At 61.4% G+C, this 55242-nt stretch carries 64 protein-coding genes and 1 pseudogene (2 of these 65 running past the window's edge); 31 read left to right on the top strand and 34 right to left on the bottom strand.

The genetic code is table 11. From position 1 onward, the window contains the following. Positions 1-91 carry the final stretch of a hypothetical protein gene (locus AC3WQS_RS22455; protein ID WP_020971272.1) on the top strand. 146 nt of this gene lie to the left of the window's left edge, so 91 of the gene's 237 nt are visible here — the last part of the coding sequence; its start codon lies off the left edge, out of view; it ends in the stop codon at positions 89-91. 7 nt (positions 92-98) lie between these two features. On the opposite strand, the gene AC3WQS_RS22460 is transcribed toward AC3WQS_RS22455, so the two are convergent. From AC3WQS_RS22460 to AC3WQS_RS22470, 3 genes are read right to left on the bottom strand one after another with little or no spacing between them, the layout of a single operon-like run. Next, positions 99-1754, bottom strand: coding sequence for an AMP-binding protein (locus AC3WQS_RS22460; protein WP_492711863.1), 1656 nt, complete (start codon positions 1752-1754; stop codon positions 99-101). Continuing rightward, on the bottom strand, positions 1751-2215 hold the full coding sequence (locus tag AC3WQS_RS22465) for a MaoC family dehydratase (RefSeq protein ID WP_020909637.1): 465 nt from the start codon (positions 2213-2215) through the stop codon (positions 1751-1753). The genes AC3WQS_RS22460 and AC3WQS_RS22465 overlap by 4 nt, the downstream gene beginning before the upstream one ends. A 14-nt stretch (positions 2216-2229) precedes the next feature. Further along, the gene (locus AC3WQS_RS22470; RefSeq protein ID WP_019745950.1) at positions 2230-3600 is read right to left on the bottom strand and encodes an MFS transporter; all 1371 of its coding nucleotides are present in this window, start codon (positions 3598-3600) and stop codon (positions 2230-2232) included. A 218-nt stretch (positions 3601-3818) separates the two neighbouring features. Between AC3WQS_RS22470 and AC3WQS_RS22475 the strand changes: the two genes are divergently transcribed. The 4 genes and pseudogenes from AC3WQS_RS22475 (at position 3819) to AC3WQS_RS22490 (ending at position 5678) form a co-directional block, all read left to right on the top strand. Then, complete coding sequence (locus AC3WQS_RS22475; RefSeq protein WP_223258012.1) at positions 3819-4517, top strand: TetR/AcrR family transcriptional regulator; 699 nt, start codon at positions 3819-3821, stop codon at positions 4515-4517. A 37-nt stretch (positions 4518-4554) separates the two neighbouring features. Beyond that, positions 4555-5166 (top strand): annotated as a pseudogene (locus tag AC3WQS_RS22480) (PHP domain-containing protein); the annotation flags it as partial. Positions 5167-5266: 100 nt separating this feature from the next. Continuing rightward, positions 5267-5392: a hypothetical protein gene (locus AC3WQS_RS22485; protein ID WP_492711929.1), complete on the top strand. Its 126-nt coding sequence runs from the start codon at positions 5267-5269 to the stop codon at positions 5390-5392. 73 nt (positions 5393-5465) lie between these two features. Then, on the top strand, positions 5466-5678 hold the full coding sequence (locus AC3WQS_RS22490) for a hypothetical protein (protein ID WP_021346022.1): 213 nt from the start codon (positions 5466-5468) through the stop codon (positions 5676-5678). Positions 5679-5686: 8 nt separating this feature from the next. Here the strand turns inward: AC3WQS_RS22490 and AC3WQS_RS22495 are convergent, their stop codons facing one another. Then, positions 5687-6214, bottom strand: coding sequence for a CinA family protein (locus AC3WQS_RS22495; RefSeq protein ID WP_021346028.1), 528 nt, complete (start codon positions 6212-6214; stop codon positions 5687-5689). A 77-nt stretch (positions 6215-6291) separates the two neighbouring features. Further along, positions 6292-7440, bottom strand: a complete 1149-nt coding sequence (locus AC3WQS_RS22500) for a glutamate--cysteine ligase 2 (protein WP_021346024.1) — start codon at positions 7438-7440, stop codon at positions 6292-6294. Between the two features lie 160 nt (positions 7441-7600). Between AC3WQS_RS22500 and AC3WQS_RS22505 the strand changes: the two genes are divergently transcribed. After that, positions 7601-7906, top strand: coding sequence for a hypothetical protein (locus AC3WQS_RS22505; protein ID WP_024487711.1), 306 nt, complete (start codon positions 7601-7603; stop codon positions 7904-7906). 57 nt (positions 7907-7963) lie between these two features. Here AC3WQS_RS22505 and AC3WQS_RS22510 read toward each other — a convergent pair whose 3' ends face one another. The 3 genes from AC3WQS_RS22510 to mbp1 form a co-directional block, all read right to left on the bottom strand. Beyond that, complete coding sequence (locus AC3WQS_RS22510) at positions 7964-8233, bottom strand: DUF7218 family protein (protein ID WP_492711866.1); 270 nt, start codon at positions 8231-8233, stop codon at positions 7964-7966. A 24-nt stretch (positions 8234-8257) separates the two neighbouring features. Next, positions 8258-10432, bottom strand: a complete 2175-nt coding sequence (locus tag AC3WQS_RS22515) for a catalase (RefSeq protein WP_264613561.1) — start codon at positions 10430-10432, stop codon at positions 8258-8260. A 143-nt stretch (positions 10433-10575) separates the two neighbouring features. Then, on the bottom strand, positions 10576-10812 hold the full coding sequence (gene mbp1 / locus AC3WQS_RS22520) for a microaggregate-binding protein 1 (RefSeq protein WP_003943084.1): 237 nt from the start codon (positions 10810-10812) through the stop codon (positions 10576-10578). A 180-nt stretch (positions 10813-10992) separates the two neighbouring features. Between mbp1 and AC3WQS_RS22525 the strand changes: the two genes are divergently transcribed. The 7 genes from AC3WQS_RS22525 (at position 10993) to AC3WQS_RS22555 (ending at position 18179) form a co-directional block, all read left to right on the top strand. Next, entirely contained in the window at positions 10993-11871 is an 879-nt protein-coding gene (locus AC3WQS_RS22525) for a MurR/RpiR family transcriptional regulator (RefSeq protein ID WP_029256632.1), read from the top strand. Positions 11872-12034: 163 nt separating this feature from the next. Further along, the gene (locus AC3WQS_RS22530) at positions 12035-13165 is read left to right on the top strand and encodes an ABC transporter ATP-binding protein (RefSeq protein WP_097386662.1); all 1131 of its coding nucleotides are present in this window, start codon (positions 12035-12037) and stop codon (positions 13163-13165) included. Between the two features lie 49 nt (positions 13166-13214). Then, a complete protein-coding gene (locus AC3WQS_RS22535; protein ID WP_492711867.1) occupies positions 13215-14573 on the top strand; it encodes an ABC transporter substrate-binding protein in 1359 nt (452 codons plus the stop codon). Positions 14574-14624: 51 nt separating this feature from the next. Further along, positions 14625-15377: a tyrosine-protein phosphatase gene (locus tag AC3WQS_RS22540; RefSeq protein WP_029256635.1), complete on the top strand. Its 753-nt coding sequence runs from the start codon at positions 14625-14627 to the stop codon at positions 15375-15377. Positions 15378-15399: 22 nt separating this feature from the next. Next, positions 15400-16293: a phosphodiesterase gene (locus AC3WQS_RS22545; RefSeq protein WP_400821719.1), complete on the top strand. Its 894-nt coding sequence runs from the start codon at positions 15400-15402 to the stop codon at positions 16291-16293. 9 nt (positions 16294-16302) lie between these two features. Further along, complete coding sequence (locus AC3WQS_RS22550) at positions 16303-17253, top strand: carbohydrate ABC transporter permease (RefSeq protein ID WP_046379584.1); 951 nt, start codon at positions 16303-16305, stop codon at positions 17251-17253. 8 nt (positions 17254-17261) lie between these two features. Continuing rightward, positions 17262-18179 carry a carbohydrate ABC transporter permease gene (locus tag AC3WQS_RS22555; RefSeq protein WP_492711869.1) on the top strand — a complete coding sequence of 306 codons (918 nt, stop codon included), beginning with the start codon at positions 17262-17264 and terminating at the stop codon, positions 18177-18179. A 13-nt stretch (positions 18180-18192) separates the two neighbouring features. On the opposite strand, the gene AC3WQS_RS22560 is transcribed toward AC3WQS_RS22555, so the two are convergent. Continuing rightward, positions 18193-18657 carry a hypothetical protein gene (locus AC3WQS_RS22560; RefSeq protein ID WP_232816830.1) on the bottom strand — a complete coding sequence of 155 codons (465 nt, stop codon included), beginning with the start codon at positions 18655-18657 and terminating at the stop codon, positions 18193-18195. A gap of 271 nt (positions 18658-18928) precedes the next feature. On the opposite strand from AC3WQS_RS22560, the gene helR reads away from it, so the two are divergent. Next, positions 18929-21151, top strand: a complete 2223-nt coding sequence (gene helR, locus AC3WQS_RS22565; protein ID WP_492711872.1) for an RNA polymerase recycling motor ATPase HelR — start codon at positions 18929-18931, stop codon at positions 21149-21151. On the opposite strand, the gene AC3WQS_RS22570 is transcribed toward helR, so the two are convergent. After that, positions 21113-21874, bottom strand: a complete 762-nt coding sequence (locus AC3WQS_RS22570; protein ID WP_020909647.1) for an IclR family transcriptional regulator — start codon at positions 21872-21874, stop codon at positions 21113-21115. The two genes, helR and AC3WQS_RS22570, sit on opposite strands and share 39 nt — an antisense overlap. 69 nt (positions 21875-21943) lie before the next feature. Between AC3WQS_RS22570 and AC3WQS_RS22575 the strand changes: the two genes are divergently transcribed. The 4 genes from AC3WQS_RS22575 (at position 21944) to AC3WQS_RS22590 (ending at position 25429) form a co-directional block, all read left to right on the top strand. Beyond that, a complete protein-coding gene (locus tag AC3WQS_RS22575) occupies positions 21944-22771 on the top strand; it encodes a 2-keto-4-pentenoate hydratase (protein WP_024487713.1) in 828 nt (275 codons plus the stop codon). Next, a complete protein-coding gene (locus tag AC3WQS_RS22580) occupies positions 22768-23712 on the top strand; it encodes an acetaldehyde dehydrogenase (acetylating) (protein ID WP_264613569.1) in 945 nt (314 codons plus the stop codon). The genes AC3WQS_RS22575 and AC3WQS_RS22580 overlap by 4 nt, the downstream gene beginning before the upstream one ends. Continuing rightward, entirely contained in the window at positions 23709-24737 is a 1029-nt protein-coding gene (gene dmpG, locus AC3WQS_RS22585; RefSeq protein WP_020909650.1) for a 4-hydroxy-2-oxovalerate aldolase, read from the top strand. Before AC3WQS_RS22580 ends, dmpG begins: the two co-directional genes overlap by 4 nt. Before the next feature lie 230 nt (positions 24738-24967). Next, entirely contained in the window at positions 24968-25429 is a 462-nt protein-coding gene (locus AC3WQS_RS22590) for a DUF6389 family protein (RefSeq protein ID WP_021346034.1), read from the top strand. 33 nt (positions 25430-25462) lie between these two features. Here AC3WQS_RS22590 and AC3WQS_RS22595 read toward each other — a convergent pair whose 3' ends face one another. Both AC3WQS_RS22595 and AC3WQS_RS22600 read right to left on the bottom strand, forming a co-directional pair. Beyond that, complete coding sequence (locus AC3WQS_RS22595; RefSeq protein ID WP_153212892.1) at positions 25463-25957, bottom strand: DinB family protein; 495 nt, start codon at positions 25955-25957, stop codon at positions 25463-25465. Positions 25958-26089: 132 nt separating this feature from the next. Further along, complete coding sequence (locus tag AC3WQS_RS22600; protein ID WP_492711874.1) at positions 26090-26575, bottom strand: hypothetical protein; 486 nt, start codon at positions 26573-26575, stop codon at positions 26090-26092. A 179-nt stretch (positions 26576-26754) separates the two neighbouring features. On the opposite strand from AC3WQS_RS22600, the gene AC3WQS_RS22605 reads away from it, so the two are divergent. After that, a complete protein-coding gene (locus tag AC3WQS_RS22605; RefSeq protein ID WP_020971284.1) occupies positions 26755-27201 on the top strand; it encodes a DUF4913 domain-containing protein in 447 nt (148 codons plus the stop codon). 478 nt (positions 27202-27679) lie between these two features. On the opposite strand, the gene AC3WQS_RS22610 is transcribed toward AC3WQS_RS22605, so the two are convergent. The 3 genes from AC3WQS_RS22610 to AC3WQS_RS22620 all read right to left on the bottom strand — a co-directional run bounded on the left by AC3WQS_RS22610 (position 27680) and on the right by AC3WQS_RS22620 (position 29233). Then, entirely contained in the window at positions 27680-28648 is a 969-nt protein-coding gene (locus AC3WQS_RS22610; protein WP_228118174.1) for a magnesium and cobalt transport protein CorA, read from the bottom strand. 85 nt (positions 28649-28733) lie between these two features. Continuing rightward, positions 28734-29024: a hypothetical protein gene (locus AC3WQS_RS22615; protein ID WP_322742322.1), complete on the bottom strand. Its 291-nt coding sequence runs from the start codon at positions 29022-29024 to the stop codon at positions 28734-28736. Positions 29025-29029: 5 nt separating this feature from the next. Continuing rightward, positions 29030-29233 (bottom strand): three-helix bundle dimerization domain-containing protein, encoded by a 204-nt coding sequence (locus AC3WQS_RS22620; RefSeq protein WP_153212891.1) that lies wholly within the window; start codon positions 29231-29233, stop codon positions 29030-29032. Between the two features lie 601 nt (positions 29234-29834). Between AC3WQS_RS22620 and AC3WQS_RS22625 the strand changes: the two genes are divergently transcribed. Further along, the gene (locus tag AC3WQS_RS22625; protein ID WP_228118173.1) at positions 29835-30359 is read left to right on the top strand and encodes a hypothetical protein; all 525 of its coding nucleotides are present in this window, start codon (positions 29835-29837) and stop codon (positions 30357-30359) included. Positions 30360-30362: 3 nt separating this feature from the next. Beyond that, a complete protein-coding gene (locus tag AC3WQS_RS22630) occupies positions 30363-30509 on the top strand; it encodes a hypothetical protein (protein ID WP_194273649.1) in 147 nt (48 codons plus the stop codon). A gap of 51 nt (positions 30510-30560) precedes the next feature. Here the strand turns inward: AC3WQS_RS22630 and AC3WQS_RS22635 are convergent, their stop codons facing one another. The 3 genes from AC3WQS_RS22635 to AC3WQS_RS22645 all read right to left on the bottom strand — a co-directional run bounded on the left by AC3WQS_RS22635 (position 30561) and on the right by AC3WQS_RS22645 (position 33308). After that, positions 30561-30746 (bottom strand): hypothetical protein, encoded by a 186-nt coding sequence (locus AC3WQS_RS22635; protein ID WP_194273648.1) that lies wholly within the window; start codon positions 30744-30746, stop codon positions 30561-30563. Between the two features lie 101 nt (positions 30747-30847). Further along, complete coding sequence (locus AC3WQS_RS22640) at positions 30848-31873, bottom strand: hypothetical protein (RefSeq protein ID WP_153212889.1); 1026 nt, start codon at positions 31871-31873, stop codon at positions 30848-30850. Between the two features lie 106 nt (positions 31874-31979). Continuing rightward, positions 31980-33308: a hypothetical protein gene (locus tag AC3WQS_RS22645; RefSeq protein ID WP_492711877.1), complete on the bottom strand. Its 1329-nt coding sequence runs from the start codon at positions 33306-33308 to the stop codon at positions 31980-31982. A 312-nt stretch (positions 33309-33620) separates the two neighbouring features. On the opposite strand from AC3WQS_RS22645, the gene AC3WQS_RS22650 reads away from it, so the two are divergent. Then, positions 33621-34073 (top strand): hypothetical protein, encoded by a 453-nt coding sequence (locus tag AC3WQS_RS22650; protein WP_020971291.1) that lies wholly within the window; start codon positions 33621-33623, stop codon positions 34071-34073. 539 nt (positions 34074-34612) lie between these two features. Here the strand turns inward: AC3WQS_RS22650 and AC3WQS_RS22655 are convergent. Together AC3WQS_RS22655 and AC3WQS_RS22660 are read right to left on the bottom strand one after the other, a co-directional pair. After that, complete coding sequence (locus AC3WQS_RS22655) at positions 34613-35155, bottom strand: hypothetical protein (protein WP_492741548.1); 543 nt, start codon at positions 35153-35155, stop codon at positions 34613-34615. 293 nt (positions 35156-35448) lie between these two features. Beyond that, entirely contained in the window at positions 35449-36096 is a 648-nt protein-coding gene (locus AC3WQS_RS22660) for a hypothetical protein (protein WP_492711879.1), read from the bottom strand. Between the two features lie 824 nt (positions 36097-36920). Between AC3WQS_RS22660 and AC3WQS_RS22665 the strand changes: the two genes are divergently transcribed. Further along, positions 36921-37505, top strand: coding sequence for a hypothetical protein (locus AC3WQS_RS22665; RefSeq protein ID WP_492711880.1), 585 nt, complete (start codon positions 36921-36923; stop codon positions 37503-37505). A 7-nt stretch (positions 37506-37512) separates the two neighbouring features. On the opposite strand, the gene AC3WQS_RS22670 is transcribed toward AC3WQS_RS22665, so the two are convergent. The 3 genes from AC3WQS_RS22670 to AC3WQS_RS22680 form a co-directional block, all read right to left on the bottom strand. Next, positions 37513-37692: a hypothetical protein gene (locus AC3WQS_RS22670; protein ID WP_153212885.1), complete on the bottom strand. Its 180-nt coding sequence runs from the start codon at positions 37690-37692 to the stop codon at positions 37513-37515. A 335-nt stretch (positions 37693-38027) separates the two neighbouring features. Beyond that, the gene (locus AC3WQS_RS22675) at positions 38028-38432 is read right to left on the bottom strand and encodes a TetR family transcriptional regulator (protein ID WP_228118172.1); all 405 of its coding nucleotides are present in this window, start codon (positions 38430-38432) and stop codon (positions 38028-38030) included. A gap of 79 nt (positions 38433-38511) precedes the next feature. Further along, a complete protein-coding gene (locus tag AC3WQS_RS22680) occupies positions 38512-38883 on the bottom strand; it encodes a hypothetical protein (RefSeq protein WP_228118171.1) in 372 nt (123 codons plus the stop codon). Between the two features lie 377 nt (positions 38884-39260). Here AC3WQS_RS22680 and AC3WQS_RS22685 point away from each other — a divergent pair, with 377 nt between their 5' ends. Continuing rightward, positions 39261-39632 (top strand): SdpI family protein, encoded by a 372-nt coding sequence (locus AC3WQS_RS22685; RefSeq protein ID WP_084324725.1) that lies wholly within the window; start codon positions 39261-39263, stop codon positions 39630-39632. A 44-nt stretch (positions 39633-39676) separates the two neighbouring features. Here AC3WQS_RS22685 and AC3WQS_RS22690 read toward each other — a convergent pair whose 3' ends face one another. The 4 genes from AC3WQS_RS22690 to AC3WQS_RS22705 all read right to left on the bottom strand — a co-directional run bounded on the left by AC3WQS_RS22690 (position 39677) and on the right by AC3WQS_RS22705 (position 42652). Next, positions 39677-40711 (bottom strand): HEAT repeat domain-containing protein, encoded by a 1035-nt coding sequence (locus tag AC3WQS_RS22690; RefSeq protein WP_492711881.1) that lies wholly within the window; start codon positions 40709-40711, stop codon positions 39677-39679. A gap of 13 nt (positions 40712-40724) precedes the next feature. Further along, a complete protein-coding gene (locus tag AC3WQS_RS22695) occupies positions 40725-41390 on the bottom strand; it encodes a HEAT repeat domain-containing protein (RefSeq protein WP_492711927.1) in 666 nt (221 codons plus the stop codon). A gap of 82 nt (positions 41391-41472) precedes the next feature. After that, entirely contained in the window at positions 41473-41943 is a 471-nt protein-coding gene (locus tag AC3WQS_RS22700; RefSeq protein ID WP_020971298.1) for a DUF2269 family protein, read from the bottom strand. A 34-nt stretch (positions 41944-41977) separates the two neighbouring features. Next, positions 41978-42652 carry a DJ-1/PfpI family protein gene (locus AC3WQS_RS22705; protein WP_492711883.1) on the bottom strand — a complete coding sequence of 225 codons (675 nt, stop codon included), beginning with the start codon at positions 42650-42652 and terminating at the stop codon, positions 41978-41980. 205 nt (positions 42653-42857) lie between these two features. Here AC3WQS_RS22705 and AC3WQS_RS22710 point away from each other — a divergent pair, with 205 nt between their 5' ends. Beyond that, complete coding sequence (locus AC3WQS_RS22710) at positions 42858-43802, top strand: GlxA family transcriptional regulator (protein WP_414210128.1); 945 nt, start codon at positions 42858-42860, stop codon at positions 43800-43802. Positions 43803-43807: 5 nt separating this feature from the next. Here AC3WQS_RS22710 and AC3WQS_RS22715 read toward each other — a convergent pair whose 3' ends face one another. Continuing rightward, on the bottom strand, positions 43808-44479 hold the full coding sequence (locus tag AC3WQS_RS22715) for a DNA alkylation repair protein (RefSeq protein ID WP_492711884.1): 672 nt from the start codon (positions 44477-44479) through the stop codon (positions 43808-43810). 123 nt (positions 44480-44602) lie between these two features. On the opposite strand from AC3WQS_RS22715, the gene AC3WQS_RS22720 reads away from it, so the two are divergent. Together AC3WQS_RS22720 and AC3WQS_RS22725 are read left to right on the top strand one after the other, a co-directional pair. Continuing rightward, on the top strand, positions 44603-46003 hold the full coding sequence (locus AC3WQS_RS22720; protein WP_492711886.1) for an APC family permease: 1401 nt from the start codon (positions 44603-44605) through the stop codon (positions 46001-46003). 25 nt (positions 46004-46028) lie between these two features. Continuing rightward, positions 46029-46406, top strand: a complete 378-nt coding sequence (locus AC3WQS_RS22725; RefSeq protein ID WP_020971303.1) for a hypothetical protein — start codon at positions 46029-46031, stop codon at positions 46404-46406. Positions 46407-46455: 49 nt separating this feature from the next. On the opposite strand, the gene AC3WQS_RS22730 is transcribed toward AC3WQS_RS22725, so the two are convergent. The 3 genes from AC3WQS_RS22730 to AC3WQS_RS22740 form a co-directional block, all read right to left on the bottom strand. Then, on the bottom strand, positions 46456-47160 hold the full coding sequence (locus AC3WQS_RS22730; RefSeq protein ID WP_279163382.1) for an SDR family NAD(P)-dependent oxidoreductase: 705 nt from the start codon (positions 47158-47160) through the stop codon (positions 46456-46458). A 52-nt stretch (positions 47161-47212) separates the two neighbouring features. Then, positions 47213-48094 carry an MBL fold metallo-hydrolase gene (locus AC3WQS_RS22735; RefSeq protein ID WP_283385312.1) on the bottom strand — a complete coding sequence of 294 codons (882 nt, stop codon included), beginning with the start codon at positions 48092-48094 and terminating at the stop codon, positions 47213-47215. A 128-nt stretch (positions 48095-48222) separates the two neighbouring features. After that, complete coding sequence (locus AC3WQS_RS22740) at positions 48223-48804, bottom strand: TetR/AcrR family transcriptional regulator (protein ID WP_020971305.1); 582 nt, start codon at positions 48802-48804, stop codon at positions 48223-48225. A gap of 77 nt (positions 48805-48881) precedes the next feature. Between AC3WQS_RS22740 and AC3WQS_RS22745 the strand changes: the two genes are divergently transcribed. Beyond that, positions 48882-49565 carry an SDR family oxidoreductase gene (locus tag AC3WQS_RS22745; protein WP_046379593.1) on the top strand — a complete coding sequence of 228 codons (684 nt, stop codon included), beginning with the start codon at positions 48882-48884 and terminating at the stop codon, positions 49563-49565. A 25-nt stretch (positions 49566-49590) separates the two neighbouring features. Here the strand turns inward: AC3WQS_RS22745 and AC3WQS_RS22750 are convergent, their stop codons facing one another. Together AC3WQS_RS22750 and AC3WQS_RS22755 are read right to left on the bottom strand one after the other, a co-directional pair. Next, on the bottom strand, positions 49591-49995 hold the full coding sequence (locus tag AC3WQS_RS22750; RefSeq protein ID WP_046379594.1) for a DUF4259 domain-containing protein: 405 nt from the start codon (positions 49993-49995) through the stop codon (positions 49591-49593). A gap of 109 nt (positions 49996-50104) precedes the next feature. After that, positions 50105-51190, bottom strand: a complete 1086-nt coding sequence (locus AC3WQS_RS22755; protein WP_492711891.1) for a PQQ-dependent sugar dehydrogenase — start codon at positions 51188-51190, stop codon at positions 50105-50107. A gap of 178 nt (positions 51191-51368) precedes the next feature. On the opposite strand from AC3WQS_RS22755, the gene AC3WQS_RS22760 reads away from it, so the two are divergent. After that, entirely contained in the window at positions 51369-52577 is a 1209-nt protein-coding gene (locus AC3WQS_RS22760) for an MFS transporter (protein ID WP_492711893.1), read from the top strand. Positions 52578-52604: 27 nt separating this feature from the next. Here the strand turns inward: AC3WQS_RS22760 and AC3WQS_RS22765 are convergent, their stop codons facing one another. Further along, positions 52605-53501, bottom strand: coding sequence for a helix-turn-helix transcriptional regulator (locus AC3WQS_RS22765; protein WP_007735613.1), 897 nt, complete (start codon positions 53499-53501; stop codon positions 52605-52607). Between the two features lie 134 nt (positions 53502-53635). On the opposite strand from AC3WQS_RS22765, the gene AC3WQS_RS22770 reads away from it, so the two are divergent. Both AC3WQS_RS22770 and AC3WQS_RS22775 read left to right on the top strand, forming a co-directional pair. After that, positions 53636-54658 (top strand): zinc-dependent alcohol dehydrogenase family protein, encoded by a 1023-nt coding sequence (locus tag AC3WQS_RS22770; protein WP_060939804.1) that lies wholly within the window; start codon positions 53636-53638, stop codon positions 54656-54658. Between the two features lie 397 nt (positions 54659-55055). Beyond that, positions 55056-55242 carry the 5' end (the start) of an acyl-CoA dehydrogenase gene (locus tag AC3WQS_RS22775; RefSeq protein WP_021333262.1) on the top strand. The gene runs 1649 nt beyond the window's last position, so only the first 187 of its 1836 coding nucleotides appear in the window; it begins with the start codon at positions 55056-55058; the stop codon falls past the right edge of the window.

Raw genomic sequence — 55242 nt, forward strand, 5'->3', positions numbered from 1 at the left:
GCCGTGGGATGCAATAGTCGGCCTCTTCACCGGCGTCATCGGTCTTGCCCTGAGCGGTTGGTTCTTCGTCGTGGTCCTACCCAACATGTAGGCGTCTGCTAGCCAAGGCCGTTCGCGTCAGTGGCCAATGTTCGGAGTTCCCGTCGTAGGATCTTGCCCGTGGTGGTGAGCGGCAAGCTGTCGATGAAGGTGATCTGCCTGGGGTACTGGTAGAAAGCAAGGCGGCATTTCACGTGGGTCTGCAACTCCTGGCGAAGCTCTTCCGAAGAGTTCGTTCCTTCGGACAGAACGACAAAAGCGTGAACGGCTTCCCCGCGCAACGGATCCGGAACACCGATGACGCCGGCCATAGCTACCTCGTCGTGCGAGAGCAGGCACTCTTCGATCTCGCCGGGGCCGATCCGGTACCCCGCGGACGAAATGACGTCATCGGCACGCCCCTGGTACCAGAAGTTCCCCGCTTCATCGGTCCGACCCAGATCACCGGTATGAATCCACCCGTCGTAGACCTTTTCATCAGTCTTCGACGGTTGGTTCCAATAGCCGAGGAACTGTCCGGGGTTGCCTGCCTTCACACAGATCTCGCCTACCTGCCCCACCGCTACCGGCTCGCCGAGCGGATCGAGGAGGGTGACGTCGAAGCCCGGAAAAGCGCGACCCATCGAGCCGCTCACGGGCGTCCACTTCGAACGCGAAGTGCCGATGGTCAGATTCATTTCCGTCTGCCCGTAGAACTCGTTGACAGCTACGCCGAGTGTGTTTGCAACCCACGCCTGCAATGCGTCACCGAGGGCTTCACCACCAGTTCCCAATGCTCGCAGCCGAATACCACGCGCAGCGGTGCCGTCGACGCCGATACTCCGCATCTGCTTGAGCGCAGTCGGAGGAATGAAGGCACCCGTTACTTTGTGACGGCTCAGAATCTCGACCGCACGCGCCGGTGTGAATTTGTCGGGCGTCGCAACAACGGGGCACCCCAACGCAAGGGCTGGAAACAGAACGTCGAACAGACCGCCGATCCAGGCCCAGTCTGCCGGCGTCCAGAAGACATCTCCCCGCTGCGGCGCATTGTCGAATGCCGTCCGCATACCGGGCATGTGCGCCAAGAGAATTCGATGCCCGTGGAGGGCGCCTTTCGGATTCCCCGTCGTTCCCGAGGTATAGATGATGATGGCGTGTGAATCGGGGCCCGTCGCCGCCAATTCCGCGCTTTCTGCGGCACTGTCGACGAGGCTGTGGAAATCGAGAAGTCGAACGGGGGTCGAATCGGAGGGCTGATCCGTCTTTCCGACAACGATGACGGCTTCGATGCCGGGTATCTCACCGATTCCGTCGGCAACTCGTTCGTAACAGTCCTTGTCGACCACAAGCACTTTCGCTCCCGAGTCACGCATTCGATGAACGACCGCATCCGACCCGAACTTGACCGATAGCGGAACGGTGACCATTCCGGATCGGAAGGCGCCCAGATGTGTCGCGAGAACCTCGATCCCCTGTGGGACCATCACACCGACGCGATCCCCTGAGACAAGGCCGAGATCCGCAAGCACGGTTGCGAACTTACGGCTTGTCGTGGCGACTTCACCGAAGGTGTACCGACTCCAGTGTCCACCGGTGTCTACGACGAGGGCTAGATCATCGGGATTCTGCACATCGACACAGGCGTGCGCGATGTTGAATTGCTCTGGCACAGTCCATTCGAAGTTTTCCGCTTCGAGATCCTGCCACCATGACATATGCGGCCGAGAACTCACCGAGCACCCACTTCGAGGTCGAGAGAATGGGTCTCGCCTACCAGGAAAGAGAATTCGCCGGAGAAAACAAGGTCTCCGTCTTGGTTGACGAGTGAGCCTTTCGACGTCACGATCGCGGTCTCACCGTCCGAGCGAGGGCGCACCGACAGCACTTCCGACACCGCATGCACCGAGTCGCCGAGGTAGGTCGGCCGGTGGAACCTGACGTGATCAAGTCCGTAAAAGCACTGGAGGTAACGGGGATCCAACTCCACCAGGCCGAGCAAGGTGGACAGCATGAGTGCGCCGTGGGCGATCTGGCGACCGAAGCGCGTCTGCTGCGCGTAGTCGGGGTCGAGGTGAAGAGGATGGCGATCCCAGGTGAGGTCGGCGAAACTTCGCACATAGTCTTCGGTGACGACCCGCGGGTCCGTTACCGCAATGTCTCCGACAGAGATCTCTTCGAAACTCTTTGTGATCATTGAAGTTTCCTCTACTAGTTGACAACCGTTGAGCGTTGATCGACCGGCGGTAGATAGGCCCCGTTGTCATCGATGTACATGTCGCGGCTTCCTTCGTCGAGGTCGGTGTCACGGACGAAGTAGACGCTGATCAGCGAAATAACCGACAGGGCAGCGATATACACAGCCACCGCGAACGATCCACCTGTCGCGCGAACCAACATGGCCGCGACCATCGGCGCGATTGCTCCACCCAAGAGCACACCGATCTGGAAAGCGATCGAGGCCGCGCTGTAGCGCACCCTGGCGTCGAACAATTCGGCGATGAACGTCGCCTGCGGCCCGTACGAGATGCTGAGCATGAAGGCGCCGACCGCCAATGCGCCGGTGGTGATCCAGAAGTTGCCGGTATCTATCGCGGCGAATGCAACGAAGACCCACAGACCCATGCCGGTGATCCCGACCATCAGGATCCGGCGTCGGCCGAACTTTTCGGACAGTTGACCAAAGATCGGAATGAAGATGACGGCAACGAGCGCGGACACCATGACCGCGCCGAGCATGAGGTTTCCGGACAGCAGATCGAATTGATCGGCGTACGTCAGGCTGTAGGTGTTGAGGATGTAGAAGTAGGCGCCGGTGCTGATCATCGAACCTGCGGCAAGAATGATCTGGCGAGGATAGTTCTTGAACGCGTCGACCATCGGGATCTTGACCGCGGTGTTCTGCTGCTTCACGCGAGCGAATGCCGGAGTCTCTTCCAACGCCGTGCGAATGTACAGCCCCACTGCAACCAAAGCGATACTCAGCAGGAACGGAATTCGCCATCCCCACACCAGGAATTGGTCTCCGGTGAGCGCCTTGGTGCCGAACATGACGGCCGTCGCCAGCAGAAGGCCGGCGGGCACACCCACCTGCGGCATGCTGCCGTAGAAGCCGCGGCGATTCTTGGGTGCGTACTCCACAGCAGTCAAAACTGCACCGCCCCACTCGCCGCCGACGCCGAATCCTTGAATCAGCCTCAACACAACGAGAAGAATCGGGGCCCACACACCGATCTGGGAAGACGTCGGAAGGACGCCGACCAGGAATGTTGCAGCTCCCATCAAGAGAAGTGCAAGCACCAAGACCTTCTTGCGTCCGATGCGGTCACCGAAGTGGCCCATCACAACACCGCCGAGTGGCCGCGCCAGAAAGCCGACCGCAAAGGTAGCGAAGGAGAGAATCGTCGCCAGCGCGGGATCTGCGCCCGAAAAGAACAGCGGCGCAAAGACCAAAGCGGCGGAGGCGCCGTAGATCTGAAAGTCGTACCACTCGATCGTGGTGCCGACCAGAACTGATCCGGCTACACGCCGCAGGGCAGGCCTGTCGACAGTTGCGGGAGATGGAGGATTCGCGTCGTTCATGTCATTGCTCCTTGTATGGAGTGCCCTGTTAGCTCGCGCACCGAGGGGAGGCTCGACAAGAACACTATGCAGTGACCCAACGCACAGTCAAGCATTTTTCAATCGATCGATTGATGAATAGATATGTAATTTGCCAGTACACAGGCAGCTATCAATCAATTGATTGACGGTCAGTCGATTTCGGCGGCGATGCTAGCATGATTGGGCAACCAACCGAAATGAGGATCATGGACCTGGGGCGCGTTCAACGGGCGGCAGTCACGCTGTTCGCGACGAAAGGGTTCGCCGCTACCGGCATTCGTGAACTCGGAGCAGAAGCCGGCATCAACTCGGCAACGCTCTATCACTACGTCGGCAGCAAAGAGTCACTGTTGGCCTCGATCATTCGGTCGTGCCTCGACGAGCTGACACAGTCGGGAGAGCGGGCGATGCGCCGCAGCGCCGATCCCGTGGTCCAGCTCGCCGGCCTGGTGTCGTCGCACGTCGGCATTACCGCTGTCAACCAACTGACTGCCCGCGTCGCCGAGTACGAGATGCGCGGATTGACCGGAGACAACCGCATCGAGTTGCAGACGCTGCGCGACGAGTACGAGCTTCTTTTCGGACAGATCCTCGAACGCGGACAACGCGTGGGCGCCTTCGACATCGAAGATCTGGCATTGAGCCGACTCGCGATACTGGAGATGTGCACCGGGGTTGCGCACTGGTACCGGCCCGGTGGGCGTCTCGAGTTGGAAGATGTCCAGCGATTCTTCGTCAGCACCACATGCAAGCTTCTGTCGGTTCCGTCCGACGAACTGAACGGAGTGGAATTCATTCACGAAGTTCGAAAGCTGGACAGCGAACCCGAGACTCAGTCCTCCGAAATTTGGGGCACCCACGCACAGAGCGACTTCGTACGCCAGTCCGAACTGTAATCACACCAGAACTTCCGCGCTCTGATACGAACTGAACATGCAACTACCCGCGGACAGTCATGTTCACAGCGAGTGGTCGTGGGATACCGGCGGGCCACAGTCCGACGCTTCCGGGCGAATGCAACAGACTTGCGCACGTGCCGAAGCAATCGGATTGCCCGCGTTGGTGTTCACCGAGCATCTCGACTTCGATGCTCGGTGGCGCACAACCGCCGCAGATCTGATGCCCCATCAACATCACCTGCTGAGCACCGACGGCTACGTCCGCGCACCCATCCTCGACCTCGACGGCTATCTCGACAGCATCGAACGATGTCGACACCGTTTTCCTGAATTGCGGATTCTCACCGGAGTCGAGTTCGGACAACCGCACCTGCACGAAGCGCAGGCGTCGCACCTCCTTGATCTCGGTGTGATCGACCGGGTATTGGGGTCCTTGCACACGCTCGAAGTCGGCGACGATCGGAGTGAACCGAACACCCTGTTTCGAAAGTGGGGCGCCGACGAAGTGATGTGGGCTTACCTCGAAGAGATCCCGCGTATGGTGGCTGGCTCTCAGACCTTCGAGGTGTTCACCCATATCGACTATGCCGTGCGTGCATGGCCGACCGAAATCGCCGGACCTTTCGATCCCCGCCGATTCGAGGACGGATTCCGAAATGCGATGCGCGCTATCGCCGAAAGCGGTCGGGCGCTCGAGATGAACACCCGTCGACTGTGGTTGGTGGAGCGAAGAGGGAGGCAAAGCGGTGACATTCGGAAGCGATGCCCATGTGCCCGAGGCTCTGGCGGCGAACTTCCCGGAAGCGACAGCGATGCTCGAACACTACGGATTCCGTTCAGGTCGAAGGCCCGAAGATTACTGGACCCGCTGACCTTCTGTTCTCCTGGCCGACATTTCCGTGAGCAAAGGTTGTCGGAGGCGGATCTACCCGCAATAGTCGATGTATGGATCGGTACAAGATCACGATGCCCGACGGCTCCTCGACCGAGGAACCTTTCGACTCCGACAAGCAAGCAATCGCGTGCGCCGTGGATGCCAATCGAGGCGTCAGCAAGCACCTTGTAGTCGAGAAATACACGGCCGACGGCCGTCTGATTCCTACTGCTCAGGCTCCTGCGAAACACAAGGGACATCACAAGAATCGTTCGAACAGTTGAATTCTCGACTACACCACGCCTATCGAACTTGGTGTGCGACGACCGGACGCGTGACGCAAAAGTAGACCGATCGCATGCTCGACGGTCGCCCCCAGGACAGCTTCGGGGTCACCTGAGAAAACCTGCTTCTCTGTTTCAGCGGTCCCATGATCGACGACTCCGAACCACACAGTTCCCGGTGGGACGTTCTCCTGGGTATCCGGACCGGCTTCGCCGGTGACCGCCAGTGCCAACGTCGCGCCGAACAGTGTGGCAGTGCTGTGTGCCATGACCCGAGCAGCGTCCTCGCAGACGACTGGGCCGTCAGGAACATGAAGAACGGAATGCTTGACCGCTCGGGTATATGCGACGATCCCGCCACAAAACCAGGAACCGGCGTTCGGCGCCTTTCCTAGATGTGCGGCGATGTTCCCGGCGGTCAACGATTCCGCCGTCGCCACCGACAGACCGTGTTCCTCTACTGCTGCAGCCAACTGCCTGCACATATCGTCGAGATCCTTGTCCGACGGAAGCTCGGGTCGTGGATCGCCATTCATATGTTGCTCCTCCTGCTGTCCGATCGGTGACCTCGATAAGAAATTGGAAGTCTTGGAATGCCAATTCCAACCGTGCCCTACAGCTCACTGCCACCTTGTGAACTGCACCCTTCGAAAGTGCGTCGGGCGCACTCGTCGATCACATCGGCCACCCGTGACCGGCGTGCGAGTTGCCGGCGCTGCACGATCGCCCCGTTTCCGTTGCTGAAGACCTTGTCCAAGGAAGCCGTGACCTGCTCGAACTCTCCGAATGCGGTCAGAGCAGGTTCGACATGATCCACCAATCGCCGAACCGCCTGGTGTGCAGTCAGCAAGCGCACGGATTCCACGTCCAGCGACCTGCCGTCGAGTCCGTCGCGTGCTGCACGCCAGCAAGCCGCGCGGAGTAGCTCCTGATCGACGGCAGGCGCAACCTCACCTTTGGTGATCGCAGCGGATGCGGTGCCGACGAGTGCCTGCACCAGTGTGGCCAGAGTCATCGTCTCCTCCACGGTGGCGGGCACGTCGCTGATCCGAATCTCCACGGTGGGAAGGTGATCCGACATGCGCACGTCCCAATAGACCATGTGCGGATCGAGAATGACCCCCGTCTCCAGCATCGCTGCAACGGCATCTTCGTAGTGCCCCACGGACTCGAAGAAGGGTGGCGGACCCGAACTGGGCCATCTGCCGAACAGAACGTAACGCCAACTCGCATAACCGGTATCGCGCCCCTCGCTGATCGGGGAGTTCGCCGTCAATGCCAACAAAGTTGGTAACCATGGACGCAGATGATTGATGATCTGGACCGATCGTTCTCGATCTTCGACACCCACGTGAATGTGGCAACCGCACATCACACCTTCGGTGATTGCACCGAATTGACCGGCCATCCGTTGGTACCGCGACTTCTGCGTGATCTCGTCGACCGGTGGATCGTAGAAAGGCGTTCCGACAGCGATGAGTTGACATCCCACGCGGGCAGCGGCATCGGCGGTGAGGGCACGAGACTCACAGAGTTGGTCACGAAGGTCACGAATGTGGCTGCCGATCGAAGTGGAAGTCTCCACCTGACAACGTGTGAGTTCGAGTTGCAACGAGATACCGAGTTCTCGCCCGGCAGCAGCAACCTCGGAGTTGCGCAGACTGGGACGCCCAGTCTGCGGATCGCAGAGCAAAAACTCCTCCTCGACACCGAGAGTCGGTGTACCTACCGAGAATAGGTCAGGAGTCGGCTTCCCATTCATAGGCCTTCCTCGCACCGGTTTTCCTCCACACCCGATACTTCGAGCGTACGGCTTTCTCCGCACTTCGGCACTACTCCATCTGTTTCATTCACCCATCGATCGGGTAGTTGCCCTGTGAACCGACGACGAGCGAAGAATCGCAAGTCTTCATGAGCGAAGGATGGAGTGCGCCGTGACCAACATGAGCGGGAGTTCACCGGTAGATGACGAACACACCAATCGATCGCACGTCGGGGAGGCAATCAGCGACGGGCGCAACTATCCCGGATACCTGCTGATCGGGCTGGGTCTGGCAACACTCGGATTGACTTTGGTGGCAGCAGGTTACGGATTTCGCGGATGGGCAGTCATCGCCGGCGCGGTGTGCGTCGTGTCCTTCGTCGTCGGAACAGGGGCCATCTTGATGGAACACCGTCGGGTCAAGCGACTGGAAGGTCAGGAACTCTTCGATCAAGAAGGGCACTGAACCGAACGCTCGAGTTGTATTCTGCACAAGCAGAATACAACTCGAGCAGAATCCGGCTCAGTGATCGCGGAGTTTCTCGATCAGCTCACCCTTGTTCAGTTTCGAGTACCCGTGCAGATCGAGTTCCTTGGCGCGTTTCTTCAGATCGTCGACCGTCCACTCCTCGTACGGCGAAGATTGTCCGCCGGACTTGGTGACAGTCGACCGCCCTCGATTGGCGGCCGCATTGGAGATTCGAGCCGCCTTCTCCTTGGAATCACCCTTCTCACGTAGCTCTTCGTAGAGTTCTTGATCCTTGAGTTGAGGTTGTGAGTCCTTGCGAGCCACTGTTTCGTCCCTTCACTCGTGTCTTCACTCCGACGGTGTAGGCGGCACCTCGAAACGCCCCCACACGCGGTGTGTCTTCAGAAGCTGAGCTAGTGAGGCGAGGGCTCCTTCCGCGTCAGCATCGACGACGACTCCCAATGCAGACTCGTCGATACCGGCGGCAGCCAGCGCACTCATGCTCTCACCCCAACCACCAATTGCCTTGCTGTGACGATACATTTCGTTCAGCAGTGTCTCCACCCGTGGATCCAACTTGCCCTCGCCGATCCGAGAAACGTCGCCGCTCAGCAGGATTGCATCGAATTCGATCGAACGAGCCGTGAGGTACGTTCGCTGCACCGTCACCGCGTCGTCACCGTCCCCGATGGTTCCGCCGTGCGGGCCGAGGATCAGCGGCACCATGCCGGCGTCGAAGATCTTGTCTCGAATGGCGACCACGGTGTCGAGATCGGAGTTCTCGTCGACCAGTAGCGCGATGATCCTTCCGTCGACGGGCCATTCCGCGCCAACCTGGGACAGTGCAGGGCTGAGCTCCGGATCACTCAACGGCTCCGTCGGTTCGGGAACCGGAAGGCCGAGCCCCCCTGCGACAATCGACACGAGACCCGCGTCGATGTTCGCCAAGATTCCCAGATTCCGGGTCTTGATGTTCTCCTCGTAGCACTTGCCCAATTCGAAGGTATACGCCTGCGCAACGTGCTCCTGTTCGACAGGGGAGAGACTGCGATAGAAGAGTCGAGCTTGCGAGAAGTGATCGTCGAACGATGCCGGCGCCTGCCTCCCCTTTCGCCCTGAAACTTCCTCAGGCACCTCGATATAGGCCGCGCTGTCCGCCGAGGCCATGAACGGGCACCCACCGTCCAACGAATTGGGATGGTACGGAGCGACTCCGGTATGCACGCCGTCCTGATGGAAGCCGTCGCGAAGCATGTCGTTGACAGGCGCGTGAGGACGGTTGATCGGAATCTGGTCGAAGTTGGGGCCACCGAGTCGCGTGATCTGGGTGTCGAGGTACGAGAACAAACGCGCCTGCAGGAGACGATCGTTGGTGATGTCGACGCCCGGAACCAAGTGGCCCGGATGGAATGCAACCTGCTCGGTCTCGGCGAAAAAGTTCGTCGGATTGGCGTCGAGTGTCATCGTTCCGATGACCTGAACCGGCGCTAGTTCTTCGGGCACGATCTTGGTGGGATCCAATAGATCTATGCCTTCGAACATTTCGTCTTCGGTATCAGGGAACACCTGCACGCCCAGATCCCAGGACGGATATGCGCCCGCCTCGATGGCGTCGGCAAGATCGCGTCGATGGAAATCCGGATCCACACCGCCGGCGATCTGCGCTTCCTCCCACACGAGTGAATGCACTCCGGCGGCCGGCTTCCAGTGGAATTTCACCAGATTCGTCTCGCCGTCGGCATTCACGAGCCTGAACGTGTGAATGCCGAAGCCCTCCATCATGCGATAGGAGCGCGGGATGCCTCGATCGGACATGTTCCACAATGTGTGCGCCGTGGCCTCGGTGTGCAGCGACACGAAATCCCAGAACGTGTCGTGCGCGCTCTGCGCCTGCGGAATCTCCCGGTCCGGGTGGGGTTTCGCGGCATGGATGATGTCTGGGAACTTGATTCCGTCCTGGATGAAGAACACCGGGATGTTGTTGCCCACCAAATCGAATACACCTTCGTCGGTGTAGAACTTGGTGGCGAAGCCGCGTGTGTCTCGGACGGTATCCGCCGAACCGCGTGAACCCAGAACTGTCGAGAAGCGTACGAATACCGGGGTTCTGGCACCTGAAGCGAACAACGAGGCTTTACAGATGTTTTCGGCTGCGCCATTCGCCAGGAACGTGCCGTGCGCGGCCGCCCCGCGGGCGTGGACGACACGCTCCGGAATTCGCTCGTGATCGAAGTGTGTGATCTTCTCACGCAGATGGTGATCCTGCAGAAGAGTCGGGCCCCGCTCGCCGGCGGTCAGTGAGTGGTCAGTCTCGTAAAGCCGTGTACCGGTGGCGGTGGTGAGGTACTCCCCCCGCTGGCCACGTCCATTTCCCTTCACCTTCTCTTCGGCACCCGCGACGGTACGCACCTCCGGCTGCCGCTGGTCGTCCTTGGGCGGCAACGGCTGTCGAGGCTTGACCGGTTCTTTCAGGTCCGGCGCTTTCGGGGCCGGTGCACCTGGGACGGACTGAGATGAAGGCATCGAACAGCTCCTCTTGATCGTCATGCTGGGCGCACGAATCTTGTTACGCCCTAAGTAAGTAGAGATTTCAAACTGAACGCGGAGCCACGACTCACCCTCGGGCTGGGATCAATCCCAGGCCGAGGGTGACGAGTGCGTCAGGGCTATTGCTCGGACTTCTGTCGCGCTTCGTCTGCGGCCGCTTCGGCGCGAGCCTTCTCGGCTTCCGCCTCTTTCTTCGCGACTTCTCGCTGGCTTTCGGCCTTGTCCTGCTGGGCGCGGCCCTCTCGGGTCAAACTGTCGTTTCCGGAAACCGCACCAACGGCTTCCTTGGCCTTACCCTTGACGTCCTCTACTACGCCTTTGATTCCCTCGCTGGGACCGCTCTTGTCATCTGGCACGTTGACCCTCCAATACGTTTCGGATTCTCGCTCAGGGTTCCCACACAGGCAGGACTCCCACACAGAAGGCCCTACCCCGTCGAAATTCGCATAAACATCCGTGCACCGACACGCCACAACGCGTACGGGTAGCGACCGCCGAGGGGGGTGCCGTTCACTCTCGTGTGTTATTCAGTGCACATGAGCCAGTTACAGACCGATCCCCCCGTGGGCGGGACGCTGTCCACGATTCGCGCGCTTGCGCCCAACCTGGCCCCGAGCGAGCGACGCGTCGCCGACATCTGCATAGCCCGGCCCAAAGAGTTCGCCTGGTGGTCGGCGGCAGATGTGGCCGAGCACGCGTCTACGTCGACAGCAACGGTTATTCGAGCGTGTCAGAATCTCGGATTCAAGGGCTTTCAGCATCTGCGCATGCTCCTGCTCAGAGACCTCGGCGCATCCGAATCCCGCGTGCAGGATGCTTCGCACACCAAGGACAGCATCGGGCTGATGCAAGCGGTATTCGGCGAAGTGGCTGCCGATCTCGGCGGAGCACTCACACCACTGGATCGCGAGGCTTTCGACCAGGCGGTAGAGGCCATCGCCGACGCCGACCGCGTGCTCGTCGTGGGAAACGGGGTATCCGGGCCATCTGCATCTGCAGTGGCTGTTCGGTTCATCCTGAACGGACGGACCGCGGAAGCACCCACCGATGCGGTGATGCAGCAACTGACAGCTCGCCACCTCACCTCGCGAGACGTCTGTCTCGCGATCAGTGACAGTGGACTCAACTCGTTGACCCTCCAGCCCGCCCACGCCGCGAAAGAAGCCGGCGCTATCGTCATCGGCGTGACCGGATACGCACGGTCCCCACTGGTGGAACTGGCCGACATGGGCCTGGTTCTCGGTGGCGGAACCGGGCCGTGGGGCGCGCACGGAGCTTCGGCGACCGTCATCCAGCTGACCTTTCTGATCGGCCTGCAGATCGCCGTCAGTGAACGACGCGGCGGGTCGGCGGAAGCTGCCGCCCAGACTCTCGAGCATGTGATCGGAATCCTCAATCACGTTTCCACTAGCTGAAATTCGGATCATCCATACGTTCCGGCCCGAATAGTTGCCCTGAGAATTACGGACATTTACGACGGCGTTCGATCACCGTTCATCTTCGACTGGCTAACTTCCGATGTAACGAAAATCCCCAATTCGATGCGATTGGGTAACGTCATTTCATCGGGAGAAGCCAATGGGCAGGATTCGAATAGAGAATCTGAGTCGGAAGTTCGCAGATGTCACCGCAGTCGACAACATCGACATCGATGTTCGTGACGGCGATTTCCTGGTCCTCCTCGGCCCCAGCGGCTGCGGCAAGACGACACTGCTGAGAATGCTCGCCGGCCTGCTGGAACCGACCAGCGGCCGGATATTGCTCGACGACGAAGACATCACCACCGCTCCCGCGCGTCGACGCGACGTCGCCATGGTGTTCCAGAACTATGCGCTCTACCCACACCTCTCCGTGGCCAAGAACCTCGGATTCCCCCTGAAGGTGAAGAAGATCGACAAAGCCTCCGCAGTAGCGCGTGTCGAGGAGGTAGCACAGCAGCTCGAGATCGCACATCTGCTGGAACGCAAGCCGAAGGAATTGTCGGGTGGCCAGCGCCAGCGAGTGGCAGTGGGACGCGCGATCGTTCGAAATCCCAAGGCGTTCTTGATGGACGAACCTCTGTCGAATCTCGACGCGAAGCTCAGAACGGCTACCCGTCGTGAGCTCACCGACCTCCACCGACGATTGGGCGCCACCTTCGTCTACGTCACCCACGACCAGGTCGAGGCGATGACAATGGCGACGCGTATCGCACTGCTCAACCACGGCAGGCTCGAGCAACTCGGCACCCCTGAGGATGTCTACGATCGTCCGGCATCGGTGTTCGTCGCAGGATTCCTGGGCAGTCCCGCCATGAATCTTGTTGATGCGAGGGCGTTCTCGATTGACGGGCGAGTGAGGGTGTCGGCAGAAGGAATCGAAGCCTCACTCTGGCCAGGGGAGTCCGATTCCCGCGACGTCGTGCTCGGCATTCGTCCCGAACACCTCACACCGATACATCCGGGTGCGGATTCCGAGACCGGTGCGCGTATCACCGTCGACGTCACTTCGGTCGAGAATCTCGGAAGCGAGCAGGTGGCCTACTGCATGGTCGGGTCGACCACGATCTGCGTGCGCGCTCCGCGACCGATCGCACTTCACGAGGGTCAACCCGCGGTGCTGTCCGCCGAACTGCGTCATCTTCATCTCTTCGACCGATCCAGCGGACGAAGACTCGAATGGCTGGACATACCAGCAACATTGGATCTCGACTCATCCGTTCTCAGCTGAACCTTCAACTCGTCCTCTGACACTGCATTTCACCACCAGGAGAATTGTCATGCGCAAAACACGATGGAAGATCGCCACAGCTTTGGCGGCATCCTTCGCCCTTGCCGGATGCGCCACGGGAGGTGCCACCACCGGCGGCTCCGATTCCGCAGTGCAGGTACCGGAACTCGACCCGAATCAGCAGGTCGACATCGTCTTCGAGTCCTACAACCTTGCCCAGGCAGGTTTGTGGACAGACACCATCACCGGTCTCATCTCCGACTTCGAGGCCGCCCACCCGAACATTCACGTCAAAGCTCAGCCGCCGCAGAGCGGTGGTGCGGCCGGTTCCGGCACCGCGAGCAGCGTGCAAACACAGATGCTCGCCGGTTCGCCACCCGATGTCGCTCAATTGACCTTCGACACACTTGATTTCGCCGTCACCGCACTGAAAGCAAGAAATCTCGACGAACTGGTCGGCAAGGACGCAGTCCAGGAAAACTTCGGCGGCGACCATCCCTTCCACCCCAGAGCTGCAACACTCGGCGACTGGAATGGGGAAACCTACGGCGTTCCGTATGTGTTCTCCACCCCGACATTGTTCTACAACTCCACTGCGCTGACCGAGGCCGGGCTCCCGGCAGACACCGATCTCTCCACCTGGGACAAGGTTGCCGCTGCCGCCAAGGCAGTGACCGCCAAGACAGGAAAGCCGTCGCTGGGAGTGAGCTGTTCCGTCAAGGGTGGCAGCTGGTGTATGCAGGCACTCTTCAAATCGGCCGGTGGGGGTGTGCTGTCCGAAGATCGCAAGACCATCGAATTCGGCGAGCCTGCCTCGGTTTCGGCGGTCACCATGCTTCGCGGACTCTACGAGGACGGAGTCTTGGTGAACGCTGATTCGGCAACACAGTACGAATCCTTCGCAAAGGGCGACATCGCGATCGATCTCAACACGTCTGCGCTGCAAGGCATGTTTGTCAGTTCTGCGGCCAAGGCTGGTTGGGATCTGCGCGCTACCGCGCTACCTGCCTTCGACGGGCAGGCAGCGGTTCCCACCAACTCAGGTTCGGTCCTCTCCGTCTTCTCGCAAGACCCGGCAAAGGCTCGCGCTGCTTGGGAACTGATCAAATTCATGACCAGCGATCACGCATACACACAGATCTCCACCAAGATCGGATACCTGCCTCTCCGCTCTTCACTGACACAGGATCCCGCTGCACTCAAGCCATGGGCCGACAGCAATCCGCTACTGGCGCCCAACCTCAAGCAACTCGACTCGCTTCAGCCGTGGCAGTCGTACCCCGGTAACAGCTATGTCCAGGTCGACGACATTCTCGCGCAAGCCATCGAGGAATCCGTGTTCTACGACAAGGACCCGAAGTCGACCATGCAAGCCGCGCAGCAACGGGCTCAGGACTTGATCGGCTGACACGGTCCATTCCAATTCCAGCGAACATCACTTCCGAATCGGGAACAAACTATGACTACAGCTCTTCCGGTTCAGCGGGCCAATCGTCGGCTCGATCTGAACGGTACCTACAACTTTCGCGACGTGGGCGGATACGCTACCCGCGACGGCCTCAGCACCAAGTGGAACAAGCTCTTTCGTGCGGACGCTCTTCATCGACTCGATCAAGCTGACCGCGAGATTCTCCGAGCGCGCGGGCTGGCCTTCGTCATCGACCTGCGCGAACAGGAAGAGTTGGACACAGCACCGAACGCTCTCGGAGGGCTGGACCTCCAGCAATTCCACCTTCCCATCTTCGAGAGCGAAATAAACTCTCGAGAAACAAGTTTGGACCTCGCAGCGATCTACGCGAAGGTCATCGACCAATGCGGAGTCCGGCTGGTTCGCGCGGTGCGCGCCATCGCGGAGTCCGACGACAGCGCAGTACTCGTGCACTGCACGGCAGGCAAAGACCGTACCGGCCTCGTCGTTGCTCTCGCTCTTGCAGCGGTCGGCGTTGACTACCGCGACATCGTCGCAGACTATTCGCTCTCGGAGGTCATGTTGGCCGGCGAGTGGGCATCGGCCATGGCCGTCAAGATGCGCGAATACGGCATCGGCGACGGGGAGAACCTCGCCCAGCTCGTCGGAGCAAGCCCGGCTGCGCTCATGCGGGCAAGCCTGCAATCCATCGACGACTCGTACGGAAGTGCCTCCGAATACCTTCTTGCCCACGGATTGAGCTCCGAAGAACTCGACCGCCTACATCTTGCACTGGTCAACTGACACACACTTGAAGGAGAATTTCATGTCCCAGTACGGCGAACCCGATCACTACATCCTGCACCTCAGCGACACGCACTTTGTCACCGACGGAGATCTTCTCCACGATTCCGTGGACAGCGATGCCAACTTGGCACGCATCTTCGAGCGACTGGAGCGGGCCGGCCAGCGCCCCGAGGCTATTGTCTTCACCGGCGATCTGGCCGACGTGGGAGAGCCCGAGGCGTACGTCCGACTGCGCCGAATCGTCGACCCGGCGGCTGAACGGCTTGGCGCAAAGGTGATTTGGGTCATGGGAAATCACGACGCACGCCCGGCGTTCAGAAGCGGGCTGCTGGATTCCGCTCCGACGCAGGAGTCCGTCGACTCCGTGGTCGACGTGAACGGCCTCCGGATCATCGTGTTGGACAGCACTGTTCCCGGAAGCCATCACGGCCTGATCACCGACGAACAGCTCGCTTGGCTCGAAGAGGTCCTTGCCGTACCGGCTCCACACGGCACTCTTCTGGCACTGCACCATCCGCCAGTCCCGTCGGTTCTGGACGTGCTCACTTTGGTAGAACTCAAGGAACAGAACAAACTGGCCACGGTGCTCGAAGGAACGGATGTCCGCGGCATTCTCGGTGGGCACCTGCACTACTCGACCACCTGCACGTTCGCCGGAATTCCCGTCTCGGTTGCCTCTGCCACCTGCTACACACAGGACCTTCTCACGGACAAGGGCAGCATGCGCGGCCGCGACGGCGCTCAGGCGTTCAACATGGTCCATGTCTTCCGAGATCGCGTTCTGCACACGGTAGTTCCGGTCGAGGAGTCTGCCACTGTGTACGAAATGAGCGCCGAGTACCTCGCAGAGGCTATAGCCAAACTGGCCCCCGCCAGCGATGCTTCCAATTCCGCTACTGCACTGGTGAATTGAGTCTCGAATATGTTTGTCGAAGTTCCAAGTACCGGCGGGCCGGAGCGTGCCGTAGCGGCGCGCCCGGCCCGTTCCGGGTGGATGCCCCGAACCTTGGTGCCGTACCTGTACCTGTTGCCTGCAGTGGTGCTGTTGATCGTCTGGATCTACAAACCGCTCGGCGAGACTGTCAATCTTTCCTTCTACAAGTGGAACATGGTACCAACTACTCCCAAAGTAGCTGTAGGGCTGGACAATTACACTCGGGTGCTCTCATTGCCCGAGCTGCACCAGGCACTACGGAACACCGTGGTCTACACACTCGCTTTCATGCTGTTCTCGCTGTTGCTGCCCATCGTCATCGCAATGGTGTCCAAGCGGATCTCCGGACGTTCCAAGACCATCTATCAAGCTCTCATCTTTGTGCCCTTTCTCGTGACGCCGATCGCCGGCAGTGCCGTGTGGCGCTGGCTCTTCAACCCCGACGGCGGCGCCATCCCACGGGTGGCCGCGACGTGGGGAATAGAGATGGGCAACATCTTTCGTGATCCGAAGTTCGCGCTCCTCGGTGTGGTCGTGATCGTCGGCTGGCAAATGCTCGGGTTCGGAGTCCTGGTCATCTCGGCTGGGCTGGCCGGCATCAATCCGGACTACGCTTCGGCAGCATCGCTCGACGGTGCATCCGAGGCGACGATCACCCGAAAGATAACACTGCCATTGCTGTCCCCGACACTGGTCTTCCTCGCCCTCATGACGATTCTGCTGGGTGCGCAGTGGGCGTACCCTGTGATCGACATTCTCACCCAGGGTGGGCCGAGCGGTGCGTCCACGAACATCTATTACCTGTTGTACCAGTTCGGTTTCCAGAACTTCGATGCCGGACTTTCAGCTGCCGCAGGCACTCTCTTCTTCGTCGGCTTCGGAATCATCGCCGTCATCTTCGTCCGCCTGTCGGACCGACTGAGCTTCTACGACAATTAGGAACTGACATGGCATTTGTTCTGGTCGATGCACCCAGCCATACGCATGGTTCCGGTGCGACTTCGGCGGTGGAACACCTCGACACCCGGAGCAAGAACAATGACGGACCCGTCCGGTCCCGATCTCGAACACGGCGAGTGCTCGGACATGTTGTCCTCGCGGCCGTGACCGTGTTCAGCATTTTCCCGATCTACTGGCTGTTCGCCACGGCCTTTCGTCGCCCTGACGATTCTCTGTCGGCGAACCCCCTCCCCTCGCCCTTCAGCCTCGAGAACTTCCGCTACGTGTGGAACACGATCCCGATGGCGTCGATGATGGTGAACACCTTCACCATGGCGTTGGCCATGTCGGTCAGCCAACTGTTCGTCGCCATCCTCGCCGCCTACGGGTTCGCGCGGTGGAACTTCTTCGGCAAACAAGCGTTGTTTCTGCTCTTCGTCGGGTCGTGGTTGGTTCCGTTTCAGGTCACGATGATCCCCAACTACCTTCTCATTTCCCAGATGGGCTTGCTCAACACCGTTGCAGGCATCGTGATCCCGAACTTGTGCTCGGCTTTCGGAGTCTTGCTGATGCGTCAGCACATGGAGGCATTCCCACGGGAGTTGCTGGACGCCAGCCAGATCGACGGCCAGAACTCGTGGGCAACGCTGTGGAAGGTTGTGCTGCCCAACATGAAGCCCGCTCTCGCAGCGCTCGGCATCATGCTGTTCATCTCGGCCTGGAACGAGTACCTTTGGCCCGCGCTGATCATGCGTCAGTCGAATTCCGTGCTGCAGATCGGAATCCGTAGCTTCCTCGGTGCCGAGGGGAACAACTGGGGTGCCATCATGGCGGCGTCCGGACTCGCGTGCCTGCCGATCTTCCTGATCTATCTATTCCTTCAGCGCTACGTGCGCGACGCGTTTGTTCAGTCCGGGCTCAAGTAGCGATCAACCGTTCTCAGAAACTGTTTACCGGGCAGAGGAATTGGCGGGACTCGTTCCAGAAGGGGAAGAGATCGGTGGTGGTTGCCGCAGGATGGTCGATCTCGGCGAGAGTGTAGAAATCGAGAATCGTCCGACCAGCTGCGGCGCTGACCTCGCATGCTTGCAAGCTCAGCTTTGCCTCCGCCACGAAGCCGATGCTGCGGGCGAAGGGACCGAGAGTTCCCGCATTGACGAAACTGTCGAGGTCTTGTCCCCACTGGTTGTAGTCCGACTGCAAAGCGAAGCTGCACGTTTCGCCGAACAACTCGCTGCAGGTGGTCGGCTTTCCGCCGATCGTGTGCACCGTATCGGCAAGCTCGTGTGAGGTGCTTTCGCGCGGAGATCCGGAAAGGAAAAGCAAGATGGCAACGGCCAAGGCAACCACCAGAAGGATGCTTGCGGCCGTTGCCAGTATCGCCTTCACAATCCCTCGATCCACGTAAGTTCATGAGGGCAACCGATTTTGGAACACCGGCCACTAGATTTGTACCCGTGGCGTTCAGGGTCCAAACATCGACCAGGCTGGGAGCCGTACGTCAGTCTGGGGGATCTGTTACAGGAACTGTGAGGGAGGATCAACACTCCCTTCCACTATCAATATATATCCCACTGGGGGCCTTGCGGCAAGGCCCGGGTAGTGCCGCAGAATGGCTCTTCCGATCCCGCACGACCGACTACGGGATCGGAACAGCCAGCGGAAGTGAGGGCACGTGCCAACCCAGGGATACGAAGAAGAACTGCGTTCCGAGCGGAACTATGTGGAGGGGCTCTACGCACGCCTCGATGCGGAGCGCGCCCGAGTCAAAGGCAGGTACAACACCGCTCTGCGCGGAAATGGCGAAGCACTCATGGAACGCGACGCCGAGGTGCGCGCACTTGCCAAAGAGGTGAAAAGGCTGGACGTAGCCGACAACGGACTGTGCTTCGGCCGGTTGGACTCGCTTTCGGGCGAGACCTCCTACATCGGCCGGATCGGCCTTCTCGATGCGGACAACGACTACGAACCGGCGCTTCTCGATTGGCGGGCGCCGGCGTCTCGCGCGTTCTACGTTGCCACCGCTGCCAACCCGGAGAACATGCGTCGACGCCGTCAGTTCCGCACCCGGAGTCGACGCGTGGTCGATTTCACCGACGAGGTACTCGGGCGCCCCGACGGCGTAGAACACGACACGCACAGCGATTCCGCCCTGCTCGCGGCAGTCAACGCACCCCGCGGTGAGGGAATGCGGGACATCGTGGCAACCATCCAGGCCGAACAGGACGACATCGTCCGACTCGAACACCCCGGGGTGCTGGTGATCGAAGGTGGCCCAGGTACCGGGAAAACCGTCGTCGCCTTGCACCGCGTCGCCTACCTGCTCTACACCCAACGAGAGCGGATGGAACGTCACGGCGTTCTCGTGGTCGGGCCGAACCCGGCGTTCCTGAACCACATCGGCCGCGTACTGCCCTCGCTGGGAGAGTCCGACGTGGTGTTCATGACCACCGGTGATCTCGTTCCCGGTCTACGCGTCACCGCCGAGGACACTCCGGAGGCCGCTGGGCTCAAAGGTTCGTTGAAGATCCTGGACGTTCTCGGCGCAGCGATTGCCGATCATCAGCGATTGCCCGAGAACCCACTGTTGATCGAATTGGCGGACGTCACGGTGCGGATCGACGCCGAAACCGCGGAGTGGGCCCGAGAAGAAGCCCGTTCGAGCGGACTCCCCCACAACGACGCACGCACTGTGTTCACCGAAATCCTCACCTGGGCGCTGACCGAACGGGCGATAGCGCGGATCGGCAAGGGGTGGTTGACACGCAGTGACCGTGAAGCCTGGGAGCAAGTGCGGACGGACCTGACCGCAGAGCTGGTGGAAAACAGCGCATTTACCGCGGCGCTCGACACGCTCTGGCCGATCCTGACTCCGAAAGAGCTACTGACACAGCTGTTTACTTCTCCCGCGCGACTACGCGCGGCAGGCGCGGACGAGAAGCTGCTTCGCCAGGACGGTGATGCCTGGACCGTCTCGGACGTTCCGTTACTCGACGAGTTGGTGGACATGCTCGGCCGGGACAAGCCCGTCGACCAGAGTGCCGAACGTGAACGCCGCGACGAAGCCGCGTATGCAGCGGGCGTGCTGGACATGATGATCAGCCGCGAGGATCTGATGGACGACGAGGATCACCTTCTCGCCCAGGACATGCTGTACGCCGAGGACCTGGCGGATCGTTTCGTCGAACGCGATACCCGGGAACTCGCCGAACGTGCTGCCGCTGACCGAGACTGGACGTACCGGCATATAGTGGTCGACGAGGCCCAAGAGCTGTCCGAGATGGACTGGCGAGTCCTGATGCGCCGTTGCCCAGACCGGTCTTTCACGGTGGTAGGCGATCTCGCGCAACGACGTTCACCCGCAGGTGCCCGCTCGTGGGCGACGATGATGGAGCCGTACGTCCCCGGCCGCTGGATCTACCGATCCCTGTCGGTGAACTACCGCACCCCTGCCGAGATCATGAGCGTCGCCGCCGCCCTGCTCGCCGAGTTCGCGCCGGACGTGCAGCCACCCGAGTCCGTCCGCGCCTGCGGGATCGCGCCGTGGTCCAGACAAATATTCGCCGACGAACTAGCCTCCGCCATCGACGAATTCAATCAGGACGAGGCCGGGCGCGAAGGTACGAGCATCGTCATCGGACCTGCGGACGTGCCGGGCGCTGTGCCTGTTTCAGAAACGAAGGGGCTGGAGTTCGATGCCGTGCTCGTCGTGGAACCGGAGCGAATCATCGCCGACGGCCCACGCGGCGCGTCGGAACTCTATGTCGCCCTCACCCGCGCAACCCAACGTCTCGGCGTCTTACACGAGGGGCCTTTGCCGCACGCATTGACCGGGCTCGTCCAGGCCGGGACGGCCGGATCACCGCAGTCGTTCGCGGCGAGCGATGGTGCTGTGTAGGCCTTCGGCAGCGGCGCGAACGTAAGGCACTTGGCTCTCGGGAACGAAGCGACTGGTGGGACCGGTGACACTGATGGCGGCGACGGGTTTGTCGTTGGTCCCGAATACCGGCGCCGCAACGCACGCGAGACCCGGCGCTGATTCCTCGCGCTCGAACGCAATACCGGTCTCGACCACTCGGTTCAGTTGGGTATTGAGAATGCCGGGCGCAACGATCGTGTGCGGGGTGCGTCTGGTCATCGGTTCCGACAGCACCTCGCGACGAAATTCGTTGTCGGAGAATGCCAGGAGCGCCTTGCCGATTGCGGTGCAATACAGCGGTATCCGGCCACCGGTCCGGGACGGCGAGTTGGCTTGCCGGTGTCCGCCGATTTTCGCGACGTATACGACGTCGTGGCCGTCGCGGACCCCCAGGTGGACTGTCTCGTGGGTCCGCTCGTACAAGTCTTGGAGGAACGGCATCGCCATTTCCAGGAGGCTGCGTTCGAGGGAGGCGAGCATGCCGAGTTCGAAGAGGCCGCCGCTGAGCCGGTAGCCACCGTCGATACGGTCCAGTAGCCGGTTCGCGACCAGTTCGTTGGCCAGGCGGTGCACCGTTGCCTTGTGCAGTCCGGTCCGTTGGACCAGGGTGGCGAGAGGCAACACGTGGTCGTCAGCCCGGAAGGCACGCAGGATCGTCACCGCCTTGCCGAGCACGGTGTCGAGGTTTGCGCCGCCAGTCACCTGCCCAGCGTATCGCTGAGTGAGACAGTTCCCTGGCGCAATCTCGGCGCCACGGCGAAAGTAATGGCCATGAGCCAGCCCACGAATACCAGTACAGCGAGCGAGACGGACATCTCAGCTGCTGCTGACCGCCTCGCAGCCGCCATCGCGAGCGGTACTCCCTGCGCACCGGTGCGCGATCTGATCGGCGCCGACGATCTCGTCGCTGCCTACGCTGTCCAGCGCCGCGTCGATGAAATCCGTCGGCAGGCGGGTGCCGTCGTCGTAGGCCGCAAGATCGGCCTGACCTCGGTGGCAGTCCAGCAACAGCTGGGCGTCGACCAGCCCGACCTCGGCGTTCTGTACGCCGACATGGAGTTCCCTGCCGGCGGCACCATCCCCATGAGTCGTTTGATCCAGCCCAAGGTCGAAGCGGAAGTTGCCTTCGTGCTCGGTGCCGACCTCGTGGACGGACCGCTGGACAGTGCGCAGGTGCGCGAGGCGATCGACTACGCCGTCGCAGCGATCGAGATCTGTGACAGCCGCATCGCGTCGTGGGACATCAAATTCGGTGACACCGTCGCCGACAATGCGTCCTCGGGCGTGTACGTCCTGGGAACCGAACGCCGCACCCTCGACGAGGTGGAACCCGCCGGCGTCGTCATGTCGATGTCCGTCGACGGCACCGAGGTGTCCACCGGCGTCGGAACCGCTTGCCTGGGCGATCCGATCGAAGCAGTCGTCTGGCTCGCCCGCACGGCACGCGAGTTGGGGCAGCCGCTGACGGCAGGCCAGGTGATCCTGTCCGGCGCACTCGGCCCCATGGCACCGGTCACCGCAGGCAACGAAGTCACCGTGACCGTCTCCGGGTTCGGTTCCGTCACCACCAGTTTTTCCAGCGAAGAGGACAACGCATGAGCAAGGTCAAGGTCGCGATCATCGGATCGGGCAACATCGGCACGGATCTGATGATCAAGGTGCTGCGCAACTCCGACTACCTGGAGATGGGCGCGATGGTCGGCATCGACCCAGCGTCGGACGGCCTCGCCCGCGCAGCGCGTCTGAACGTGCCGATCACGGCTGAAGGTGTCGAGGGTTTGATCGGTCTGCCGAACTTCGACCAGATCGAGATCGTCTTCGACGCCACCTCGGCAAAGGCTCACGTCGCCAACAACGCGCGGCTGGCTCCCCTCGGCAAGCGCATGATCGACCTGACGCCTGCCGCCATCGGCCCGTACGTCGTGCCGGCCGTCAACGCGGACGAGCACCTGGACGCACCCAACGTCAACATGGTGACGTGTGGTGGCCAGGCCACGATCCCGATGGTTGCGGCTGTTTCTCGGGTCGTCCCGGTGGCGTATGCGGAGATCGTGGCGTCCATCGCCTCGAAGTCCGCCGGTCCCGGAACGCGCGCCAACATCGACGAGTTCACCGAGACCACATCCGAGGCGATCGTGGCAGTCGGCGGCGCCCGCCGCGGCAAGGCCATCATCATCCTCAACCCCGCCGAGCCGCCGCTCATCATGCGCGACACGGTGTTCTGCCTCGTCGACGCCCCGGACCCGGCTGTTCACGAGGAGATCCGTCAGTCCATCGAGAAGATGGTCGGCGACGTCTCCGCCTATGTTCCGGGCTACCGCCTCAAGCAGGAAGTCCAGATCACCGAGATCCCGGCCGACCAGCCCGTCGAGACGTTGCTCGTCGACGGCAATCGCCCCACCCATCAGGTGTCGGTGTTCCTCGAGGTCGAGGGTGCTGCACACTACCTGCCTGCGTACGCCGGCAATCTCGACATCATGACGTCCGCCGGAATGCAGATCGCGGAGCGCATCGCCCAGCAGAAGGAAGCAACCAAGTGAGCAACCGCAAGATCTTCGTCCAGGACGTCACCCTTCGCGACGGCATGCACGCTGTCCGCCACCGTATTTCGCCCACCGACGTCAAGCGGATCGTCACAGCTCTCGATGCTGCCGGCGTCGACGCGATCGAAGTTGCACACGGTGACGGCCTCGCCGGCGGCTCGCTCAACTACGGCCCCGGCTCGAACACCGACTGGGAATGGATCGAAGCAGCGGCCGAGGTACTCGAGCACGCTCGTCTCACCACGCTGCTGCTTCCGGGTGTCGGCACGATCAGTGAACTCAAGCACGCTTACGACCTCGGTGTTCGCTCGGTTCGCGTTGCCACGCACTGTACCGAGGCCGACGTCTCCGCGCAGCACATCGAAACCGCCCGCGAGATCGGCATGGACGTCTCTGGCTTCCTGATGATGAGCCACATGGCGCCGGCCGAAGAACTGGCGAAGCAGGCCAAACTGATGGAGTCGTACGGCGCGCACTGCGTCTACGTCACCGACTCGGGTGGACGTCTGGTGATGAACGACGTCGCGGATCGTGTTCGCGCATACCGCGACATCCTCGACGAGGGCACCGAAATCGGTATCCACGCGCATGAGAACCTCTCGCTCTCGGTTGCCAACTCCGTTGTCGCAGTGCAGAACGGCGTCACCCGCGTCGATGCTTCGCTTGCAGGTCACGGTGCCGGAGCCGGTAACTGCCCCCTCGAAGCCTTCATCGCCGTCGCGAACATCGAGGAGTGGGAGCACGGCTGCGACCTGTTCGCCTTGCAGGATGCCGCCGACGACATCGTCCGTCCGCTGCAGGATCGGCCAGTTCGCGTCGATCGCGAGACCCTCACGCTCGGCTATGCAGGCGTGTACTCGAGCTTCCTGCGCCACGCCGAGGCCGCTTCGGAGCGCTACGGAATCGACGTTCGCACACTGCTTCTCGAAGCCGGCCGCCGCCGTCTGGTGGGTGGTCAAGAGGACATGATCGTCGACATCGCGCTCACCCTCGCAGCGCAGGCGACAAAAGAAGCTGTCTGACGCGCTGCCGAGTTCGCTGATACCCGAGTCCCGCTCCCGTCTCCGGACGGGGGCGGGACTTGCCATTTCGGCCGAGAGAGCCCACCGACACGGCACTCGAAAAGCTGGCAAAGTTCGTCGCACGACATCTCTGACGCTCAGAGTAGAAACTTCTCCGCTACAGACGAATTCAAGAAACCAGCTTCATCGATGCAAGACCTGCAGGGTGATACCTTCGATAGGCTGAGCTCGTGGAACCTACCGAATACCGTGACGAATTGAGATCTGTCCTCGATACCGCGTCGGGGGTAGTGAGCGATCGACTGGCTGCGATCCACAACGCGGCAACCCCGCGCACCGAAGGGATCGTCATCGACGTCTCGCTCGACCAAGACGGCGAGGGAACATTCGGCGTCTGGGCACGATACGAGGGTCCCGACGCATTCAGTCTGAATCAGCAGATCGGTGACGAGAGAGAGCTATTCGGCGTGATCTGGGGCGAGGAGGGCTGGGAACCGCCGGTTCCGCATCGACCGCGAAAGTGGTCACGTGTGGAACTCGAGAAAGTGGTCGTCGGTGTCGTGGCCAAATGGATCGACGGGCTCATTCCCTCGACCGCCACCGAACTACCCTGGGAAGTAACGACTCCCGACGGAACTGTCGACGCTGTACTCGTGGGCCCAGAGATCAGCCGTGGACATTCGCCTCGATGAAAGCGCGGAAGCATCGGCGAACAAGTTGCAGCGTCAGCGTCCGGTCGAACCGTCGATCAATTCGCGGAGGATGTCAGCGTGCCCGGCATGGCGTCCGGTCTCTTCGATCATGTGCACGAGCGCCCAGCGGACACTGGGAGCGGGTCGTTTCGCCCCCGGTCGCGGGATGGGCGCGGCAATATCTGTGCATCCGTCGAGAACTGTGTTGGCGCTCTCGACCGTCTCGCGATAACGACTGACGACATCGTCCACGCTGTCTTCCGATGACGGCTGAGACGTCGCTTTCCAATCCGTCACGTTTTCTGCAAGGAACATCGATCGTTCGACAAAGGTCAGATGATTGACCAGTCCGAGCAAGGTTGTTCCCGACGGAACAAGTGTGGTGCGCACCTGAGGTTCCGGAGCACCTTCGACCTTGGCGGCAATCGAATCACGGAGGTAGTCGAGAAACGCTCGTAGTGTGGCTGCCTCGCTATTCCCTGTCCGGGGTGGTGGGGCATCTCGGCGGCTGCGACGCGACGTTGCCATGGTGGTTCTCCTTCCTCGGCGAAGAACGATGAAGAGGCTTCATTCCTGGATGGGCAGAACCGATCCTTCCGAACTCACTCCGATCCCGCATCAAATTTTGCCGCTACAGCAAGGACAACTTGGTTGCCGGTGTCAGCGTGCCGAGTTCAGGTCGCGCACAAGTTGGGGTCTCCGCCACTTGCCGACCTCGAAAGGCCACCGCCGCAGCGGATAGGCGAGACGAGCCACGAAGTAATTGACGTACTCGACGACGCCGAAAGCCCACACCGCCACCGCCGCGCCGGAGTGATCTGGTAACCAGATGACAACGCCGAGAAGAGCTATCGCCAACAAGAGAACATCGAGGACCCGAAACACGCGGTAAAGCGCTGCGAGGCGGGCCGGCATCGGCTCCAACTCGACCCAGCCCCGCGCAAGCAGCCAATAGACACCTGCTTGCACGAGGATCACGAGCAGTGGGGCCAGCGCCGACCACAACGCCGCGGAGTCTCGCGAACCTTCGAGCCGGGGCATCACGACACCGACCGCCACAGCGGCAAATACGGCCGCGGCAGCCAGTTCGCCGAGGCCGAGGCTCAGGTACCTGCGTCTCAAACTCTGTCGCCGTTGATCCACCACGTAAGAACCCTATCCGTTGATCACCATCGCTTGCCACGTGGCGGTCGGACCGATTCTGCAGCGCGAGTGAGGAATACACTTCATCTTGCTCTGTCAGGAGGTGTTCCGGCGCAGGCCCAGAGTTTTGCGTCGGCATCGGAAAAGGTTCCTGCGAAAGCTACGGATGGGGAGCGCGAGCAATGAACGACGAGTTCAGCGAATTCGACGGTGAAGGGCTCGAAGACCACCTACCTACGCGGGTGTACCGGTGGAAAGACCTCGATGGAGAACAGGCTGCGGAGTTGTGGGCCGAACTCATCGCATGGGTGAGCTGGTTCCGCCGGCGCTACTCGGTGACCGGATCGGATGCGGTGATTCCGCCGTGCTGGTACCGCCATCCTGTCGCGGTCGAGGAGTTGACCGCGCTGATGGTTTCGCACCAAAGCGCCTACACCCTCGACGAACCGGGATCGGAACTCTCGGCATTCCATGTGCAGTGGCTTTGGCTGACGTTACGTGGCCTTGCGGAGCGAGCCGGATACAAACGTTGCACTGATGTGAAGTGCTCGTTCAAGGCTCCGGAAGTAGTCGATGACCCCGGAGGCTTGGAGGAGTGGATCAGCGACGACATTGCGTCCCGCCACTGATCTACCCGGCCGAATACGAAAAGGTGGCCGCTCACCCCGGAAAATGGGGTGCGCGGCCACTATCTGTTTCAGGTGGGACTTAGCTGATCAGGAGCCGAAATTTCCGAGCGACCCGAGTGAACCTGTCGCAGGGGTTCAGGAGCTGCGGTGATGGTGATGGTTGCGTCGAGGGTGGCAGGGGTACCGATGCCGTTGGAGGCGGTGAAAGTGACTGCGAAAGACCGGTCTCAGTGGGTGTTCCGGACAGCACCCCGGTTTCGGTGAGTGTCAGACCGGCGGGCAATGCACCGCCTGCGGTCACGGTGGGGGCCGGTTGTCCGGTGACAGTGAAGGCATGAGTGTAGGGCTGGCCGACGACGCCGGCGGACGGGGCGCCTGTCAGCGTGGGAGCTATTTCGATGGTGATCACCGAGACTGTGGCGTTACCGCTGTTGGTGACGTAAGCGCGCAGTCCGTCGGTGCCGGCCTTGCCTGTTGGTTAGCCCAACTGCGTGTTCATCTTGTTTGCGAGCCATTCCGCGTCCGACTGGACCATCGGTCCGATCCCGGCGAACGCAGTCACGAACGCCGCCAACGACGCCCAGGCGGTGATCTTGCGCAGATCGGTGTTCTGTTGGAGATTGACCCGGGCGAGGGTCGCGGCGACGAGAGAGCTGATGACATCGTCGAATTCGACGATCCGCTCCGCCACCGCGGCGTGGTGTTCGGCGACGTCGCGCAGATGCCTGTGTACGTCCTTCGGAATCGGCTCCGGCAACGCAGTGGCGGCAGCGAGCGTGGACAGCGCCGCCGCGAGAGGGTTGACCGAACGCCGCAATTCGAGCACTTCGCGTTTGACGAGATAGATCTGCTCGATAGGGGTGTGACGATCGGGGCTGAGCAGTTCCACTTCCAGGGTGTCGATGTCGACGGCGACGGACCCGACGACGACGAGGTATCCGTCGACGATCCGGTCGATCACCGCGTGTAGGACAGCCCACGGTCCCATTCGCATGTGTTCCGGCGATCCTTCGAGTTCGGCGCGCACGCCCGCCAACGCGGTGTGAGCACCGTGCCGGACGGTGACGATGAAATCCGACCCGACAGCAGCGAGGATCTCACCGGTTTCGACGATGTCGTCGGCGGTGCCGATCGAGGTCGGTGAAAGGTAGTGGGCCGTGCGCATCACCAACACGGTCACCTCGTCGTACTGTTCGAGTTTGGGGCGTTGATGCGCGTGCACCGAGTCCTCGGCGACCAATTCGTGCAGGCCGTATACCTGTGCGACGGCCGCCATCTGCTCGAAGGTGGGGTCGAACAGCCCGAGCCACACGAACCCCGAAGCCCGACGCCGAACCTCACCCAACGCACTCTCCGGCGTGTGAGTGCCGGGGAGTCGCATCCCGTCGACGTAGACGGCGCAGTCGACCACAGCAGCGGCCGTACTTGATGCTGGTTGCCGATCCATCCCCGCAGCTCACCGTCCCCGTAGATTCCTGCCCGCGAAGTGGAGGGCGACTCAGGATAGCCACTCGACCGCGGGCGGAGCCTGATCAATGTTGCAACGGAAGTCCATCGGCTGCAGAGGAATGATCGGCCGGACAGTTGGCGGCAGGAAAGCGAAGGATCAATTGCTCGACCAGACGAGGAACTCGGTGAAGGTCCTTACGCAGGGCAGCCGCGTCGGTGCGCGCTGCCGATGCCTGAGCCGATCCGATCGGACGCGTTCCCCGCACCAGTCTCAGTGTGGATTCGGTACGCTCGGACAGTTCGTCGATCTCCGAATTGAGCAGGGCGAGAAACACTCTCGCCTGCGCAATATCGGACTCTTCTGCGGCTGACACCTTCGCTACGACGGGACCAGCGAGGAAAGCTTTTCCCCCGGCATGCGCTCGACGAGCAGAGGAACGAAGTCACGCACCCGATGTCCGTCGAAATGAGCATGAGCAGATGCAACTGCGTCCGCCACGACATCTGCCGAGATCGAGGGATACTTCGCAGACAACCTACTCACCGCATGAGCGATGAGTCTTTCTTCCTCTTCGGTCTTCATCTGTAAATACTGCGCCCCACCTGCCCATTGTTCAACAGGAGAGACGACTATCGGCTGCAGCGACAATCAGCACGTAGCGGGGCTGTGTTGCCGCGAGTCGAACCCGATCGGCCGAGTTCGTCCCACGCCGGCGACGGGTGCGCGGAACCGGGATGCGATGTTCACACAATCTCCTACCCTGAAAACCATGAGCACCGTCCCTGTCGTCGTGACCGAACCCGGCCGCAACTGCACCCGATGCGGCCAACCCCTCACGATCACGGTGCTCGAATTCTATGCCGATCCGTACCCGACACCCGTCGCTACCAGAGAAGGGTTTGTGGACTGCCCCAGCGGGTGCACCGGTGCCATTGACCCTCACGCGCGGTAGGTCCCGCGCTTTCCTCCTCGGAGTCGCTCTCCTCAATGAAATTCACCCACGGTAGCCGTCCGCTTAGACCGAAATACCCCTGATCAGAAGGATCCGACCGCTGTCATCCACGCAACCCCGATGTCTCAGGGGTTCGGAGTCATTGCCGGCAAGCAGTAGGTTGGCGCTATGGACGAAGCGGCCAGAACAGCGGATACGTGCAAGTCACGGACCTTTTCATGGATCGTTGTCATGGCTGTGACTCTCACAGCATTAGTCCTGCTGGTGCTGGCGCGGGGTCATTGGTGGCCGCGGGGAAGCGACTGGTACTTCACGACTGCGGCGGCGGGACTGCTTCTTCTGGCGACCGGGTGTATCTGGGTAATCTCCACGATCGCCGTCCTACGACGGTATCGCCGTGGGGCATGGTGGATGCTCGCTTGGCCGCTGACGACGACACTTGGGGTGATCGTGGCACTTGCCAGCGCCCCACAGTTCGACAACGATCGTCCGCAATTCGAGAACATCGCCCAGCAACTACTCGCAACCCCGGACTCCGAAACGCTCGACATGCAGCGTATCGGCCGCTTCGAAGTAGATCGCGTATACGAGATGCCCACGGGCGAAGTGTATTTCACCGACGCAAGGCGAGGTTTCACCGATGAGTCGGGTTGGGTCTATTCTCCCAGCCATATCCCTGCCGGCCGCGAGGGCGATCTCACCGTTGAGAATCTCGGTGGACCTTGGTACCGATATCGATTGGTAATGAGCTTCTAGATCTTGCTGCTTCGCTCGCGAGTGGAGCCCTCCCCGGACGAGGGCCAGGCCGGCACGGTGCTGACTTCGGATGGTCGGTGGGCTTACCGGTACAAGAACGGCGCGGAACTGATCATGATGAAGATGCCGGAGCGTCCTGCGCCGGCGTAGGAGTGCAGCAGTGAGCCCCGCACCGAATCCGGTGCGGGCCTTTTTGGTTGGCTAGTCCAACTGTGTGTTCATCTTGTTTGCGAGCCATTCCGCGTCCGACTGGACCATCGGTCCTCGCAGGCAGTAGCGGCCTCCGTTGTCCTGGACGTAGTGGGTGAAGCACTCGTTCTCGCATCCGTCGTGTTCTTCGGTGTGGGGTATCGCGACAAAGCGTGTGGGAGCGGCTGTTTCAGTCATGTGGCTGCCTTTCTGAGAGTCGGTAGAGTCGCTCCCCTGTCACCATGTCGAGTGCTTCTATCAACTTCGCAAGCATCATCGGCCCCCGGACACCTCTGATCTCAGTATCCGTCGGTACCGGCGAAGACAAGTTCAGGCGTGCCGACAACCGGCTGCCCGGGGTGTAGTTGGTGCTGTAGGGACTCGATTCCGGCAGTGTCGAGTGTTCCGCGGTGAATCTGGCAGATCCAGTCGAAATCTTCTGTAGACCAAGCGATCTGATACTCGTAAGTCTTGGTTTTCCACGGCTGGTTCGATCGGGGCCTCCGGGCGATCCATCCCGCTTTTTCACCGAGTTCGGCTGCGAATGTGCCGGTTTCGGGTTCGATCGAGTGGACGAAGCGTGGGGTCAGGTCCGTCAGCACGGGCACCGTGATGGGTTCGGCGGTGATCTCCTCGTGAAACCAGCTCATCGACTCCTGCGCCGGTGTTACTGGTGCCCCGCCGCGACCGGCGAGGGTCCTGGATTCGGCGTCGGTGATGACCGGACCGTCCCAGGTGAACAGGGAGGGGTCGAGGCGCTCCCCCACGGTGAGGTCGGAGTATGAGGCGCCGTCGACACCATTGCCGGAGTGTTGGGCAAGTACCGCACCGGTTTCGGCGTCGACGACAAGCCGCAGCGACGACTTCGGCAGATTCCGGCTTTCGCGTGGGGCGAGATCCACCGACCAGCATCGACGGCCGAGGAACTCGACGTCTGTCACCGGCCCTGTCGGGCGTGAGTGATGGTTGCCGACCCAATGCTCAACGCGCTGGGTGATCGCAAGGTATCGGCCCGCGACGGGCGAGTGCACCTGGTGGAGTTCGGTGCAGCGCGGATGGTCTGGGTCGGCGGTGAAGTCCCAGGCGGTGGTGCCGTCGCTGACGAACATCACCTGTCCGTCGAGTGATTCGATCCTCGACTGGGGTCCCCACCGATACAGATGCACGCCGGGGAGGCGAACGGGAAGAAACACAGGTTCTTCACCGTAGCTGCCGTAGTAGTAGTGAAACGGTTCGTCGGAGTTGCGGTACGGGACCACTACCCCGTGGACCGGTTGCCGAGGTCCGTCGGCCATGGTCACCAACATCTGCACCCATTCGGTCATCACTGCCTCCGTTATGCATTCGGGTATCGGTCGTCTGCGGCCTAGGTCAGCGCGCCTCCCACTGGTTTCGGTGAGCTTTCCGGCCCGATCGCCTCCGCCGCTCAGCTCAGACATGCAGGACTCCCTCGATCGCTTCCGACGCCGGCGGGTATGCGCGGGTGTCAGCTTGTTCCCCCAACTCTGCCGAGGCGTAGGACAGGAGATTGTCGAGTCGAACACCTTGCTCGTCGTACAGATTCAGGCGAGCTGTCAACACCAGTCCCGGGTAATCACGATGCCGGAATCGGACATGGATCCGGCCGCTCGGCCAATGTCCGACGTACGCGGCGCTCACCTGATCGACTTTGTCCGAAAACCGCATTCGGTCAAGACTGCGGAGGCAGTACTGCACGTACCCGTGATGGTCGAGTGGCTCAGGCCCGACAGGCCAGCACCGATCGGTGATGTCGATGCCGCCGGTGATCAGCGAATGGATCCCGCCATCGACCCCGGCGGAAAGTACCGACCGACCGACGGCAGGACGGGTAGCGGTCCTCGCGACCAACCACAACCGCCCGGCCCCGGCCACCCCGTGCGCGACATCCATCCCAGGCAGCAGCAAGGTCGTCACCGGCGACGAATCCTCACCACGGTAGGCCCGCACGGTGGTGGCGCCACGCGCAATGGGGTCTTTGCCCCAGTACCAGCGCACGTTGCCATCGAACGCGCGTTTGCGGTAGTGGTTTTCGTTGTAGTACTTATCGGCGTACTCGCTGGTGTACCCGACCTGCCGATCTTCCGCGCAGAGGTAGGTGTTGCGGTCGATGCGCAGCGGGGCCGGGTCATGCAGAGGTATCTGCAATACCGATGAGCTGTAACGCAACTCGAACCCGGGCCGCTTTCCTCCGGCGCTGTCCACGCGCGGCACCCGTTCCCACGGATCGTGTTCGACACCGAGATAGAGCGAGGATTCGTCGAACTCGGCCGACACCATCGCCGCGGTATCCACTTCGACACGACGCATCCCACCACCCGGCTTGCTCACCAGCAGCGTCGGTTTCCGCCGCAGCGTCCGTGGCGGAATGTCCGGCGAGGGTGCGATGTCGTTGTGCCTGCGTGGAGGCGTCATGCACCAGGCGCCGCCGCGTCCCGCGGCGATCAGATGGTGCCCTTCGGTGTATTCGGACCGATCGATGCCGTCGATACCGACGTGAACCAAGGGACCGTCGCGGTGATTCTGTATCCACAACCCGGACTCGTCGGCCGCGATCTGTACTGGGCCGAATCCCGGAGGGGCCGGAGGAAGATCAGTCCACGCCACCAGCCGCGCCAACGATTCTGTGTGCGGATCAATCAGTGCCGCAACGGGTTGACGCTCGTCGACCACCCACAGGTGAGCCGCGGTGAAGAAGACGTATCGGGGGCGCAGGAACCTGCGCCCGAGGTGGGCGCTCACGCGCCTTTCTGCAGAGTCATGACATCGACGGTACCAGCGAAGCTCGTCTACCGCGAAGACCGCCGACTGGTTCGATTTCAGGGCTGCCGATTGCATCGCGGACAAGTGTGGCTCCGATGTTCGTATAGTTATGCGCTACTTCGGGACGTCTCTCATTCGTTCGTTTCTCGGACACTGCCGGACTCACATCGAGAGGCTCGGTCGTGTGACTCCCTGAATTATTTGGCAGGTTTTTCACCGAATTATTTGGCACGAGGGATGACTGTCCGGTTATTCGAAGTGGTGTTGCCACCTGATCGGTATTGTCGCGGTATGACTCGTTCGGATGTTTCCTGGCAGAGTCGAGCGATGGCGTGGCCGCTGATCGTGGGAGCCGTATTCGGAGGTTACTTCGCGCTTCTCTTCGCAGATTCCAGCGAGTTCAGCAGTGTTCTCACCGCGATCTGCCTCGGGTCGTTGTGCTCGCTTCCTGCCGGCGCGCTGTTGGGAATGGCAGCAATCCTGACGGGGAAGGGCGTCCTCGCGGTCGGCGAGCGAAACGTCCGCGCCGCGGCGCCGATGACGTGGCGGCTCGCATTTGCAACGGCGACGGCTGTGGTGGTTGCGGTGATCGTCACTGCTGCGCTCTCCGTCGCAGGGGCCGATGGGTGGAGTATCACCTGGCCTGCGTTGACGATCTCAGCCATTTCCTTCGGCGCAGCATCCGCCTACTACCCGCGGCCACACATGAGGACATCGCTCACCCTCAAGGGCGCGAATGAGTAACCCCTCAGCCCTACCGCAACGAAGGGACGGCATGTGCGACCGGCCATCTTCGGTGTGATCGGGCTTCTGACAGGAATCATCGCGGCAATACCGTCTCGGGGAGCCCACGAAGCACCGCTCGATTTCGCGGCGCGATGGTATTGTCTGCCGCTCGCGATGGTTGTGATCGCTTCCATCGTGGTTGGCCAACTCCGGGACCGATCTGAGCGGTATGTGATGGCGGCCGGGACCCTATTCATTCTCAGCGGATTTGCACAATTTCGCTATTTCTTGATCGTCCTCATGTATCGAGACCTCTACTCCATGGTGGGAATGATCAGTGCGGGATGTCTCTTCGCTGCAGGCGTGATGACCCTGCAGCGCCAAACCAGCCAACCTGATCAGTAACATCGCGAATTCTGCACACTGATTGACTACCCAGTCCGGATTCGTCGACCTCTACGACCGAAACGTTCTCAGTTCGTTTCTGCGGGTTTGGGTGTGCGTTTTGACCATCGCTAAACAGGACGAGATCTGTACCGACTCAGTGAGGAAATCGCCTACTCAGGCTCCGCCGACTTCCACACTTGAAGCAAATAAGTTTCTGGAAGCGCCGAACTCGCTTCGTTTCGATTCGCTAGCCGCCCTCTGGTAGAAACCCGCATACCGTACTCACCCGACCCGTCGAAGGTGATCGGCCGCTCGAAACCACTTGCATACGAGAACGATTCCATGTCATACAAGTACATCGGACCGTCGACCGTCGAAAACTCGAGATCGAACGATTCTTCCCAACCCTCTTCGTCGACAGGTTGCGATTGCACCGAACTGACGGTGACCTCCACGCGGGGTCCGTACTGATTTCCAGTATGGATGATGACAACGCCGTCATCAGCAGATGCACCGATACGCGCGTCATCGGCAGAAAAGATTGCATACGGAAGTTGTGGCATCCCCGTAGGTCCCTCCACCCATGACGAGATCGGCCCGGCGATCATCAGCTGTCCATCAGGGGTTTGCACCGAACCCGACTGGATGTACCGACTGTCAGACGATTCGACTTTGTTTTCGTCTGACGAACAGGCCACCAGGGTCCCTGCCAACATCAGGACCGTCCAGGCCGTCGTGGCACCCACCGAGAATCTCATTTCAGTGAGTTTGCCAGGTCGGGAATGCACACGAAGTCAGATAATCCGCCGATGGGCGAGAACCGACCGAAACGCGCTGAGCGGCTTCCTACAGGTTTGGGTGTGCGTTTTGACCGTCGACAAACGGACAGTTCAAGCCTCGACGGGAAGAGCGGCGTTCCGACGCGGAGTCCACGGACCGCTGCGCTACGCCGACAGCTGCCTTCAGGCTCGCCGCACCACCCCTTCAGGGCGGCGGGGGCCAGGGCTCACTCACCCTCGATCAATGGATCCTCTAATTTGAGAAGCTCGGCTTCCTCTGGGTGCAGGTTTTCATACGGATCCACCGATCTGGTCAGTAAATAATCAGGATCGAATTCGCTCGGGACCTGAACGATCTGAAGACCTCGTGCCAATATCTCGACCTGTTCACCGCTCTCGTCGCTCGAAAAATCTGCGGCGAAGGCAGCGGCTACCGCGTCACGCGCCACCGCCTCCGCCAGATCCCAATCACGTACGTACTCCTCGACAGAGGAGTTCACCTCTCGCTGCGCCAACGCGGCCAAAGTGCATTGCTGAAAGTAAAAAGCGACTACCTCCTGCGCGCCGTCCCATTCCGCCTCGAATCCGAGGGCTACCGCCTTCCCCCGCAACGCAGACCGAATGTCGAGCGCATCGGTTGCTCTCATCGCAGGTGATGCGCGCACCATGCTCACGTATTCGTCAAACCCATTCGCCGCGACAGTTCCGATGACATCGATTACCGCCTGCCAATTCGGTCCCAGATGATCAACGAGGTCGAGATCCGAGATCGTGGTCGAATCGATATGGCGCACAAGTGAATCGAGCGACTGATCGGCGCCATCGTAGAGTCCGTCTCGTTGCGCCTGACGTAACCATTCCATTTCTGCGACCATCGCATCTCCCGGAACCGAACCGGCATGCTCGAACGCTTCCTCAATAGACAGCTCACTGCCGACGGCGACTTGGGGACCCCAAGCCGCTCCATTAACTCGCAGGAGATCCGCAGCGGTCTGCACTATCTTCGTCAATCGTGTCGATGTGTTGGCAGTGTCGGGCGATGTAGCTGCTTCGGAATCCGAGAGGAGGGGTTCACATGCCGGATTGCGTTGTTCACGTTGCCCTGAACTGCTGTTCTCCTCGACGACCACAGAGGGTGAGTTGGCCGTGATGAACTTCGATACTCCGATAGCACCAGCAGCCGCTACAGCGATAATCAGCCCCGCCGCAGCGAGTTTCGTCCTTCGACCCCGTGCTGAATCCACGCGTTCGACACCCCCTCGATATGCCCCACGACGATGCGACCGAACACGAGGCTAGATCACAAACGCTACCGGCTTACGAAACTTCAGCCCTCGGTTGAGGCACCGAGGGATGACAAACTTCAACCCCATCAGCCAGCACGCGCTCAGTTCGTTTCTGCGGGTTTGGGTGTGCGTTTTGACCATCGGCAAACGGACGATTTGCGGGCCTCTCACACGATGCTCCAGCTCGTAGCTGAAGATCAGTACAACACATCACCGATTGGGCTGTCGGACTGCGATCTGACGACAGTACTTCGGGAAAATCATTACCGAATGCCGGCGACTACTCTGACAACCGACGAATCATGACCGCAGCCGAAATCGGACCAATATTGCTGGGGGACGATCTCGTTGCCCTCAGTTAGAGCTTGAGCAGGACGGAATCGTTCCGGTCTGGGACGACAAAGGAGACAAGGGTGAGCGGTCATCGTGGCAACGAGAGTCTCAGACCAGGTACACCTGGACTTGGGTTCGCGTTCGCCGCAGTCCCGTTCCTCGCCGTGCTTGCTGGGGTGCGCTACGACTGGTGGAGATACCCCCGGCCAGCGGTTCTCCTCCTCGAACCGGCGACGGTGGGATCAGCTCTCCTAGGTTTGGCCGTTGTTGGCACGCTCTGGATCTTCCGGTCCTACGGTTACTGGAAACGTGAGCAGCGGTTGTTGTGGAGAACTGGACTTGCCCCGATGGTTGTGGCGACGACGGCTTTGGTGTTTGTGCTGGTGCCGACCCCGAGGGAAGGCGCCTTCGACCGGGCCCGGGGCGGGATGGAGGCGGTCGCACACTCAATACAACAGAACCCGACGCCATATGCCGGCCAAAGAACCGTGATTAACGAACTAGAATTTCACGTGTATATCAAAGAGGGCTGCGTGTTTTTCGCCGACCTCGAGCAGAGCGTCGTACACAATGCCGGGTGGATATACACGGCGAACTGCACCCTGAATCCGGACCAATCCCGTCGTTATAATCCCGTCGCCGAAAACTGGTACGCATTCCTGTAAGGAATGGTCACACATTCACATCGTGCAGATCCCAAATGGGCAGGTCAGCCGAGCATTTGACCAGGCTGGAGGCGTTGCCGGCGCCGACGTAGAGCCTGGCGAATCCTGTCGGTACGAACGGAAAGAACACGACCCCCGGAAAGTGGAATCCGGCAGGATCCTGACTGCACACGGGTCGACCGGTCATGTCCGGGATGCGTATCTAGGTGCTGCTGGTGAAAGATTGAGGTTAGTAGTGAGCTGCATAACTAACCGATGAGAATCTTCGCCATCCGTAGCCGCTTAGCACCGACCTTGCTGCTGCGATGGTTGTGGTTGTTGTGGTTGTTGTGGTGGTGGCTTTGTAGTGGACGAAAACGATTGCTTTCACAAAGACAGCGGTAGTCGAATTCAGCACCCACCAGCCCTCCGACGGTTCGATGAGTTTCAATGCTTTCCGCGCAGTCAAGGGCACCGGAACGAATTGCGTCTATGACGATCGGTGTGATCGCGTCGGTCCACGATTCGTAGGTGGCACACGCATCACTGAGCGACTTGTCGACGGACAGGATGAGTCCAGCTCGGATGATCGCCTCGGTTTCGGCGCGGCGGGCGAGTTTCGCGGTAGATCATCAGCACTTGCCGGTCTGCGGGTTGGCCGGTTGCGGCGGCTTTCTCGACTGTCTCGGAGACTGCGTCGGACCAACGGCGGAGCATCTCGCTCGCGATGGATTCCTTCTTCGAGAAGTGGAAGTACATCGCGCCTTTGGTGGTCTCGGAGATCGCCAGGATGTCGTTGATGCTGGTGCCCGCGTAACCGGTTCGGCTGAACAGGGTGGCAGAAACTTCGAGGATCGCTTCTCGGGTGATTTTCGCTCGTGGCTGCATAGGTGGTCGGCCGGTTTTGCCGTGGTCGATGCCGTCTGCGAGGTCGTTATGATCGTTCATGGTCACAGGTGCTTTCTGTGGTCATCGGCCCTGACGGTGGTACAGCACTGTCGGGGCCACCTCGGTTGGTGAGACTTGTTCAGACTGTGATGAGTTCGCGGTCAGCGATGTTCTCGGCGGACCGAAGGTCGGGCAGTGGCGGGCTCGTGAATCCTGCTTCGCGGGCTGCGGTATCGAACTTCTCGTACCGGCGCCATGCGGTCGATGTCGCGATAGGTGGCTTCGATTCCAAAGCGATGGTCTCCCACGTGAGGTTCGGGTTTGTGAGCTTGCGGACTGCTGTATCTTTCACGTTCTTCGCGAGATTCGACCGGGCGATGAAGGCCATGAGGTCGTCTATGTCGGCATCCGTGTCGGCCTGTGCTTCTTCGGCGTCGCGGGGGGCTGGGAACTCCGCAGCGGTGTCTTGGGAGTCGAGTATCTCGTCCAGGTCGTTCATCGTTTCGTCCACGAAAAAAGGCTCCGCAAAGTCCGCAATAGCGTCCTCGTGGCCGGCCTTCGCATCCGCCGTTGTAGCGCCTACGTCTAGATCCGACTCCCGATGCTCCGCAATATTCTTGACTTCGATCTCGAGCACCATGAGGCAGGTGGATCATCCTGGGACGTTCTCGCGGATCCGGTGGGAAACCATTTCTGCGTGGGTGATCCGCACTAGGCCGGTCTGAAAGTCAGTCCGAGATCGAGTCTCACAGTCCATCCGACAAAGCGTGAAAATGCGTCACCCGAATAGCTGCACATGCATTCGTTGGCTTACAGTCGGGGTGTCCCGGCGGCACCCCAGACTGGAATGTCCGCTGCGTCGGAGTCTGCCGATTGGGGGCTGGACGGATGGAATCGCCTGACTTACTGGGTCTGACGGTCTCACTGACGTCCTCGACGCTTATCCTCGCGTTCGTTGCTGGGCTCATGCCGCGACTCGTCGGTGATGAACCGAATCCCGTTGTCGGCATACGGACGAAGGCGACCATCGCGAGTCCAGAGGCGTGGCAGTTGGCACATCAGAGTGCGCAGCCGCTTCTGCGCCGGACGATGTGGACTGCCGTAGCGGGACTGTGCATGCAGGTCGCCATCGGCGTCGTGACAGGTTTCGGATCTGTGGTGTCGGCTGTCACCTCAACAGTCGTGTTTCTTGCGGTGCTCCTTGTCCTGCTCTTTGCAGGAGTGAAGGGCAACGCCGCGGCGAAGTCGTTGCAGCGTTGACCGCCTGACCCTGCCGCTGTCAGACGCGCCTTGGATCTCGGCTTTCAGTCCCCGATACGCGGTCGTTCGCGCCGACGTCGTCCTCGATCGCGCATCTCGAGAATCGCTGCTGCCGTGGACGCGACCGTCTTGTCGTCGTCGTGGGTGATCCGGGCGAGCGCTTCGCGTGCTGCAGCGCCAGGAATCTCGGCGAGCGCCTGCGTAATTCGCAACCTCGTCGGGGCGTCGTCAGTGCCGTCGAGCCTTGCCTGCACGGCATCGACGACCTCACCGCTTGTAGGTGAGTGCTCCGCGAGAAGACCGAGCACCTCGCCTGCCTCGACGTCGCGGCGCCCGTCAGCGACCATCTCGAGGAGTGCTGGCATCGAGACAGCCTCTCCGCGAGATCCGAGGGCGAGAGCGGCGTCGGCGCGGACTATCGCGTCCGAATCATCGAGAGCTCGCTTCAGAGACCGAGTTGCTTCCTCGGTGTTGATCCCGGATATGGCCGACGTCGCGCGGCGTCGAACCTCGACGTCCTCCGATTCGAGCCCCTTCGTCAGACCTGCAAGGCCCGCACCTTCGGTCCTCGCCAACGCCCACTGCAATGCTCCCGCCACGTTGGCATCCCTCTCCGACAGGATGGCCTCGACGAGTGCGTCGACCGGCAATGCCGCATTCGCGTCCTGCGACAGGATCGCTTGCTGACGGTGGGCGGCGAACTCGGATTCGAGTGCACGCAACAGCGAGACCATGCGCAGGACGTCGTCCCACTCCGAAGGGGCGGTGGCGTCGACCCTTTCGAGTTTGGTCAGCAATTCCTCCTCCGCCGCGATCCGTTGCCGAGTGTGTTGCATGAGTTCACCCACCAAATCGGCCGGTGCAAAGTCTGGTTCGTCCAGTGCACGCTTGGTCTCGTTCAACGAGAGCCCCAATGTCCTCAAGCTCTCGACGTGGAAGAGGCGACGGATGTCGTCAGCGGAGTACTCGCGGTAGCCACCGGACGTGCGGCCCGTCGGCTTCACCAGCCCCAAAGTGTCGTAGTGACGCAGCATCCGTGTGCTGACACCACAACGCCGCGACACCTCGCCGATCAACATCCGTCTCCCCTTCCTACGCGTCCGGGCCGATTGCCGCGACGCGCTTCGCCAACTCGTGTGAGAGAGCGAACCCACCGTCGGGGTCGTGCCAGAGTTGCTTTGTAGCATCAGCATGCGCTCGGACACGCGGATTCGGGCTCGTACCGGCCGCGTCGAGCACCGGGAGCACAGCCTCGCCGAGCCCGGTCAGGGCGCGGCTCAGACTGAGCTGCATCTGCAGTTCACCCCGACCGAGTTCTGTGGCCAGATCGGCCGCGAGTGCGCCCTCGTCTCCCGCCGGCACGAGAGCCACAGCCGCGCGCCACGCACTGCGCGCAACCTCGTCGTCCTGGTCGTGTACCAGCGCAGAGACCTCGGGCCACGCGATCGGATCGCCGATCTTGGACAAAGTGTGGAGCGCCTGACTGCGGGCTTGCGAGCCATCGGACCCGAGCTCACGGATCAGCCTCGGCACCGTGATTTCAGCCGGCAAGCGGCACAACGCCCAGGTCAGCATGTCGCGGACGAAGAAGTCCGGCTCGACGGCGCACCGATCGATCAGGGCATCCGTCAACTGAGGATCCGGGCGTGTGCCGACCGCAAGCGCGGCGCGCAGTCGAACCGAGGGATCGGCTGCGGCCACGGCGTCGACGAGGTGGGCATTCTGCCCACCGTGGTTGGTTGTGTTCACGACAACCACCTCCTTCACCGACCAGTGGAACCCTTGTCACTGTGTCAAGGTCAAGCGTCACTGCCTCCGACACGTGAAATGTCGCCTCGGATCACACGCCGGTTGTCGATCCTGGCCGAAAGATCATCAGCACGACGACAACGACCCAGAGCAGATTGAAGATTCCCGTCGCAGTGCCCAGCCGACGGGTGAGCCGCGTTGCGACATCCACAACGGACCCGGTTCCTTCGATCGCCGCCATTGTCAGCCGTTGGGCGGGAAGCACGACCGCGGTGAGTATCACGGCGGCAACGACGGTGAGTGCGATCGAGGTGAGGATCCACACGTCACCGAGCACTCCGAGATTGACGGCGGTGGCGACACCGAGCATCGGAACGACAATGCCGATCGTGGCATACACCCGAACGATGCGATGCAGCATGCCCGTCGTCGCAACACTGGCGCTGTCCGGATCGGCGAGCGCGGCGCGGCTCGCAACCGGGAACATACTCGCCGCCACAGCGACGGGGCCGATGGCAAGAATGGCCGCAATCACATGGAGGGACAGCAGGATTCCGGTCATGGGATTTCTCGCGTTTCGGTACGCACAAGCGTATTCACGCGGCGTCCGGGGCGAAGGTGATTACAGGCTCGGCACCCTTGGCCGACCACACCGTTCCACGACGCTCGTAGTCGAAGAGCGCTTCGACCTCGAGACTTATCCGGGGCCCGAGGCATCGTTCCAGCAGATACAGGCCCAGGTCGAGACCGGATGTCACACCACCGGCGGTGATCAGGTCACCGTCGTCGACGATTCGCGCCTGGATCGGAATTACACCGCCGGCCGCCAATGCGTCCACGGCAAGATGGTGCGTCACGGCGCGACGCCCTTCGAGAAGCCCCGCCATCGCCAGCGCCAATGATCCTCCACAGACGGTCGCAACGAGAACACCAGGATCGTCGAGTGCACGGCGCACCATGACAGGCAGTTCGGTTTCCGTTGTGGCCGCGAGTCTTTCCGGCAAGCTGGAACCCGGCTGGTCCGCATTGGGTTCGAAGAGACCCGATGCTCCGGGAACGACGATCAGATCCGCGTGTTCGACATCGAGGGTTGCAGTGGCGGTCATAGCGAGTTCACCACTCCCGCTCACGACGGTCCGAGGCCCCTCCGCGCTGACGAGTTCGACGCTCAACGCCCCACCGCTGGCGAGACCCCCGGCGTAAAGCACCTCGTACGGGCCCACGACATCCATGGGATCGAATCCGTCGAACAACACGATCTGCGCGTGCACTGCAACCTCCGATTTTGTGCGACGCGCTCCTGTGCACGTCGCTGTTCCCACGACAGTAGGAGGAAGTTGACCTCTATGGCGACGGCTGAAAGCCAACCTTCGACGGCTTTCAGCCAACCCCACACATTCTGTGAAATACCAGTTGAGAGGATATTTCAAGACACGAGATCACCGAATCTCGTGCCACATACGCTACGTTTCAGACATGCATGACGTTGCAGTTCTCGCGTTGCCCGGGGTGGTGCCGATGGACCTGGCGGCACCCCTCGAAGTCTTCGGACGATGCAGGCTCCCCTCGGGTGCACCGGCGTACCGGACCTCCGTGTGCGCGCTCACCGAGGAGGTGGAGACCGGAACGTTCACGATGCGAGTACCGCACGGACTCTCACGCCTCGCCCAGGCAAGCACGATCATCATCCCGGGCACCGCCGATCTCGACGTGCCGATCGACCCCGAGATCATCGACGCCCTCAGAACTGCCGCGGATCGCGGCACGCGCATCGCCTCACTGTGCGTCGGTGCATTCACACTCGCCGACACAGGCTTGCTCGACGGACTTCGCGCGACGACGCACTGGGCGGCTGCGTCGGAGTTGGCCCGCCGGCACCCGGCCATCGACGTCGATGCCGCTGTTCTCTACGTAGACAACGGGCACGTCCTGACTTCCGCCGGCGCCGCGGCCGCACTCGACCTGTGTCTGTACATGGTCCGTCAGGACTACGGGTCCGCGGTCGCCGCCGACACGGCGCGGCTGAGCGTGATGCCGCTCGAACGTGCCGGAGGGCAAGCACAATTCATCGTCCACGAACCTCCCGTACCCAGCGGGACAACCCTTCGGCCGCTACTGAACTGGATGGAAGAGAACCTCGGGGAGCAACTCGACATCACGACAGTCGCAGCCAAGGCAACGATGAGCACCCGCACGCTCAACCGCCGCTTCCAGGAACAAATCGGTACGACACCGTTGCAGTGGCTCCATCACGCGCGGCTCCGTCAAGCGCAATTTCTGCTCGAGACCACCGACCACTCCATCGAACGTGTTGCGGGACAAGTCGGATTCAATGCCGTCACCACGTTCCGCGAACGCTTCCGAGACCTGGTCGGCACCAGTCCACAGCGATACCGGACGCAGTTTCGAACGTCGCGCTAGCTGACCTACTTCTCGCTCTGTCGACGCACCATCTCCGAGATCCAGATCGGCGCAAACGGCGAGGTGCAGTTCGGGGGAGTCGGGTAGTCCTCGAGCACCCGCAGACGTTCACCGATGTCGATTGCACGGGCCCGGTACTCGGCATGTTCGATCCCGATCTGGGCCAAGCAGTGGTTCATCACCCATTGCAGGCGATCAGGGGCATCCTTCATCTCCGCCTCGATGACGTCGAGCAATCCTGAAAGATCAAGGCCCTCCGGCTTCTTCGCTACGCGCTCGGTAGTCAGAGCCCAACCGGCGCTCGCAACCACGGGATCGGAGTCGGCGGTCCAGGCCACCCGCAAATCCTCCGCGTGCGGGTTCTTCTTCACCACGTAGTTGACGAGCCAGTCATGCACCTTGGGAGTACGAGCCTCACGCAACATGACGTCCAACTCGTCACGCTCGAACGCCTTCGGACGACAGATCAAGAGGGCAAGCAGCCTCGCTGCGGTATCGCCCGTCGCCCAAAGTTGTTGTGCAAGTTCCTGCTGAGTCTTCAGTCGCTTCGCGACTGCCCGCAGTTTTGTCAGGTTCACACCGTGATCGTCACCGTGCTTCTCGTTCACTGCGCGCACCTTCGGATCCTCGAGCGCACGCAACTCGTCCATCACCGCGGCAACCGTCGTTTCGTCCACGTCGTCCTCCAGCCACTACTTCTGTTGTTCACCCAATGCAAGTCACCTACAAGGAAAGCACGGGACGGCACGCGCCGACGCATCCACGTCCGACCCGTGTTTGAAACTTCGACCAATGGGTACATGTCTGCTCCTGAGGTGGCGGCACGTCACCATGAAGACAGGACGAACCTTGCAAATGCGACGCGCCGCGGGTGCCGAGAACTGGACGAAACCGCAGGCGGAGATGAAGGCGGCAGTAAGAACGTTCTCACTCGGGCTATAACCGGCCCACTCCTTTTCGTGTTCATCCTCGGAGACGTCCTGGGCGCCGGTATCTACGCATTGGTGGGCGTCATCGCCGGTGAAGTTGGTGGAGCCGTCTGGGTACCACTGCTCGTAGCGCTCGTCATGGCATTGCTGACAGCAACGTCGTATGCCGAACTGGTCACCAAATATCCGCGGGCGGGCGGTGCAGCAGTATTCGCCCAACGGGCGTATCGGAAGCCGCTGATCTCATTCCTCGTCGGCTTCTCGATGCTGGCGGCCGGTGTCACGAGTGCAGCAGGACTCGCGCTCGCATTCTCCGGCGACTATCTCAAAGCCTTCATTGACGTCCCGACCGTTCCGGCCGCGCTCGTCTTCCTCCTCCTGGTGGGGCTTCTCAATGCCAGAGGCATCAAGGAGTCGATGCGCGCAAATGTCGTCATGACAGTCGTGGAGGTCACCGGCCTCGTCATGGTTGTCGTCCTCGCCTGCGTAGTTCTCGGGCACGGCGACGGAACCTTGAGCCGTGTCGTGGAGTTCGACGACAGTCGATCGCCTGCACTCGCCGTGTTGGCAGCGGCGCTCCTCGCATACTACTCGTTCGTCGGCTTCGAAACCTCGGCGAACGTCGCCGAAGAAGTGAAGAACGTGAGCAAGGTCTACCCACGCGCACTGTTCGGAGCCCTGTTGACGGCGGGCGCCGCCTATGTCCTTGTCGGCCTGGCTGTTTCGGTGGTGCTGCCCGCCGACGAGCTCGCCGCGTCCTCCGGCCCCTTACTGGCAGTGGTGTCAGCCGCCGACGTCGGTGTTCCGCCTCGCCTGTTCAGCCTGATCGCTCTGGTAGCCGTCGCCAACGGCGCACTGCTGACAATGATCATGGCAAGCAGGCTGACGTACGGAATGGCGTCGGAAGGGTTGCTTCCCAGCGCATTCGCGCGCGTGCTGCCGCGGCGCCGGACCCCCTGGGTGGCAATCATCGCAACCACAGCCGTTGCCATGGCTCTCTGCGTCACCGGATCGTTGTCAGCCCTGGCAGAGACGGTGGTACTCCTGCTGCTTTTCGTATTCATCAGCACCAACATCGCGGTCCTGGTTCTGCGTCGTGACGCAGTGCAACACAGTCATTTCCGGACACCGATCATCTTTCCGATCCTCGCCCTCGGTACGTGCGTTGCGTTGCTCACCCAGCAGAGCGCCGCAACGTGGTTGCGCGCATCATTACTCTTGGCGGTCGGAGTAGTGCTGTACGCCCTCTCCCGCCGTCGATCCACGAAGTAAGGTGCGATGTTCGAAAGGGGGTGTGATGACCGACAGTTCTGACACACCAGATGTAATTCAGCGCCGAGAGCGAAAGATCAACAGGCGAACCCTGACGTACGGCCTGTCCGTCGTTCTGGCTACCGCGGCACTGGTTGTCGCGATCGTCTGGTTGGGCTCCCGGCGGGGCGAATGCTTCGGTACCGACACCTTGCTGTGCTCACAGAAAGATCGCCGACTGGCCGTCTTCGTCCCGAGCCTCATGCTGCTACTCGGCTCCGTAGGCGCGTTCTTGCGAGCCTCCCTGCGATTGCACCGTCTGCGGCGCCTCTACATCCGGCCGTACATGGCGTGGCTCCTGACGGGGCTCACCCTGGTGTACCTGGCGGGAGCCTTCATCTTCATCGAGGGCAATATTCTCTGAATACATCTGTTCGGCAATCGGATTCACAGACCGAAGCGGTAGATGTCGTTCAGAATCGTGTGTCGTCGATGGCAGTAAGGACCACTTCTCGAACCGATGACGAAGACGACAGATTCGAGATGGAGCGCACGGTATCCACGACGTCGTGCACGGGAACCAGAGACCCATCTCCGCGGGCAGCAGCGATGTCTCGGGGCACATCGAGTCCATCTTCCGTGTTGAGATATCCGAGGTGAAGGACCGTCACTGCGAGTCGGTCCTTCCGGTAGCCCTCTCTCAACGCGTCGGCAATGCCGTTGATCGCGGACTTCGATGCGCCGAACGCAACTTCCGGCCTACCGCTTCGCGGGAGCCCCGAGGTAGAACCGGTCAAGAAAATCCGAGGCCGAGGACGCCCGATCATCCGTGGGATCAGGCGCTTCGACAAAAGGATCGTGCCGGTGATGTTGGCGTTGATCATTTCCAGCATTTCGACGTCGGATTGATCTGTGAACGCATAATCGGAAGTGAAGGCGTCCCCTTCCCAGATTCCGACGTTGCAAATCAGGGTGTCTACACCTCCGACAAGCTCCTGGTCGATCGAGTTCGCTGCCGTAACAGGGTCGGTCAGGTCTGCTTCGATCCACTCGGAGACGTCGAACCCGTCAGGGCGCCGACGAGAAATACCGACAACGTCGTGACCATCGCTCCTCAGGCCCTCGATCAATGCACGACCAAGTCCCCGGCTCGCGCCGACAACAACTACCCTCGCCACAATTGCACCCTTCTGCCCGCTCTGTTCACATCCAATGGATGACACGACACATTCATGCACGCCGAAATACGTTGCCCTCGAGCGTGACAACGGCACCGGCCGCAACGAGCCGCTGAAGGTGCAGCTGCGCAGTTCGTCGTTCGACTGCATCGACGTACGGCGCGGTGACGTGCGGACGGTAGACGAGGCGATGCGCGACGATGTCTTCCAACTGCCTTGGGTCACCGAGAAATTGGACGAGTCTTTCTTCGCGGCTGAGCAGTTTGTCGCGGTAGGCGGTCAGCCGGCGACGGAACTCGTCGCTGCCTTCGACGACGCCCTTTTGATGGAAGGTGCCGTACCACCGAGCGTCGATGCCCGCGGCGCGGTCGATGGAGGCGAGGAAGTCGTCGACGCTACTGCCCAGGTCGCCGTACATCGGGCCGAAGGAGGTGAGATCGATGTCGGCGACATAGAAGAAGCCGTCGGGCTCGATGAGGAGGCCACAATGTCCGGGAGTGTGACCAGGTAGGTGAATGACCGTCGCCGTGCGGTCTCCGAGGTCGAAGACGTGGCCGTCGGCGATCCCGGAAACGTCATCGTGCGTCGGGGGAATGCCGTACTGCGCTGCTATTGAATGTTCGACCTCAGCTCTCTCCTCGGGGCGGAGGCCGTAATTTGTGAGCATCGTGTCAAGGGAGGCGACCGACGGTGCGTCGAGGTTGTGCGCGTACGTCGGTGCTTGAAAATGCCGGAGACCGGCAACGTGGTCCTCGTGGCCGTGACTGATGAAGACGAGGTCTGCGCCCACGGGATCTCGGTCGAGGGAGAGGGACGGGTCGATCACCAGCGTGCGTTCGGATCCGTGCACGACCACGGTGTTTCCGAAGGGGACGGTCCCACCGTTCTCTGGTACCAGCACCGAGACTTTGCCAAATTCTGTGGGTGTGAACATCTCTCGCTTCTCCCTGCGGCCATCGGGTAGTGACGTTGCAGATCTCGAAGCAATCGAAGGTATCGCTGACAGAGACCTCAGTCAGTATGCATGGCCGGGTCAGCGGGCCGTACGCGGATCATCCTGGACTACCCGGTGAGCTCTTCACGAGCAGCGACAAGGACTTCCTCGGAGAGGGACGATCCCTTGGTGGCTCGCGAGAGGACCAGAGCGCCGATCATGGTCGAGAGACGCACCAGCCCGTCATGCTCCTCATCCGCGAGCGCCTTGGCAAAATCACCGACCCCCTCGACATACACCCGACGGGCCTCACTGTCTGCCGGCTCGCGTGCCATGTCGGCGGCGAGTGCAGCAGCGGGACATCCGTCTGCCGGATTGTCGCGATGCTCCACGGAGAGGTAGTTGTCGATCAGGGCTTGTCGAGCCTCGTCACGCTGGCCAGCGTGCCTTTCGAGACCTGCTGCGTGCAGCTGCGCCAGTTCAGCGAAGGCATGGGTGGTCGCTTCGTCGATGAGCGCGTCCTTGGACGCGAACTGCTTGTAGAAACCACCGTGGGTCAGCCCCGACGCCTTCATCAAGTCGGCGACGCTGAGGTGAGTGCCCTTCTCTCGGAACAGACGAGCTGCGGTTTCCACGACGCGCCGACGGTTCTCTTCCGCTTGTTGCTGCGATACGCGGCCCATCACAACGCCTTCCAGTTTGGATTTCACTTGACATCTATCCTAGCCCACACTTAGATTTGATTCATAATCTAAATGTCACCGACAGTCACAACCCTGGGAGAATCATGGACCTGAACAAGACGGTTGCGGTCGTCACCGGAGCCAATCGCGGACTCGGCCGCCATCTGGCGGCAGGGCTCGTCGAGCGCGGCGCGAAGGTGTACGCGGCTGCCCGCAATCCGGAAACTGTCGATCTGCCCGGCGTCATCCCCCTGAGGTTGGACGTGACGGACGCCGAATCGATCACCGCCGCAGCGCAAATCGCATCGGATGTGACCTTGGTGATCAACAACGCCGGAATCTCTACCTCGGCACCCTTGATCGGAGGCGACATCGATGACGTTCGCCGCGAGATGGACGTCAATTTCTACGGCCCGCTTGCCGTGACCCGGGCGTTTACTCCGGTCGTCGAAAACAACGGAGGCGGAACAGTACTCAACGTTCTTTCGGTGCTGTCCTGGTTCCATCCGGCTGCGCTCGGGTCTTACGCGTCATCGAAGGCAGCGGCGTGGGCGATGACCGACGCCGTTCGAGAAGAACTGGCGCCGCGGGGAATCGCCGTCTCGGCACTGCACGTTGCATACATGGATACCGACATGGCTGCGGGTGTACCGGCCGAACAGAAGATCGCTCCGGCCGATGTCGCCGCGCAGGCCCTGGACGGCATCGAACGTGGGCTGGCTGAGATCCTCGCCGACGACACCACCCGGTATGTCAAGGGGAGTCTGTCGTCTTCGAACTCCGAGTAACCAAGGGACTGTTGACGAGTGACACTCATCCCACCGTTTTGAGACTCGCCAATCTGCCCAGGATCGGTGCCCGCCAAGCCGCGAGGTCTTCCGGACCGTTTTCTTCCCACAACTCGTACAACTCCGACGTGTCGCTGTCTGCGACGGCACGCGCGAGTGCGGTGAGGACCCATGCCTTCTGCTCCGGACTCAAGGTTCCGGCGTACCCGGCGGCATCAATCTCGGCCAGCTGCACAGGCGCCGGAGCAACCCCGTGCGCAACCGCAAGGATCTCGGCGACGGCAATAGCTGTTTGAGCATCATCGGCATCGAGGTAGCCGTCGTCGGGGTGGCGTGCGTAATCGTCGATATCGTAGTCACCCGCCTGTACCGCGCTGAGCAGGTCGCCCGCTACGTCGTTGTCGAAAGGTCCTGAACCCCAAGTCCCCATGCTGTCTCTCCGATCCGTACCCGCGTCATCTGTCGTAACGATATTAGTGAATCACCGGCTTCGGCGAGGATCCTCGGGCTGGAAGTACTGCGTTCGCCGGAAATCGACATCAGCGCAACGGCACGCGAATGATGCGGTCATCACCGGGGTTGGGGTCGCCGCGTCCGTCGGTGTTGTTCGTCAGTATCCACCGCGACCCGTCCGGTGCGACTACAACATCACGGAGGCGCCCGTATTCGTCGACGAATTGCTCGTCGGCGGTCGCGGGATCGGTCAAGGGCACCGTGCGGAGTCGCTCACCACGAAGATTGGCGATGTAGATCGTGCCGTCGTGGGTGGCGATTCCGCTGGGGCTGGCATCGTCAGGTGACCATTGTTGGAGCGGGTCGATGAATCCGTCTTCACCCGCAATCCCTTCGACCTCGGGCCACCCGTAGTTTCCGCCTGCTTCGATCTTGTTGAGCTCGTCCCAGGTGTCCTGCCCGAACTCGCTGGCGTACATCGCGCCGTCCTCGGTCCAGGCAATGCCCTGGGAGTTGCGGTGGCCGTAGCTGTAGACAAACGAGTTCGGAAATGGATTATCTAGCGGCACATCGCCATCCGGAGTCATTCGAAGGATTTTCCCGGACATCGAGTCGAGGTCCTGAGCCCTGTCTCGACTACCGGCATCACCGACGGTCACGTACAGCATCCCGTCCGGGCCGAACGCGATGCGACCACCGTTGTGGTAGTTGGCCGAAGCGAGCCCGTCGAGAATCGTCTCGGCCGGCCCGAGCGCGAATTCCCCCGGAGCACCGATGATGTCGAAGCGTTCGATCCGGTTCTCCCCGTTCGCGGTGAAGTACGCGTACAGGCGGTTTTCACGTACTGCGATCCCTAGTAAACCGCCCTCACCTCTGGGGCTGACGCCGTCGACGACTCCCACCTCGCGGCTGTTTCCGCCGGCGTCGAGTTCGAGGATTCGCGCGCTGTCGCGCTCACTGACAAGTGGTGTGTCGCCGTGGAATGCGATCGACCAGGGCGCGTCCAAGCCGTCGGCGACGGTCTCGGGTTCACCGAAGGCCGCGGCGGGCGCCGATCGTGTTGTCGTGCTTGCCTGCGGACGGGGCCCTTCAGGATCCTCGCTACCGCAGGCCGTCAGGAAGGCCGAGACGAGCACGGCCGCGCCCAGTCCTCGGATCTGTCGTCGTGTCATGGGCGCGTCTCCCGGGTTCAGGCAGTCTTTGCGCCGACGGTAGCGCGCAATCGGCCACACCGGGAGTCCCTTCGAGTACCCCCAACGACCGGGACTCCCTCGCAGGCGATGGGCGTGATGCCCTGGACGGGTGCGCCACGACATGCGCGTCGTCAACAGAAAGAGAACTGACCACCTCATGATTTCCGCCCCGACCGTCGAAGAAACCGGCCGCCTGCCGCTCGTGATCTACGTGCTGGCCGTCGGAGTTTTCTTGATGGGTACAACCGAATTCGTCGTCGCCGGCATTCTTCCCGAGATCGCGGGTGACCTCGGTACGTCGATCGCGAACGTCGGCCTGATGATCACCGTCTTCGCGATCGGAATGATCGTCGGCACGCCGGCGATGGCGATCTTGACACTCAGGGTTCCCCGACGCGTGACCTTGAGCTCGGCTCTGATTGTTTTCGCGATCGGACACGTCATCGTCGCGCTCTCGTCCAACTTCGGACTCATTCTCGGCGCCCGCTTCCTCACAGCCGTGGCGACGGGCGCCTTCTGGGCAGTCGCCGCAGTGGTCGGAGCAAAAGCGGCCGGCCCGGCGTCTTCCTCGCGCGCGCTCGGCATCGTCTTGGGCGGAGGCATGCTCGCGAACGTCATCGGTGTTCCGCTCGGCGCTCTGGCCGGTCAGAGCATCGGGTGGCGTGGTCCTTTCTGGGCCCTCGCCGCCCTCGCACTCGTTGCCGCGGCCGTCGTCCACCGATTGGTACCCGCCGACACCGACTCCGGTGCGGTGCCGTCCTGGCGAGCGGAGATCGCGAGCCTACGGGACGGACGCATCTGGCTCGTTCTGTCCGGTTGTGCCGTCGTGTGCGGGTCGTCGCTGGCGGCGTACAGCTTCATCTCTCCGCTGTTGACCGAGAACACGGGACTTGCTGCGTCGGCAGTGCCACTGGTGCTTGTCGGCTACGGACTCGGTGCGTTCGTCGGCTCCAATCTCGGCGGTCGACTCGGTGCGAAGCATCAGTACGGGGTCTTGTTCGTCTCGGCAGCGATGACGTTTCTCGTACTCGGGGCGCTCTGCCTCTTCTCGCACAACGTGATCGTGACGGTGATTCTCGTAGTCATGCTGGGACTATTCGGCATGTCGACCAATCCCATCCTGATCGGGATGGCTGTGCGTTATGCCGATCAGGCGCCGACGATGGCTTCTGCTCTCAGCACCTCGTCGTTCAATCTGGGCACGGCGGTCGGCTCCTGGATCGCCGGGTTCGCGTTGGCCTCGAGTCTCGGTGCCACTGGGCCGGTGTTGGTAGGCACCGGCGTTGCCGCTCTCTACTTTCTGCCGCTGATGATCCTGTTGCGCAAGGAACGCACGAAGCGCACCGCCGTCGAAGTGGTCAACTGACGACCCGATCAACCGTCGCGCAGTTCGTCAGCCGTCCGTCAGCGACCGCTCCGACACGTGAGGCGCAGAGTCCGCATTCTCACTGGCTGCCAACGATGCGAGTAGCTGCATCCGTTCCGCGGACGGCGATCCCGGCTCTGCGGTGTAGATCGTGAGCGTCAACCCCGGCTCGGCGGCCATCTCCAAACCTTCGAAGGCAAGCGTCAGCTCCCCAACGGCGGAGTGGTGAAATGTCTTGAATCCGGTGCCGTGATGGCGGACGTCGTGCGCGCCCCACCGACGCCGGAATTCCTCACTCCGAGTGCTGAGTTCACCGATCAGATCGTGCAATTCCTTGTTGTGAGGATCTCGCCCAGCCTCGGTTCGCAGAATCGAGACGGTCACCTCGGCAAACGCGTTCCAGTCCGGATAAAACTCGAAAGCCCTTTCGTCGAGGAACGTGAAGCGCGCGATGTTCGGGGGCTGCCCCGGCATGTCGTAGAGGTCCTTGTAGAACGCACGCGCGAGTGGGTTGACCGCGAGAAGATCCATGCGACCGTTCCGCACGAAAGCGGGTCCCGCGGTGACTGCGTCGAGCGCCCACTGCAGGCTCTGATGGGGCTTCCAGCCCTTCGCATTTCGCCGACGCGGGGGCCTGGCTACCGGGCTTGCCGCGTGCGCGAGATCAAAAAGGTGGGCGCGCTCGGCGTCGTCGAGTCGTAGGGCCTTCGCGATACTGTCGAGCACTCCGGGCGATGCGCCGCTGATCGCTCCGCGCTCTAGCCTCGTGTAGTACTCGACGCTCACGCCAGCGAGGGTTGCCACTTCACTTCGACGCAGACCTTCCACGCGGCGGTTCGATCCGGCCGGCAGTCCAACTTGTTCGGGCGTGACTCGGGCGCGCCGCGAGGTCAGGAATTCGCGTACTTGCGCTCGATCGTCCATGCCATCGAGCGTAAGTCAGTGACCGGTAGCGAGGGAGTCCCTCGCAGTACCACTATCGCGCGGGACTCCCGCACGCCGCCGAATCGTGATCAGGTTGAAGTGACACGAAGAAACCGATGGTGAGGAGCCACGTCATGCGCGCTGTCGTCATGCATGCCCCCGGCGATGTCCGGGTCGAAGAGATCGAAGCGCCGGTGATCGTCGAACCGACCGACGCGATCATTCGCGTTACAGCCACCTGCGTCTGCGGTTCCGACCTCTGGCCGTATCGCGGCATCGAAGAGCTGAATGGCCCGACGCCGATGGGACACGAATACGTGGGCGTCGTCGAACAGGTCGGCCCCGAGGTCAACGACATCGAAGTTGGGGACTTCGTCGTGGGCTCGTTCGTCGCGTCGGACAACACCTGCGAAATCTGCGAGGCCGGCTTTCAGTCTCGCTGTATCCACCAGGTCATGATGGGCTCGGTCGGCACCCAATCCGAATACGCTCGCATCCCGCTCGCGGACGGCACCCTCGTCCCTGTCCACGGAGAGCCGACCGAGCGGCAGGCTCGCAGCCTCCTTGCAGCCTCCGACGTACTCGGCACCGGTTGGTTCGCCGCCGTAGCTGCGGAAGCCGGACCTGGCAAAACAGTCGCCGTCGTCGGCGACGGCGCAGTCGGACTCCTGGCGATCCTCGCTGCCAGACAACTCGGCGCCGAGCGGATCATCGCTATGTCACGTCACGCCGACCGGCAGGCACTCGCCACGCAATTCGGCGCCACCGACATCGTCGAAGAGCGGGGCGACGCGGGCATCGCGAAGATCAAGGAACTCACCGGCGGCTACGGCGCCCACTCGACCGTCGAAGCCGTAGGCACCCAAGAATCGATGATGCAGGCTATCGGAGCTACCCGCCCCGGCGGACATGTCGGCTACGTCGGGGTATCCCACGGCGTCGAACTCGACGGCATGAACCTGTTCTTCGCGACGGTGAGCCTGCTCGGCGGTCCCGCGCCGGTCAGGCGATTCCTACCCGAACTGATCGAGCTCATCATGACCGACCAGATCGACCCGGGCATCGTCTTCGACCTCACTCTCCCGTTGGAGGACGCCGCCGCCGGCTACCAGGCGATGGACGAGCGGCGCGCCACCAAAGTGCTACTCACCCTCTGACCGATACCAAAGGCTCACGAGACAGAACTGGGCTCTACACGCCGATCGAGGAACGTCTCGGCTACCAACGAGAGGCGCTCTTGGTTTACCGAGCAGCATGTTCACTGATCACAGCGAATGCGTTTGACACCGAAGGTGAGGATGGGCACTTCGATTGGTGCGCAGCTGCTTTGATTCAAAAGGATGCTACACAACTGATATGCACCCCCACCAGCGGAAACCGATTGTACGAGTGAATGTTTCAATGAGAGCGGCTTGGCGCTACTTTGTAGCAACGACACTCGTCTCTACCTACGGTTGCGTACTGAATTCCTTGTGGGGCAGGCTTTCTTGTGTACTGCTGACGAGCCGTATCTGCTGACGAATCGTATTGCTGACGAACCAAGGTCGGAGAACAATGGGTCACTACAAAAGCAACGTGCGTGATATCGAGTTCAATCTGTTCGAGGTGCTCGGGATCGGCGAACTGTTGGATGCCGGCGCATACGGGGACCTCGACACCGACACTGTGCGCAACATTCTTGCGGAAGTAGCGAGACTGGCAGAAGGCCCGGTCGCCGCGTCCTTCGCCGACGCGGATCGGA

This window comes from Rhodococcus sp. FW305-130 (assembly GCF_058788335.1).

Coding starts and splice junctions, on each gene's coding strand:
- AC3WQS_RS22465 (WP_020909637.1), bottom strand. CDS start 2,215: ATGATCACAAAGAGTTTCGAAGAGATCTCTGTCGGAGACATTGCGGTA.
- AC3WQS_RS22470 (WP_019745950.1), bottom strand. CDS start 3,600: ATGAACGACGCGAATCCTCCATCTCCCGCAACTGTCGACAGGCCTGCC.
- AC3WQS_RS22475 (WP_223258012.1), top strand. CDS start 3,819: ATGAGGATCATGGACCTGGGGCGCGTTCAACGGGCGGCAGTCACGCTG.
- AC3WQS_RS22490 (WP_021346022.1), top strand. CDS start 5,466: ATGGATCGGTACAAGATCACGATGCCCGACGGCTCCTCGACCGAGGAA.
- AC3WQS_RS22495 (WP_021346028.1), bottom strand. CDS start 6,214: ATGAATGGCGATCCACGACCCGAGCTTCCGTCGGACAAGGATCTCGAC.
- AC3WQS_RS22500 (WP_021346024.1), bottom strand. CDS start 7,440: ATGAATGGGAAGCCGACTCCTGACCTATTCTCGGTAGGTACACCGACT.
- AC3WQS_RS22505 (WP_024487711.1), top strand. CDS start 7,601: ATGGAGTGCGCCGTGACCAACATGAGCGGGAGTTCACCGGTAGATGAC.
- AC3WQS_RS22515 (WP_264613561.1), bottom strand. CDS start 10,432: ATGCCTTCATCTCAGTCCGTCCCAGGTGCACCGGCCCCGAAAGCGCCG.
- AC3WQS_RS22525 (WP_029256632.1), top strand. CDS start 10,993: ATGAGCCAGTTACAGACCGATCCCCCCGTGGGCGGGACGCTGTCCACG.
- AC3WQS_RS22530 (WP_097386662.1), top strand. CDS start 12,035: ATGGGCAGGATTCGAATAGAGAATCTGAGTCGGAAGTTCGCAGATGTC.
- AC3WQS_RS22535 (WP_492711867.1), top strand. CDS start 13,215: ATGCGCAAAACACGATGGAAGATCGCCACAGCTTTGGCGGCATCCTTC.
- AC3WQS_RS22540 (WP_029256635.1), top strand. CDS start 14,625: ATGACTACAGCTCTTCCGGTTCAGCGGGCCAATCGTCGGCTCGATCTG.
- AC3WQS_RS22545 (WP_400821719.1), top strand. CDS start 15,400: ATGTCCCAGTACGGCGAACCCGATCACTACATCCTGCACCTCAGCGAC.
- AC3WQS_RS22550 (WP_046379584.1), top strand. CDS start 16,303: ATGTTTGTCGAAGTTCCAAGTACCGGCGGGCCGGAGCGTGCCGTAGCG.
- AC3WQS_RS22555 (WP_492711869.1), top strand. CDS start 17,262: ATGGCATTTGTTCTGGTCGATGCACCCAGCCATACGCATGGTTCCGGT.
- AC3WQS_RS22575 (WP_024487713.1), top strand. CDS start 21,944: ATGAGCCAGCCCACGAATACCAGTACAGCGAGCGAGACGGACATCTCA.
- AC3WQS_RS22580 (WP_264613569.1), top strand. CDS start 22,768: ATGAGCAAGGTCAAGGTCGCGATCATCGGATCGGGCAACATCGGCACG.
- AC3WQS_RS22595 (WP_153212892.1), bottom strand. CDS start 25,957: ATGGCAACGTCGCGTCGCAGCCGCCGAGATGCCCCACCACCCCGGACA.
- AC3WQS_RS22605 (WP_020971284.1), top strand. CDS start 26,755: ATGAACGACGAGTTCAGCGAATTCGACGGTGAAGGGCTCGAAGACCAC.
- AC3WQS_RS22610 (WP_228118174.1), bottom strand. CDS start 28,648: ATGGATCGGCAACCAGCATCAAGTACGGCCGCTGCTGTGGTCGACTGC.
- AC3WQS_RS22620 (WP_153212891.1), bottom strand. CDS start 29,233: ATGAAGACCGAAGAGGAAGAAAGACTCATCGCTCATGCGGTGAGTAGG.
- AC3WQS_RS22625 (WP_228118173.1), top strand. CDS start 29,835: ATGGCTGTGACTCTCACAGCATTAGTCCTGCTGGTGCTGGCGCGGGGT.
- AC3WQS_RS22635 (WP_194273648.1), bottom strand. CDS start 30,746: ATGACTGAAACAGCCGCTCCCACACGCTTTGTCGCGATACCCCACACC.
- AC3WQS_RS22640 (WP_153212889.1), bottom strand. CDS start 31,873: ATGACCGAATGGGTGCAGATGTTGGTGACCATGGCCGACGGACCTCGG.
- AC3WQS_RS22650 (WP_020971291.1), top strand. CDS start 33,621: ATGACTCGTTCGGATGTTTCCTGGCAGAGTCGAGCGATGGCGTGGCCG.
- AC3WQS_RS22660 (WP_492711879.1), bottom strand. CDS start 36,096: ATGGTCGCAGAAATGGAATGGTTACGTCAGGCGCAACGAGACGGACTC.
- AC3WQS_RS22670 (WP_153212885.1), bottom strand. CDS start 37,692: ATGACCGGTCGACCCGTGTGCAGTCAGGATCCTGCCGGATTCCACTTT.
- AC3WQS_RS22675 (WP_228118172.1), bottom strand. CDS start 38,432: ATGAACGATCATAACGACCTCGCAGACGGCATCGACCACGGCAAAACC.
- AC3WQS_RS22685 (WP_084324725.1), top strand. CDS start 39,261: ATGGAATCGCCTGACTTACTGGGTCTGACGGTCTCACTGACGTCCTCG.
- AC3WQS_RS22690 (WP_492711881.1), bottom strand. CDS start 40,711: ATGTTGATCGGCGAGGTGTCGCGGCGTTGTGGTGTCAGCACACGGATG.
- AC3WQS_RS22700 (WP_020971298.1), bottom strand. CDS start 41,943: ATGACCGGAATCCTGCTGTCCCTCCATGTGATTGCGGCCATTCTTGCC.
- AC3WQS_RS22710 (WP_414210128.1), top strand. CDS start 42,858: ATGCATGACGTTGCAGTTCTCGCGTTGCCCGGGGTGGTGCCGATGGAC.
- AC3WQS_RS22720 (WP_492711886.1), top strand. CDS start 44,603: ATGTCTGCTCCTGAGGTGGCGGCACGTCACCATGAAGACAGGACGAAC.
- AC3WQS_RS22725 (WP_020971303.1), top strand. CDS start 46,029: ATGACCGACAGTTCTGACACACCAGATGTAATTCAGCGCCGAGAGCGA.
- AC3WQS_RS22735 (WP_283385312.1), bottom strand. CDS start 48,094: ATGTTCACACCCACAGAATTTGGCAAAGTCTCGGTGCTGGTACCAGAG.
- AC3WQS_RS22745 (WP_046379593.1), top strand. CDS start 48,882: ATGGACCTGAACAAGACGGTTGCGGTCGTCACCGGAGCCAATCGCGGA.
- AC3WQS_RS22750 (WP_046379594.1), bottom strand. CDS start 49,995: ATGGGGACTTGGGGTTCAGGACCTTTCGACAACGACGTAGCGGGCGAC.
- AC3WQS_RS22755 (WP_492711891.1), bottom strand. CDS start 51,190: ATGACACGACGACAGATCCGAGGACTGGGCGCGGCCGTGCTCGTCTCG.
- AC3WQS_RS22760 (WP_492711893.1), top strand. CDS start 51,369: ATGATTTCCGCCCCGACCGTCGAAGAAACCGGCCGCCTGCCGCTCGTG.
- AC3WQS_RS22765 (WP_007735613.1), bottom strand. CDS start 53,501: ATGGACGATCGAGCGCAAGTACGCGAATTCCTGACCTCGCGGCGCGCC.
- AC3WQS_RS22770 (WP_060939804.1), top strand. CDS start 53,636: ATGCGCGCTGTCGTCATGCATGCCCCCGGCGATGTCCGGGTCGAAGAG.